Origin of the sequence: Herbaspirillum sp. LeCh32-8 (assembly GCF_017814915.1) — a bacterium.
Classification (GTDB): Bacteria; Pseudomonadota; Gammaproteobacteria; order Burkholderiales; family Burkholderiaceae_D; genus Herbaspirillum.
Genome location: NZ_JAGIPZ010000014.1, coordinates 57,127 through 100,820 on the forward strand (window position 1 = coordinate 57,127; position 43,694 = coordinate 100,820).

Consider the following 43,694-nt stretch of genomic DNA (forward strand, 5'->3'; position numbering starts at 1 on the left):
CGAACAGCACCAGGTTCTTGCTGGGGTCGACCACGTCGCGCTGGTTCAGCAGTTCCAAACGCTTGAGCTCGCCGCCGACGGTGTCGAAGTCAGCCTTGACCACGTCGGTGGTGATGGTGATGGTTTCACCCTTGGCGGCAGCGGCGTCGGTGGCCGGCAGTGCGGCGGCGCCGGCCGGGGCCGGAGTGCCTGCCTGCGGCACCGGCGAACCGGTCGGGCTGGCGGTCGGGGCTGCCGGGTTGGCGGCGGCCTGCTCCTGAGTCTGGTTAGCCGACGGGAAGAACATCGACTGATGTCCGTTATGGCGCATCCAGCCATCCCACAGCAGCAGCAGGGAGAAGGAGAATACAACCCACAGGACGGTACGTTTGATATCCATATGCGTATTGATTAGTTCAGGAGTGGCTGCAACCGTCAGCGGCCACAGTGGGAGAAACTCGCGCAGAGGTACGCTGCGACGAAGAATTCGGGGAAACGGGAGAAGCGTTGGACGGCGCCGATGCCTCCGGCGAACCCGGCACCGGATCGAGGCCGCCGGGATGCCATGGATGGCATTTGCACAGGCGCTTGCCGGCCAGGAGACTACCCTTGAACGCGCCGTGCAGGCGCACGGCCTCGGCGGCGTAGTCGGAACAGCTGGGATAGAAACGGCAATTCTGCCCGAGGAACGGGCTCACTCCCAGCTTGTAGGCGCGTAACAGCAGGAGCAAAGGCGTTTTCATCACTTCCTATTTCCTGGCAAACGCTGGCGCGTTCGTCAAAAAGGCGAACAGCTGCGCCAGTTCGGCGTTCAAGGCCGCCTTCAGGGCGGCATTGGTGGCCGGATCGCTTTTGGCGTTGACCGGGCGCGACAGGCGCACGATACAGTCGACCTCAGGCAGCAACGCCTGGCGGAACAGTTCGCGCGTGGCGCGCTTGATCGTGTTGCGGGTCACCGCGCGCGGCGCGAAACGCTTGGCTGCGACAACGCCCAGGCGGGCCTGAGGCAGACTGTTGCGACGCGCATACAACACGAAATGCTCCGTGCGATGGACGGGGCGCAAACGAAAAACGGATGAAAATTCATCCGTTTTAACGATTCGCCGATCGCGTGGGAAGTTGCCAGGTTGAAGCTGTGAACGAACGTCCGTCACACGAAACGGCTGCGCAAAGCCCGGCTTAAACTGCAGCCAGACGCTTGCGGCCCTTGGCGCGGCGAGCGTTGATCACGGCACGGCCGCCACGGGTTGCCATACGGGCGCGGAAACCATGGGTACGCTTGCGACGCACGACGGAGGGTTGGTAAGTACGTTTCATGTTGGACTCGCTTAGTTGGGCTGCCTATTCAGCAAACAGCAAAAATAAATCGGAATTCTGGAACTGCCTTCAGTGTGCCCGTTCCGTATCATCGATGCCCCTGCCGCCCGTATCCCCGGCAGCCCCTGCATCGCTGACACCATTTGTCGGTCCGGTCTGGACCCGCTTCGTCTCTTGTCTTTTTACGCCCACTAAGTTCGTAGTCCGACTTGCCTGAAGCTGAAACAGCACTGCGACGGCACCGTGCGCAATTCTTCAGATGGTGAACCCTGAATTAGACTGCATTTTCCACTTACCTGTCAATGACTTATGGGCTTCGGGACAGCCTTTGCATGCGTTCTTCGTCGGTTTGAGCAACGGAACGTGGCGGATTTGCCATGCAACGGGACAAGCCTGCCGGAAAGTTTTCATTCAGGCATCACCCCGCCGCCTCGCCGCGCACGAAAGACGCCAGCGCGAAAAAGATGCCTGCCGGCAAGATGTGCGGATACCGGCAAAACCGGCTGCAAAAAAATGCGGCGATCCATACCGGCCATCTCCCCCAACGCCCTCGATATGATTTAAAGAATTTCCGCCGACCGGCCACTTCCAACCGCTCCTCGCAGACCGCAATGTTGCGCATGCCGCGCATATGCTCATGCGAAAAACCTGCGTCGCGCATTCGATGTGACAGGCGATGAGGCCGAACAACAACACTCGGCGACATCGCAAGCCCGGCAGTTACAAAAAATATTCAGTGCATTTTCCAGCTTACGAACGGCAAGCCGCACATCAGGTATGCACGCCCGCTCGCCTTCTCCACGCTGCGGGCGTCCGGGCCGTGCGGCATGCCGGGCCGCGTGCCAAAACTTATCGCCGGATCCGCAGCGCAAGTTTTTCCCTATCTGGCACGATTCCAGCTATAACTGAAGCGAGGGAGAGGGGGACGTCGCGGCGCCAAGACATTCACCGTGCTGCGGCATGCGGCGCATACGGCCGCCGGCAACGGCAGAAGCGGCGGCCACCCGCGCCGGGCTGAAGAAAGCACCAGACGGCGCGAGAAAAATACAGAAGGAAAACACCATTGTCGCGCCGATTTCCCCCGATGGCCATCAGGGTTTTCACCATGGCGCGCTGCTCAAAAATAGCGCACTGTGAAGTCAACCGTGGCGCCTCGCTGCACATTGAAAGAGCATGGGGAGGAGAGATCATCTTCACGTAATCCGATATGCCGTCGCGCAGCGTTGTGCCAGCGCTTTGCCCATTCCTGCAAGAAGGCCGGCAAAACGAACGGTGTTTGCAGTTACGCGAAAATAAATCCGACCTATGCTGAAACAAAACAGGTGCGATTCGCTCAGTAGCTGAAAGAGAAAAAGGAATAGAATAAAAACGAGATTTTTTGCATCGCGCTGTGATGCTACGGCTTTCAAAGAGCACTTCGGCAATGACGCTTTCCAGAGTCACCGACGCGTTCTTTGATAACCGCAGATGGCAAGTCCAAACAACTAGATTCTGTTTCGTATTTTCGTTGCGACGGAGGTGGTATGGATATCTACAGCAGCTTTGCAAGCCGGTTCGACAAGACCAGAGAAGAAGAATTTTCGCTTGAAGAGTATCTGAATCTTTGCAAGAACGACCCGGCGATCTATGCATCTGCTGCCGAACGGATGCTGATGGCCATCGGTGAGCCCGAGAAGGTCGATACCCGGGAAGATCCCCGCCTGTCCCGCATTTTCGCCAACAAGGTCATCAAGGTCTACCCAGCCTTCAGGGAGTTCTACGGCGCCGAGGAAGTCATCGAGCAGGTGGTCGCCTACTTCCGCCACGCCGCGCAAGGCCTGGAGGAAAAGAAGCAGATCCTCTACCTGCTGGGCCCGGTCGGCGGCGGCAAGTCCTCCATCGCCGAGCGCCTGAAGCAGCTCATGGAACAGGTGCCCTTCTATTCCATCAAGGGTTCGCCGGTCAATGAATCGCCGCTCGGGCTGTTCGACTATGACGAGGACGGCGGCATCCTGGAAGAGCAGTACGGCATCCCGCGCCGCTATCTCAAACCCATCCTGAGCCCGTGGGCCGTCAAGCGCCTGCACGAGTACAACGGCGACATACGCCAGTTCCGCGTGGTCAAGCGCTATCCGTCGATCCTGCGCCAGATCGCCATCTCCAAGACCGAGCCGGGCGACGAGAACAACCAGGACATCTCCACGCTGGTAGGCAAGGTCGACATCCGCAAGCTCGAACAATTCTCGCAAGACGATGCCGACGCCTACAGCTACTCGGGCGGCTTGTGCCTGTCCAACCAGGGCCTGCTGGAATTCGTCGAAATGTTCAAGGCGCCGATCAAGGTGCTGCACCCGCTGCTGACGGCCACCCAGGAAGGCAACTTCAAGGGTACCGAAGGCTTTGGCGCGATTCCCTTCGACGGCGTGATCCTGGCCCACTCCAACGAGTCGGAATGGAAAGCCTTCCGCAACAACAAGAACAACGAGGCGCTGCTGGACCGCATCTTCATCGTCAAGGTGCCGTATTGCCTGCGCGTGTCCGAAGAAATCAAGATTTACGAAAAGCTGATCCGCACCTCATCGCTCTCCAAGGCCACGTGCGCGCCGGGCACGCTGAAGATGATGGCGCAGTTCTCCATCCTGACGCGCCTCAAGGAACCGGAAAACTCCAGCCTGTTCTCCAAGATGCAGGTGTATGACGGCGAGAACCTGAAGGACACCGATCCCAAGGCCAAGTCCTACCAGGAGTACCGCGACTACGCGGGCGTGGATGAAGGCATGAACGGCATCTCGACGCGCTTCGCGTTCAAGATCCTGTCGCGCGTGTTCAACTTCGACACCACCGAAGTGGCGGCCAACCCGGTGCACCTGATGTATGTGCTGGAGCAGCAGATCGAACGCGAACAGTTCCCGCAGGAGACCGAGCAGAAGTACCTGTCCTTCGTGAAGGACACGCTGGCCTCGCGCTACGCCGAATTCATCGGTAAGGAAATCCAGACGGCCTACCTGGAGTCGTACTCGGAATACGGTCAGAACGTGTTCGACCGCTACGTGACCTACGCCGACTTCTGGATCCAGGATCAGGAATACCGCGACCACGACACCGGCGAAAGCTTCGACCGGGCGGCGCTGAACGCGGAACTGGAGAAGATCGAGAAACCGGCCGGCATCAGCAATCCCAAGGACTTCCGCAACGAGATCGTCAACTTCGTGCTGCGCGCGCGCGTCAACAACGGCGGCAAGAACCCGCTGTGGACCAGCTACGAGAAGCTGCGCGTGGTGATCGAGAAGAAGATGTTCTCCAACACCGAAGACCTGCTGCCGGTGATCTCCTTCAATGCCAAGGGGTCCACGGAAGAGATGCAAAAGCACGAAGACTTCGTCAACCGCATGGTCAGCAAGGGCTACACGCCCAAGCAGGTGCGCCTGCTGTGCGAATGGTACCTGCGCGTGCGCAAGTCCTCGTAAGCGCCGCGGAGGCGCGCCGGTTACGGTCCACGACCGTGCGGCGCGCGCCCGGCGAGCCTTCGGCGCGCCGCCCGGTCGCATGACCGCCCGGCCGCCGACCACTAGCAGGAGAACCGAGTGCTGCATCAGATCATCGACCGCAGGCTGGCTGGCAAGAACAAAAGCATCGCCAATCGGGAGCGCTTCCTGCGGCGCTTCAAGGGACATATTCAACGCTCGGTGGCGGACGCCGTGCGCGACCGCAGCATCACCGACCTCGACAAATCCAAGAGCATCAGCATCCCGCGCAAGGATGTCTCCGAACCGTTCTTCCATCATGGCAAGGGCGGCCGGCGCGAGGCGGTGCATCCCGGCAACTCGGACTATCTGCAGGGCGACCGCATCCCGCGCCAGGGCGGCGGCGGGGGCGAAGGCGGCAGCAGCGCCAGCAACGAGGGCGAGGGCCAAGACGACTTCACCTTCGAGCTCACCCGCGAAGAGTTCATGAACTACTTCTTCGAGGATCTGGAATTGCCGCGGCTGGTGGAAACCAACCTGCTGCAAGTGCCCAGCTGGAAGAACATGCGCGCCGGCTATTCGGTCGACGGCTCGCCCACCAACATCGACATCGTGCGTTCCTTGCGCAGCTCGCTGGGCCGTCGCATCGCACTAGGCGCGCCGCTGCAGCGCCAGCTCGACGAGGCCGAGGAGCAATTGCTGCTGCTCAAGCGCAAGCCGGAAGAGCACCGCGCCGACATCAAGCTGCTGGAAGAGGAAATCCGCCAGTTGAAGGCGCGTATCCTGCGCATCCCCTTCATCGACCCGTTCGACCTGCGCTACGTCAACCGCGTGCGCCAGCCGCAGCCGTCCAGTCGCGCCGTGATGTTCTGCGTGATGGACGTGTCGGGCTCGATGGACGAGCAGCGCAAGGATTTGTCCAAGCGCTTCTTCATCCTTCTTTACTTGTTCCTGACGCGCAATTACGAACACATCGAAGTCGTCTTCATCCGCCACCACACGCGCGCCGACGAGGTCGACGAAAACACCTTCTTCCATTCGCAGGAAAGCGGCGGCACGGTGGTCTCCAGCGCGCTGGAGCTGATGCACGACATCATCACCAAGCGCTACTCACCCAGCGAATGGAACATCTACGGCGCCCAGGCCTCCGACGGCGACAACTGGAACGACGATTCGCCCAAGTGCCGCGAGATTCTGGAAAGCGCGATCCTGCCGCTGACGCGTTACTTTGCCTACATCCAGGTGGCCGAGCCGGAGCAGAACCTGTGGACCGAGTACATGCAGCTGATCGAGTCGCACCCGCACTTCGCCATGAAGAAGGTGCAGTCGGCGGCGGAGATCTATCCGGTGTTCCGCGAACTCTTTGAAAAGCAGGTGCACGCATGAATACCCGCTTCAAGTACGATCCGCTGCCCTGCCCCTCGGACTGGAGCTTCGACCTGATCGAGCGCTACAACGAAGAGATCGCGCGCGTGGCCAAGGGCTACCAGCTGGACATCTATCCGATCCAGCTGGAAATCATCTCGGCCGAACAGATGATGGATGCCTACGCCTCGCACGGCATGCCGGTGAACTATCGCCACTGGTCCTACGGCAAGCACTTTATGCTCACCGAGCGCGACTACAAACGCGGCCAGATGGGCCTGGCCTACGAGATCGTGATCAACTCCGATCCCTGCATCGCCTATCTGATGGAAGAGAACACGATGACCATGCAGGCGCTGGTCATCGCGCACGCGGGCTACGGCCACAACTCCTTCTTCAAGGGCAACTACCTGTTCCAATTGTGGACCGACGCCAGCGCCATCATCGACTACCTGGTGTACGCGCGCAATTACATCGCCGAGTGCGAGGAGCGCCACGGTTTCGAGCGCGTGGAGGAACTGCTGGACTCCTGCCATGCGCTGATGAACTACGGCGTGGATCGCTACAAGCGCCCGCAGCGCCTGTCGCTGTCGCAGGAACGGGCGCGCCAGCGCGAGCGTGAGGCCTATGCGCAGTCACAGGTCAACGAACTGTGGCGCACGCTGCCGGCCAGGAAGGAAACCACCGCCACGCAAGCCGAGGAACGTTACCCAGCCGAGCCGCAGGAAAACCTGCTGTACTTCGCCGAGAAGAACGCGCCGCTGCTGGAGCCGTGGGAGCGCGAGGTGATCCGCATCGTACGCAAGGTCGGCCAGTATTTCTATCCGCAGCGCCAGACCCAGGTGATGAACGAGGGCTGGGCCACCTTCTGGCACTACACGCTGTTGAATACGCTGTACGACCAGGGTCGCCTGACCGACGGCTTCATGATGGAATTCCTGCATTCGCACAGCAATGTGGTGTTCCAGCCGCCCATCACCAAGCCGTATTACAACGGCATCAACCCATATGCGCTGGGCTTTTCGATGATGAGCGACATCCGCCGCATCTGCGAAAATCCGTCGCCCGAGGATCGCGAATGGTTCCCCGAAATCGCCGGCCGCGACTGGCTGGAAACGCTGCACCATGTGATGCGCAACTTCAAGGACGAGAGCTTCATCGCGCAATATCTCTCGCCCAAGCTGATGCGCGACATGCGCATGTTCGCGGTGCTGGACGACGAGGCGCGCAGCGAGATGGAGGTCTCGGCGATCCACAACGAGCGCGGCTTCCAGTACGTGCGCCAGGCGCTGTCGCGGCAATATGACATCAACCACCGCGAGCCCAACATCCAGGTATGGTCGGTCAACACCCGCGGCAACCGCAGCCTGACCTTGCGCCACTTCCGCAGCGACGGCCGCTCGCTGGGCGAGAGCACCAACGAGGTGCTGCGCCACATGGCGCGCCTGTGGCAGTTCGACGTCTACCTGGAGAGCGTGGACGACAACGGCTACATCGTGCAGCGCTATGAGTGCGTGGCTGAAAACCGGTATATGCTGCGGCCATGATCGCCGTCTTCCACCTCATCGCGCAGCGGCGGAGCTGACCATGCCCGCCGCCCCCGCCACACCCCGTCCGCCGATCTCGGCGCAGACCATCCCGCTGTTTCCCCTGGCCAGCACGCTGTTCCCGGAGGGAAGGCTGCCGCTGCAGATCTTCGAGGTGCGCTACCTGGACATGATCAGCAAGTGCATCGCCGACGGCAGCGGCTTCGGCGTGGTGGCGCTGACGGAAGGATCGGAAGTGCGTCGTCCGGGACAGACCGAACGCTTTGTCGGTGTGGGCACTGTGGCGCGCATCAATGAATGGTCGACGCCGTCCGTGGGGCTGATGCGCATCGCCTGCAGCGGCGCCGAGCGCTTTCGCATCCTGCAGGCCGAGCAGCAAAAGCACGGGCTATGGACGGCGGAGGTGGAGATCATGGAGGCCGACCACGCGGTGGCCGTTCCCGACGAATTGAAGAACACCGCGCAGGCGCTGGAGCACCTGCTGCAATCGGTGATGCGCCAAGGCCTGCCGGAGAGCGAAGTGCCGATCGCGCAGCCGTTCCGCCTGGGCGACTGCGGCTGGGTCGCCAACCGCTGGGCCGAGATGATGCCAGTGCCGGTGGAGATGAAGCAAAGCCTGCTGGCGCTGGACAATCCGCTGCTGCGGCTGGAGCTGGTGCAGGATGCGCTGGACGAACTGGGCTGGCTCAAATAAGCCGCCGATGCCGCGCGTCGCGGCATCAACCCTGCATCACAACATTACGGCGCCACGCCGCTGATCCCCGCCTCCGCCAGCAAGGCCGACAAACCCGACCAGAAGATCTGGATGCCGATGCACAGCAGGATGAAGGCCGACAGGCGCAGCACCACCATCGTCCCCAGCCGCCCCATCAGGTTGACCAGCTTGTGCGCGTAGTTGTAGCACAGGAAAATCACCACCGACGTCAGCGCCGCACCCAGCGCCGCGCTACCCACCGAGATCACCCAGTCCAGCAGCCGCGTGGGCGTGTTCGCGCCCAGCGTGATCGACGCGGCGATGGTGCCCGGCCCCACCGTCAGCGGGAAGCTCATCGGGAAGAAACTGCGTGCCTTGATCTCCTCGTCCGGCAGGTCTTCGTCGTAGCTCTTGGCGACCTGGGTCGGGATGGAGCTGTCCTGGCTGTTGTCGTTGAGCAGCTTCCAACCCGATACCGCCACCAGCAAACCGCCGCCCACACGCACGATGGGCAGCGAGATGCCGAAGAAGGTCAGCACGTGCGAACCGATGAAGATCGCCGCCACCAGCATGAACCAGCAGTTGATCGCCACCTGGCGCGCGATGCGCTTTTCGGTGCTGCGGCTGACGTTGCCCAGCAGGTTGGCGAACACCGGCGCGATGCCCAGCGGATTGAGGATAGGCAACAGCGTGATGGGGATCAGGACAACGGCTTTGAGGAAGAGGATCAGCATGGCTGTGAGGGCAAATCTTGATTCGAGTTATTTGCGCACAGCGTAGCCGAAAGCGCCCCGGCTGCCAACCGCGGCCGAAGCGCTTTTGCCGGCAATCAGGCGGCCTTCATACGCATCCCGCGCACGCGCGTGAGCAGCAGGAAGGCGATGGCGAAGTTGAGCAGGTTCCAGCCGATGCCGTTGGCGAAGGCGGCGTGGTAGGAACCGGTCAAGTCGAAGATCTTGCCCGACATCCAGCCGCCGATGGCCATGCCGAACATGGTGGTCATGATCACCGCGCCGACCCGCTGGCCGGCCTCGGCGGCGGGGAAATATTCGCGCACGATGATGGCGTAGGACGGCACGATGCCGCCCTGGAACAAGCCGAACAGCGCCGAGATCACATACAGCGAGGCCAGGCTGTCGAACGGCAGGAACAGCAGCAGCGACGTGCCCTGCAGGAAGGAGCCCAGCAGCAGCGTGCGCAGGCCGCCGATGCGGTCGCAGATGGCGCCCGAGACCAGCCGGCTGACCACGCCGCAGGCCAGCATCAGCGACAGCATCTGGGCGCCGCGCGCCGGGCCGTAACCGAGGTCGCCGCAGTAGGCGACGATGTGCACCTGGGGCATGGCCATCGCCACGCAACAGGCAATGCCGGCCACGCACAGCAACAGCTGGGCCGCATTGACGGACAAGCCGAACGGACGATCGCCCGCAGCGACCCGGGCCGTGCCTGCAGTGGCCATCTGTGCCGGCGGGCGCGCGCGCATCAGCAACGCCAGCGAACACATCACCGCCGCACAGATCAGCCCCAGGCCGATATAGGTCTGGCGCCAACCCACGGCGTCGACAAAGTGCTGCACGATGGGCGGCCAGATCGCGCCGCCCAGGTAGTTGCCGCTGGCGCAGACCGCCACGGCGATGCCGCGCCGCTTCAGGAACCACATCGAGGTATCGGCCACCAGCGGCGAAAAGGTGGCCGAGGTGCCCAAGAGCCCGATCAAGATACAGTGCGCCGCCATGAAGACCCAGATATTAGGCGCCAGCGCCGCCGCGATGAAACCGCCGCCCAGGCAGGCGCCGCCCAGCATCAACGGCGTCATGATGCCGCGCTTGTCGGCCATGCGGCCCATCAGCATGCCGCCAGCACCGACGCCCAGCATGGTCAGCGTATAGGGCAGCGACGCCAGGCCGCGGTCGACGCCGAATTCGGCCTGCACCGCCGGCAACACCACCGCCATGACGTACATGCCGCTGGCGCCGACAATCATCAGGATCAGCGTGATGAAGAGCCGCATGGCGGCGTAGGACGAGTCAACCTGATGCCGGCCGGCGGCGTGGCTGGATGTAGTGGAATCCACTCATTGTCTCCGTGTTTTTATCGTGAGGCGGCGCGCCTGGTTGTTATTGTCTGGTTGTCATTGTCGCGGCGGCATCATGTCGCGCAGACGGCGTCGCGGGCTGAACAGACTAACACGGGGTCATTTCCATTGCTGGCGGGCCTGCATCGCGCACGCTGATGCCGCGCCAAAACAAAAGCCGCCCGGTGGGCGGCCTTTTCAGGGAGATAACGCCAACGCGCGGATGCGTCAGCTCAGCGCCAGTCCGAGCGCACGTGATAGGGCACCTGGTTAAAGCCGCTGCGCTCCTTCTGCCGGGCGATCTTCTCCAGCATCACCAAGCCCGCCTCGTGTCCGTCCACCACGATGCGCTTGCCGCCGCCGCGCTGCTGGCTGGCGTTCCAGGTCTGGGTCAGCACCCAGTCACCCAGCAGATCCTGGCCGAGGTCGACCGTGAAGGTGCTGCGCGCGCTGTCGGAAAAGTGCAGGCGGGTGGCCTCGGTGACGGGCAGCGGGTGGGTGGCGTTGTCGGCGGAATCGATCATGTCGCAGGTGATGGCAGGCGGCGGGCGGAGGATGATAGCAGGACGGCTGACGAATTCAAGTGTATCCGGCGCTGCGGCGACTGGCAACGCCAGTACGCCGCAAACCGGCTTGCCAACCGGGTTACAGGTTGGGCGCCAGCCAGCGCTCGATCTCCTCCTTGGGCACGCCGCGGCGCTTGGCCATGTCTTCCACTTGGTCGTCGCCGATCTTGCCGACCACGAAGTACTTGGACTGCGGATGGGCGAAATAGAAGCCCGATACCGCCGCGCCCGGGAACATGGCGTAGGACTCGGTCAGCTGCATGCCGATCTCCTCGCACTGCATGACGCGGAAGGCGTCCACCTTGACGGTGTGCTCAGGGCAAGCCGGATAGCCCGGCGCGGGGCGGATGCCGACGTACTTTTCCTTGATCAGCTCGACGTTGCTGAGCTTTTCGTCCGGCACGTAGCCCCACAGGTCGGTACGCACGCGCTCGTGAAGGTATTCGGCGAAGGCTTCGGCCAGGCGGTCGGCCAGGGCCTTGAGCATGATGGACGAATAGTCGTCGTGCGCATCCTCGAAGCGCTTTTCGTGCTTCTCGATGCCCAGGCCCGAGGTGACGGCGAACAGGCCGATGTAATCCTTGATGCCCGATTCCTTGGGCGCGATGAAGTCCGACAGGCACTGGTTGGGGCGCGCCACGCCGTCCACCACCGGCTTCTCGGTCTGCTGGCGGGTGCCGTAGTAGGTGAAGGCGACCTCCTTGCGGCTGTCATCGGTGTAGATCTCGATGTCGTCGTCGTTCACCGTGTTGGCCGGCAACAGCGAGACGACACCGTTGGCGGTCAGCCAGCGGCCGTCAACGATCTTCTTCAGCATCGCCTGCGCTTCCTCAAACACCTTGCTGGCGGCTTCGCCCACCACCTCGTCGGTCAGGATGGCGGGATACGGGCCGGCCAGGTCCCAGGTCTGGAAGAACGGGCCCCAGTCGATGTAGTTGGCCAACAGACCGAGGTCGACGTTCTTGAATACGCGACGGCCGATGAACTTGGGCTTGACCGGCGCGTAGTCCAGTTTGGTCTTGTTGGCGCGAGCGGCGGCCAGCGCCAGCATCGGCGCCGCCTTCTTGTTGGCGTGCTGCTCGCGGATGCGTTCGTAGTCGGCGTTGAGCTCGGCCACGTAGGCGCCCTTCTGCTCGTCGGTCAGCAGCGACTGCGCCACCGACACGGCGCGCGAGGCGTCCGGCACGTAGACCACCGGGCCGTCGTAGTTCGGCGCAATCTTCACCGCGGTGTGCGCGCGCGAGGTGGTGGCGCCGCCGATCAGCAGCGGCATCTTCAGCCCGGCGAAATACGGGTCGCGCTGCATTTCCTTGGCGACGTAGGCCATCTCTTCCAGCGACGGCGTGATCAGGCCGGACAGGCCGATGATGTCCGCATTCTCTTCCTTGGCCTTGGCCAGAATCTGCGAGCACGGCACCATCACGCCCATGTTCACGACCTCGAAGTTGTTGCACTGGAGGACCACGGTGACGATGTTCTTGCCGATGTCGTGCACGTCGCCCTTGACGGTGGCGATCACGATCTTGCCCTTGGGCTTGGCCACCACGCCGGTCTCGATCTCCAGCTGGCGCTTTTCTTCTTCGATGAAGGGGATCAGGTGGGCCACCGCCTGCTTCATCACGCGCGCCGACTTCACCACCTGCGGCAGAAACATCTTGCCCTGGCCGAACAGGTCGCCGACCACGTTCATGCCGTCCATCAGCGGGCCTTCGATCACGTGGATCGGGCGACCGCCGCGCGCGGCAATCTGCGCGCGCGCTTCTTCGGTGTCTTCCACGATCCATTGCGTGATGCCGTGCACCAGCGCGTGCGACAGGCGCTTCTCGACCGGTTCGTTGCGCCACTCCAGCGTGGCTTCTTCCTTCTTGTCGCCGGCCTTCAGGGTGGCGGCGTATTCGATCATGCGCTCGGTGGCGTCCTCGCGGCGGTTCAGCACCACGTCCTCAACGCGCTCGCGCAGCTCGGCCGGCAGATCGTCATACACGCCGATCATGCCGGCGTTGACGATGCCCATGGTCATGCCGGCCTTGATGGCGTGGTACAGAAACACGGTATGGATCGCCTCGCGCGCCGGGTCGTTGCCTCGGAAGCTGAAGGAGACGTTGGAGACGCCGCCGCTGATCTTGGCGTAGGGCAGGTTCTGGTGGATCCAGCGGGTGGCTTCGATGAAGTCGACCGCGTAGTTGTTGTGCTCTTCGATACCGGTGGCGACGGCGAAGATGTTGGGGTCGAAGATGATGTCTTCCGGCGGGAAGCCCAGCTTGTCCACCAACAGGCGATAGGCGCGCTCGCAGATCTCGATCTTGCGGGCGAAGGTGTCGGCCTGGCCGACTTCGTCGAAGGCCATCACGATCACGGCGGCGCCGTAGCGACGGCACAGCTTGGCCTCGCGCAGGAATTTCTCCTCGCCTTCCTTCATCGAGATGGAGTTGACGATGGACTTGCCCTGCACGCACTTCAGGCCGGCCTCGATGACTTCCCACTTGGAGGAGTCGATCATGATGGGCACGCGCGCGATGTCGGGTTCGGAGGCGATCAGGTTCAAAAAGCGGGTCATGGCGGCGACCGAGTCGAGCATCGCTTCGTCCATGTTGATGTCGATGATCTGGGCGCCGTTCTCGACCTGCTGGCGCGCCACCGCCAGCGCCTCGTCGTATTGCTCGTTGAGGATCAGGCGGGCGAAGGCCTTGGAGCCGGTGACGTTGGTGCGCTCGCCGACGTTGACGTACAGCGAGTCGTCATTGATGGTGAACGGCTCCAGGCCCGACAGGCGCATCTCGTGCGTGGCCTCGGGCAGCTTGCGCGGGGCGATGCTGGCCACGGTCTCGGCGATCGCCTTGATGTGCGGCGGCGTGGTGCCGCAGCAGCCGCCGGCGACGTTGACGAAGCCACTCTCGGCAAATTCTTTCAGCAGCGCCGAGGTGACGTCAGGCGTCTCGTCGAAGCCGGTGTCGCTCATCGGGTTGGGCAGGCCGGCGTTGGGGTAGATGCAGACGTAGGTGTCGGCGATCTTGGAGAGCTCTTCCGCGTAGGGGCGCATCAGCGCCGCGCCCAGCGCACAGTTCAAACCCACGGTCAGCGGACGGGCGTGGCGGATCGAGTTCCAGAACGCGGTCACGGTCTGGCCCGACAGGATGCGGCCCGAGGCGTCGGTGACGGTGCCGGAGATCATGATCGGCAGGCGCTTGCCCGATTCTTCGAAGAAGGTGTCGATGGCGAACAGCGCAGCCTTGCAGTTCAGGGTATCGAAGATGGTCTCGACCAGCAGCACGTCGGCGCCGCCTTCCACCAGCGCGCGGGTCTGCTCCAGATAAGCCGCGACCAGCTGGTCGAAGGTGACGTTGCGCGCGGCGGGGTCGTTGACGTCCGGCGAGATCGAGGCGGTCTTGGGCGTGGGGCCGAGCGCGCCGGCCACGAAGCGCGGCTTGTCCGGCGTCGAGTACTTGTCGCAGGCGGCGCGCGCCAGGCGGGCCGACTCCACGTTCATCTCGTAGACCAGCTCGGCCATGTGGTAGTCGTCCTGGGCCACGCTGGTGGCGCCGAAGGTATTGGTCTCGATCAGGTCGGCGCCGGCGGCCAGGTATTTCTCATGGATTTCCTGGATGATGTGCGGCTGCGTCAGCGAGAGCAACTCGTTGTTGCCCTTGACGAACATTTCCTTGCCGGGCACGGTGAAGTCGGCGAAGCGCTTGCCGCGGTAGTCTTCCTCGGTCAGCTTGTATTGCTGGATCATGGTGCCCATGGCGCCGTCGAGGATCAGGATGCGCTTGGACATCAGGTCACGCAACAGCAATTCGGTCTGGCAAAGTTCGTTCGGCTTCATCTGGCGTTCTTCTCTTGTTTCGGCAACAATGCGGCCCGGGGATAAAAAAACCGGCTGTCTGCGACCGGTTTTCATGGGCAAAAATAGACCCTCGATTATACGGCAAAGCCGCGCCCTTCCCCGCCCTCAGGTCGGCCGGCCGCCACGCAAAACATTTCAAACCGACAACTTCCCATGACAGCAACGCGCGTCCTGATCCTCACCGCTCTGCCACATGAACTGAACGCCGCCGATGCCCCGCCGGGCATCGAGGTGCTCTACTGCGGCGTGGGCAAGGTCAATGCCGCCCTCATCGCCACGCAGGCCATCCTGGAACGCCAACCGGAACTGGTGATCAATTTCGGCACCGCCGGCAAGGTCGACCTCGGTCATGACGGCCTGCTGGAAGTCGCCACGGTGCTTCAGCGCGACATGCTGGCCATGCCGCTGGCGCCGCGCGGGGTGACGCCGCTGATGCCGGTCGACGAGCAACCGCCGCGCCTGGAATCGGGTCATCCTGGCGTGGTATGCGGCACCGGCGACAGCTTCGTCACCGCCAGCGACGCCTGGCTGCTGGAGCAGAAGGTCGACCTGGTGGACATGGAACTGTTCGCCATCGCCCGCGTGTGCCGCCACTTCGGCGTGCCGTGGCGCGCCTTCAAGTTCATCACCGACGGCGCCGACGATGACGCGGCCGGCGATTGGGAGGCCAAGGTGCATCTCGGCGCCGAATTGTTCTGGCGCCACCTGCCGCAGGTGCTCAGGCAACACGCCTGAGGCTGCGGCGCATCCATCGCATCCATCGCATCCATCGCGCCGCTCAATGCAACATGGCCCGCAATCGCGGGCCATGTGCTTTGCAAAGGATGAAGATTCGCTCGTCAGGCGCTGCGCCGGTCGTCGCCGCGCGACGGCGCATTGGCAGCATGACGGCGCGGCTCGTTCAACTTCAGCGTGAGACACTTGGCGGCGCCGCCGGCTTTCATGAACTCGGACAACGGCGTCTCGTGCACCGCAAAACCCGTGTCCTCCAGCCGCGTGCGCAGCGCGGCCGATGCGCGGTTAAGGAACACGTGACGGCCGGCGTTGACGGTATTGCAGGCGAACGCCAGGGCGTCTTCCTCGCCCACTGCGATCAAACGATGCGGCGGCACGCGGGCGGCAATCGCCTTGCGCGAGGCGGCGTCAAAGGCCGGCAGGTAGACCATCAGATAGCCGCCCTGCAGCGGGCAAAAGCAGGTATCGAGATGATAGAAGCGCGGATCCACCAGCTGCAGCGACTGCACCTCGATTTCCAGCCAGCCGGCGATGAGCGGCGCGGCGCGTACGTCGGTCCGATGGCCATAGCCCATCCACAGCAGATCGGCCTGGCGGTCCAGCAGCGCGTCGCCGGCGCCTTCGAAGGCGATGCCGTCCGGCATGGTCAATACGCGCAGCCCCTGCTCCTCGAACCAGGCCTTGAAGCGCGGCTCCTCGGCCTGGCGCTCGGCATGGCGAAAGCGCGAGAGCACCACCTTGTCCTCCAGCACCAAGCCGGCGTTGGCGGTAAAGACCATGTCCGGCACGCCGGCGGCCGCGGGCATCTCGTGCACCGTGGCGACCTGCGCCAGGCCGTCGCGCAGCGTGCGCCATTGGCGGGCGGCCAGGCTCAGATCGGCATGGGCGACGTTGCCCTCCATCCAGGGATTGATCACATAGGAGACCTCGAAGTGCTCAGGCGGGCACATCAGGAATGCATCGTGGCGTTGTGGCTTCATGAACGTTCTCCTTGGTTGGCGTTGCGGGTCTTTCTGATCTGTCGTCTCAATGGGCGGCAGGCGCAGCGTGATGCTGCGGCACGCCCTGGAACACGTCGCGGATGGCTTGCAGCGCGACGTCCACTTCCTCGCCGGCGATCACCAGCGGCGGCGCCAGGCGCACCACGGTCTCGTGCGTTTCCTTGGTGAGCACGCCGCAGGCCATCAGCCGCTCGCAAAAGGCGCGCGCCTTGATGTAGCGCGGGTCCAGCTCCATTCCCAGCATGAGCCCGCGCCCGCGCACCTCGCGCAAGGCCGGATGCGCAATGCGGTGCAGGCCGTCGGCCAGGCGGCGCCCCTGTTCGCGGGCATTGGCGACCAGCTCGCCGTCCTGCAGCAAACCCAGCGCTTCGAACCCCACCGCAGCGGACAAGGCGTTGCCGCCGAAGGTGCTGCCGTGGTCGCCCGGGGTGAAGACATCCATCACCTCGCCACCGGCCAGGAAGGCCGACACCGGCAGCAGGCCGCCACCGAGCGCCTTGCCCAGGATCAGGCCGTCCGGGCGGATGTCGTCGTGGTCGCAGGCCAGCAGGCGACCGGTGCGCCCCAGGCCGGTCTGCACCTCGTCGCAGATCAGCAGCACGCCATGCCGCGAGCAGATCTCGCGGCAGCGGCGCAGATAGCCGTCAGGCGGCGTCACGATGCCGCCTTCGCCCTGGATGGGTTCCACCAGGAAGGCCACCGTGTCTGGCGTGATGGCCGCTTCCAGCGCGGCGGCGTCGCCGAAGGGCACCTGGTCGAAGCCGCCGTCGAAGGGGCCGAAGCCGGCGCGGTATTGCGCCTCCGACGAGAAGCCGACGATGGTCGTGGTGCGCCCGGCGAAGTTGCCGCGACACACGATGATGCGGGCCCGGCCGTCCGCCACGCCGCGATGGCGATAGCCCCATTTGCGCGCCGCCTTGATGGCGGTTTCCACCGCCTCGGCGCCGCTGTTCATCGGCAAGGCACGTGGCATGCCGGTCATCTCGCACAGCCGCTGCAAAAACAGGCCGAGGCGATCGCTGTGAAACGCGCGCGAGGTCACTGCCAGCCGCCGCGCCTGCGTCGCCAGCGCGGCCACCAGGCGCGGATGCGCATGGCCGAAGCTGACCGCCGAATAGGCCGACATCATGTCCAGGTAACGACGACCGTGGTCATCCCACAGCCACACGCCCTCGCCGCGGCTGAGCACTACCGGCAGCGGCGCGTAGTTGTGCGCGCAATAGCGCTCTTCCAGGTCGATATGCGGGTTGCTGATCCTTGCATTCATGGCGCCTCCCTGCCCGTGCACGTGATGCTGATGCATGCCCCTCGTCTTCCATAGAACCCGGGAGCGCGCGGTGGTTCATCCCCTGGATACATGATAGTTTCCAACCTATGAAATTTTGTTTCTTTTTAATTCCTCATTTCATTAAAATACGCACGATTCTTTCTCCATCTCCACCATCATGGAAAAATTCGATCGTTTTGACCGCATCATCCTGGAAACCCTGCAAGCCAATGGCCGCGCCAGCAACGTCGAATTGTCCGAGCGCGCGCACTTGTCCCCGCCGCAGTGTTACCGGCGCGTGCAGCGGCTGGAGCAGGAGGGAGTGATTCGCGGCTATACGGCGCAGCTGGAGCCGGCCGCGCTGGGGCTGGGCGTGACGGCCTTCGTCAGCCTCTCGCTGGCGCGCGAGCAGTTCAAGCAGGTGCGCAGCGTGGAAAAGGCGATACGGCAGTTTCCGGAGATTTTGGAGTGCTACACCATCTCCGGCGACTTCGACTATCTGTTAAAAGTGGTGGCGAGCGACCTCAAGAGCCTGTCGGCGTTTCTGACCGACCGCCTGATGCAGGTGCCGGGCGTGGCAGGGGTGCGCTCGATGGTGTGCATGGAAGAGATCAAGCCGGCCAGCGCGCTGCCTGTGCCCTGACAACGCGCGGCGGCCGGCCTGGAGAAAATCAGCTGATCAGCTGAAGCGCGCGCCCTCCAGCGCGAAGCCCTTCAGGAATTCGGAGGCGGCCAGGCGCTTGCCGCCCGGCTTTTGCAGCTCGGTCAGCAACAGGGCGCCTTCGCCGCAAGCCACCACGATGCCGCCCTGGGCGTCGGCCGACAGCACCTGCCCCGGCTCGCCGCGTTGCGCCACCGTCACCGGACGCGCCTGCCACAGCTTGATCACGGTCTCGCCGACACGACCGGTGGCGCCCGGGAAGGGATTGAAGGCGCGGATGCGGCGCGCCAGCTGCTGCGCGCTTTGCGAGAAGTCCAACGCGGCTTCTTCCTTGGCGATCTTGGCGGCGTAGTTGGCGCCCTCTTCCGGCTGCGGCGTGGCCGGCAGCTTCCCTTGCTCCAGTTTGGCCAGGGCCTCGACGATCATCTTGCCGCCCAGCGCAGCCAGCTTGTCGTGCAGGCTGCCGGTGGTGTCTTCGTCGCCGATGGGCAGGCTTTCGATCAGCAGCATGGGGCCGGTGTCCAGGCCCTCTTCCATTTGCATGATGGTGATGCCTGTCTCGGCGTCGCCGCTCTCGATGGCGCGATGGATGGGCGCGGCGCCGCGCCAGCGCGGCAGCAGCGAACCGTGGATGTTGATGCAGCCGTGACGCGGGATGTCCAGCACGCTGCGCGGCAGGATCAGGCCATAGGCCGCGACCACCATCACATCGTGCGGCGTGGCATGCAGCAGCGCGTGCGCCTCTTGCGCCACCTCGGGATACTTGCCGTTCAGGCGCAGCGACACCGGCTGCGCCACCGCCGTGCCGTGCTTGATCGCGCACTGCTTGACCGGCGAAGCCTGCAGCTGCATGCCGCGCCCGGCCGGGCGATCGGGCTGCGTCAGCACCAGGGTGATGTCGTGACCGGCGGCGTACAACGCTTCGAGCGCGACGGCGGCGAATTCCGGCGTGCCGGCAAAAATGATCTTCATGTGAACTCCAGATGCAGATGCGGGGCGCAGGCGGCAAAAGGCGGGCCGCCGCGGGGATTACAGGTTGCGTTTCTTGTGCGGAGCACGTGCGAAAGCCATATCGTACAGCCAGTTCGGCAGCGCCCTGAGCAGCTTGGCGACCACGCCCATCTGCCACGGGATGACGCGGTAGCTGACGCCGTCTTCGATGGTCCGGCGCGCGCGCTCGGCGAATTGATCGGCCGGCATCAGGAAAGGCATGCGGTAGTGGTTCACCTGCGTCATCGGCGTATCGATGTAGCCGGGCGCGACCGTCACCACCTTGATGCCGCAGGCGCGCAGCTCCACGCGTAGCGATTCGCAATAGCTGATCATCGCCGCCTTGGAGGCGCTATAGGCCTCGGCGCCCGGCAAGCCGCGGATGCCCGCCACGCTGCCGATGCCGACCAGGCGACAGCGGCGTCGCTGCGCTTCGGGCAAGGCCTTCATGCGCGCAACAAAGGGCGTAAAGGTAGCGAAGGCGGCGGTGACGTTGACCGCCATGATGCGCTCGAAGGCAGCAAGGTCTTCCTGGTACTCGGTCAGCGTGCCTTGCGAGATGCCGGCGTTGGCGATCACCACGTCGGCGCCGCCGAACTCGGCCATGAAGGCCTCGGCCGCCGACTGCAGCGCGGCGTGGTCGGTGACATCAAGCGCGTAGACGCGATGCGCCTGCCCATCGGGGGCAGGCAGGCTGGCGCGCAAGGCTTCCAGCTCGGCGGCGCGCCGCGCCACCAAACCCAGCACCGCCCCTTGCTGCGCATAGGCGCGCGCCAGCGCCATGCCGATGCCACTGGAGGCGCCGGTCAGAAAGACGCGTTGCCGCGCCGTCGCGCCGTGGAGTTCTGCCATGCTGTCCCCGCTGGTGAAATGAGTGACTGGAAATGAAAACGGTCCGCGGCCTTGCGGACGCGGACCGTTTCCGGATCTTGCGCGATTACTTCTTCTTGCCGCCGGCGGCCTTCTCGGCAGCGGCCTTGGCGACCAGGTGATCCATCACCTGCAGCGCCGCGGCCTGCTGCATCGATTCCGGCTGGTTGGCCAGCGCCACGCCGACCACGGCCGGCGAGGTCACGTAGCGGCCGTCGATGGCGATCATCGGCACGCCGTCGACCTTGTAGGCTTCCTGCAGCTGCGCTGCGCGGCGGGCCTTGGTCTGCACGCCGAAGGAGTTGTACAGGTCCAGGAATTTCTGCTTGTCGATGCCGGCCTTCTCGATGTAGGCCAGGATGGTCTTGTCGGTGTTGATGCGCTGGCCTTCGACGTGGATCGCGTGGAAGATCTTCGGGGTCAGCTCATCGGCCTTGCCCATGGCTTCCAGCGTGTAGTACAGCTTTTGCTGCGGTACGAAGCTGTCGCGGAAGGCAACCGGCACCTTCTTGAAGTTGATCTTGTCGCCCTGCTTCTTGACCCATGCGGTCAGCGACGGATCCCAGGCCGCACAGTGCGGGCAATCGAACCAGAAGAACTCGGTGACTTCGACCTTGTTGCCCGAGTCGGTGGGCTGGGCCTGCTCCAGCACACGGTAGTCGGTGCCGACTTGCGGATTGGCCGGCGAGGCCGACGCATTCACACCGGCCGACAGGGCCAGCACGCCAAAGCTGACGGCGGCCAGCAGCTGTTGATAGAAACGCATGAAATTACCCTCTCTGATGGATATTCGACAAAGGCCCGCCATCCGGCCGGCCCCGGAACCCGTTTGCCCCGGCCATCCCCTGATGCCGGGCCGAACGCGCTCCTGATTCTTGACGCTTACTTGGGAATGCGAACGATCGCCGCATCAACCCCGTTATCGGACAGTTTGCTGCGCGTCCGGTTCATTGCTTCAGCGTGGTCGAAGGGACCGATGCGCACGCGGTACAGCACGCCGCTGTCGGCGGTGCGCTCGGTCACACGGGCTTCGAAACCGAGCAGGGCCAGCTTGGCGCGCGCGCTTTCGGCATCGTTCTGGTCGCGGAAGGCGCCGGCTTGGAGGAAGTAGGTCCACTTGTCGTCGGCGTCGTTCTTGGACGGCGCGGCCGCAGACGGCTTGGCGTCGGCCACCTTGGCGTCAGGCTGCTTGGCCGGCGCGGGAGTCGGCGCCGGCGTCGGCGCCACCGGGGCGACCGGCTGGGCCGCGGCGGTATTGGGCGGCACCGGGGTCTGCGACTGCTGCTGCTCGCGGGCGGCCTCGCGCGCGATGTCGCGGTTGCCGTACAGCGGACGATTGGGATCGGCCGCCTGCGCCGGCGTCGGATCGGCGCGCTCGGGGCGCACCACCTTGTTGACGAAGGGAATCGGCGACTTGGTGATCATCAGCGCTACGCCCACGGCGATGCCCAGACCGACGATCAAACCCAGGATCAGGCCCAGCAGCGTGCCGCCGGCCTGCTTTTGATGTTTCGCGTTCAACTGTTTCACGTTTCTCTTTTAGCGGCTTGGACTTGTTTTACATGCGGGCCGGCGCCGACACGCCCAACAGCGCGAGGCCGTTACGCAGCACTTGGCGGGTGGCGGCCAACAGGGCCAGGCGTGCGGACTTGGTTGGGACATCGTCGACCAGCACGCGTTCCGCATTGTAGTAGCTATGCAGTTCGCCTGCCAGATCGCGCAGGTAGAAGGCGACCTGGTGCGGGCCCAGCTCGGCCAGCGCATGCGCCAGCATTTCCGGATACTCGGCCAGCTTGGCCAGCAGCGTGGCTTCACGCGGCGCGGTCAGCGGCGACAGGTCGGCGACGTTCTTCAGCTCGTCCTCGTTGCCGCCCCACTTGCCCAGCACGGTGCAGATGCGCGCGTGGGCGTACTGCACGTAGTAGACCGGGTTTTCGTCGGACTGCGCCAGCGCCAGGTCGACGTCGAACACGAACTCGGTGTCGGCCTTGCGCGAAATCAGGAAGAAGCGCACCGCATCGCGGCCGCGGGTCAGGTCACGGGCTTCACCCTCGACGGCCTCGCCGGTCGACCATTCGATCAGGTCGCGCAGTGTGACGTAGGAGCCGGCGCGCTTGGAGATCTTGACCTCCTCGCCGTTGCGCATGACGGTGACCATCTTGTGCAGCACGTAGTCGGGGTAGCCCTGCGGGATGCCCACGCCGGCCGCCTGCAGGCCTGCTCGCACGCGCGCGATGGTGCCGTGGTGGTCGCTGCCCTGGATGTTGATGACCTTGCCGTAACCACGTTGCCATTTGTTGATGTGATAGGCGACGTCGGGCACGAAGTAGGTGTAGGTGCCGTCGGTTTTCTTCATGACGCGATCCTTGTCGTCGCCATAGTCGGTGGTGCGCAGCCACAGCGCGCCTTCCTGCTCGTAGGTCTTGCCGGCCGCGACCAGCGCCTCGACCGCGGCGGCCACCTTGCCGTCGGCGTAGAGCGAGGACTCCAGGTAGTAGTTGTCGAACTTCACGCCGAAGGCCTGCAGGTCCAGGTCCTGCTCATGGCGCAGGTAGGCCACGGCGAAGCGGCGGATCGACTCGATGTCCTCGACGTCGCCGCTGGCGGTAGCCGGCTCGCCGTCGCTGGCGGACACGGTTTTCTTGTCGAGGAAGTCGCGCGCGATGTCGCCGATGTAGTCGCCGTTGTAGGCCGACTCCGGCCACTGCGCGTCGCCCGGCTTGAAGCCGCGCGCGCGCGCCTGCACCGAGGTGGCCAGCGTGGCGATCTGCACGCCGGCGTCGTTGTAGTAGAACTCGCGCAGCACGTCGTAGCCCTGCACTTCCAGCAGCGACGACAGCGCATCGCCCAACGCGCCCTGGCGGCCGTGGCCGACGTGCAGCGGACCGGTCGGATTGGCCGAGACAAACTCGACCAGCACCTTCTTGCCCTCGCCGGCGCGGCTCTTGCCGAAATCGGCGCCCTGCTCATGGATCACCTTCACCACCGCCTGCTTGGCGGCGGCCGCCACGCGCAGGTTGATGAAACCGGGGCCGGCGATCTCGGCCGACTCGACCAGGCCTTCACGGGCCGGATCGGCCATCACCGCGGCCACGATGGCCTGCGCCAGCTCGCGCGGATTCTTCTTCAGCGGCTTGGCCAGCTGCATGGCGATGTTGCAGGCGACGTCGCCGTGCGAGGCGTCGCGCGGACGCTCCAGAGCGATGTTCGGCTGCAGGTCGGTGCCGTCCAGGATGGGCTTCAGGGCGGAGGAAAACAGGTCGGAGATGCTTTGTTTCTGTTGTGCGAGCATGGGAATGGCTTAAGGCGGAAGCAGCTGCGGGCGGAATCAGGTGTCAGATCAGGTGTCACCCATGCCACGCGAAAGAGCGCTGACTTATTTAATTGAGCAGCCGAGATTATACCGGCTTGCCGATCCGCTTTGCGCCCCCGAGGCGGCCGCGCGGGCCGCCTTTTTGCCATCCGCCCCGCCGGCCGCTCAGCCGATCGCGGCCGGCGCCTGGGCGCCGTCGGCGGCGGCGCGTCGATAAAGATGCAGGATTCGCAACAAACGGCCGGCAAAGACGCCCGCGAACGCGCCGTAAAGCAAGGCCTGCGGCAGGGCGAACCAGGCCTGCGCGGCCAGTTGCGGGTGCAGCGCCAGGGTGACTGCGGCGGCGTATTTGACGGCAAAGATGCTCAGCGTCAGCAACAGCGGTTGCCAGCTGCCGCGCTGGACGATGCGGCGGCTGGCGGCGTCCACCCGGATCGCCCGGGCGGCGCGGCTGCCGAAGCTCAGCAGCGCCGACACCAACAGTGCGCCCGCGCCCAGCAGGGCGTTGAGCGGATGTGTCTCGAAGGTGCCGAACAAGCCCGACAGCGACAACGCCAGCATCACCAGCGGCAAGGCCAGCGTCTTGACGAGGCCGGTCTCGCGGTCGCGGCTGGCCTGCCAGCCACGGTAGATCAGGAAGGCCAGCAGCGGCCAGACCCACAGCGGCGTGTGGGAGAGGATGGCGACGATCATGGAATGCTCCTGTGCAATGGATGAGAACAGGAGCAAGGCTAGGGCCGGATGAGGCGGCAGCCCAGCGCTTTGCGACGAAATGCCGGATCCGGGCGGCAAGCCGGCTCTGCATGGCGCAAAGCGACGGCCTCAGATATCGACCGGATCGACCTCCAACGACCAGCGCGCACGCGTCTTCACCTGCCGCAGCAGCGCCAGCCATTCCTTGAGGAAAGCCTGCAAGGCCGGACGCGAAGCGCACTCCACCAGCAGTTGCGCGCGCTCGGTATTGGCCACCCGCATCATGGTCATCGGGATGGGCTCGTTGATGGTGATAGCCGGCGCCTCCAGCATGGCGGCGGCCTCCTGCAGGAAAGCCATGGCCTGCTCCAGCTCGCGCGCTTCGGCGCGCAGCAGGGCCTGGTACATGAACGGCGGGAAATAGGCTTGGCGGCGCTCTTCCAGCAGCTCGCCGGCAAAGCCGTCGTAGTCGTGGCGCATCACGGCCTGGTACAGCGGATGGTGCGGGTAGCGGGTCTGGATGAGCACTTCGCCGGAGCTGCCGTCGGCCGACAGGCCGGCGCGCCCGGCGCGCCCGGCCACCTGCATCAGCTGCGCGAACAAACGCTCGCTGGCGCGGTAGTCGTGCGAGAACAGCGCGGTGTCGGGATTCATCACGCCCACCAGCGTGAGCTTTTTGAAGTCATGGCCCTTGGCCACCATCTGGGTGCCGATCAGGATATCCACCTCGCCGCGGTGCACGCTGTCGAAGGCGCTCTGGGCCGAACCCTTGAGCCGCGTGGAGTCGGCGTCGATGCGCAAGACGCGCGCCTCCGGGAAGATCGCGTGCAGGCCTTCTTCCACCCGTTGCGTGCCGCGCCCCAGCGGCTGCAGGTCGACGTTACCGCAGGTCGGGCAGGACTTGGGGATATGCAATTCCAGACTGCAGTGGTGGCAACGCAGCCGGCGTTCCGGACGGTGCACCACCATGAAGGCGTCGCAGCGCATGCAGTTGCTGATCCAGCCGCAGGCGTCGCACGCCAGCACCGGCGCATAACCGCGCCGATTCAGGAACAGCAGCGACTGCTCGCCGTTTTCCAGGCGCTTGCGCACGGCCGTGATCAGGGTCGAGGTCAGGCCGTCGACCGGCTTGTCGCGCTCCATGTCGACCACTTTCACCTTGGGCAACACCGCCTGCTGCGCCGCGCGCTGGCGCAGCTCCAGCCGGCGGTAGCGGCCGGCCTGGGCATGCTGCCAGGTTTCCAGCGACGGCGTGGCCGAACCCAGCACGATCGGGATACCCAGCTGGTGCGCGCGCCACACGGCGAGGTCGCGCGCCGAGTAGCGCAGGCCTTCCTGCTGCTTGTAGGAGGGATCGTGCTCTTCGTCGATGACGATCAGCTTCAGCCTGGGCAGCGAGGACAGGATGGCCAGGCGCGTGCCGAGCACAATGTGCGCCTGCCCCAGGTGGGCCGCCAGCCAGTTGCGGGCGCGCTCGCCCTCGGCCAGGCCGCTGTGCAGCGCCACCACGTTGAGGTGCGGGAAACGCGCGCGGATGTTGCCTTCCAGCTGCGGCGTGAGGTTGATCTCGGGCACCAGCACCAGGATCTGCGCGCAGGCTTGCGCGTGCGCGTCTGCGGACTCGGCCGGGGCAGCCGCCGCCTCGGACTGCAGGATGGCAGCGGCCGCCTGCAGGTAGACCTCGGTCTTGCCGCTGCCGGTGACGCCGTACAGCAGCAGCGGCGCGAAGCCGCGCGCCTGGGCAATGGCGTCGACGGCCTCCTGCTGGGCCGTATTCAACGGCGGCGCCGGGCCGAACTGCATGGGGTCGGGCAAGGCTTCCGGCGGGGGCGCCGGTTCTGCCGGCGCGGCGTCGGCAGCCTTGGACCTCGCTTTGCGCTTCTTGGGCGCAGGCGTCTTGTCGAGCGCCTTCAGGGCTTTGTCCAGCGCCACCGTGGTCAGCGCGCGCAGATTCTTGGGCAGGCCGGGCAGCATCACTTCGCCCAGCGGGCGCTGGTAATAGTCCGCAGCGAAGCCGGCCAGCGCCAACCAGTGCGCCGACAAGGGCGCCAGCTGGCGCCGCACGGCGATCACCTGCTTGATCTTGTCGGCCCCCAGCTCGCTGGCGTCGGCATGGCCGACCACCACGCCCACGGCCTCGCGGCGACCGAAGGGCACCACCACCAGATGACCGACGGCGGGAACCGGCTCGCCCACTTCCTGCGGCCGCCAACAGTAATCGAAGACGGTATGCAAGGGGGTATCGAGGGCGACCTGAAGGATGCGTTGTTCCACGAACTTAATGTGATTCCTGAAAAACTGAGCTAACTATTGGTTTCATTGGCTTTTTTTGATCTATCCACAAATTCTGTGGATAACTTTGGGGACAAGTGGCTATTGACAGCCCTTCAGCGAGTCTGCATGCGGTATCCGCTAAAATGCCCAAATCAAACGCAAAAAATAAATCCAATAAAATCAAATACTTATAATTTAACTCCCTAGCCGCAAAAAAATTTTCATAAATATTTTTGGGCTCCCTGCCGGCCGCTGTTGATGTGCATAAGTGCCGACTACGGGATGAGTGAACGTACTTTTGTCAAGCGTTCTCCGACATCTGTCGACCGGAAATTTCCGGCATGCACCGCCCGGAGTCGTCCTACAAATTTAAAGTAAAACGTCAAAAGCGCACGTAAACGACGGTTTACAAAGTGCTTTTGAGCTTATGCACAATTCTTGTGGATAACTTTGTTGACAAGTGCCTCTTGACAGCCCCGCAGCCCGCCAAGGCAGGCGCTTTCGAGCGATTGCCCAAAATCGCATCAAAAAATAAAATCAATAAAATCATGCACTTAGCAAAAACACTCGCTCACTCGAATTCAGATATCGATATGAGTGATTCTCAATATGGGGCGAGCCAGAAATGTGCATAAGTGTGAAATCCTCTTGCCAAGCCGTCTATTTTCTGCGCCATCGCGGTTCACACGGCCGATGACGCAAGAAAAACGCGTCAGGCGCGCATCGAACGGCTGATTTCGTGCACCGCCTGGGCCAGCGTCGCAACCGCCTCGGGCGGGCTGAATTGTGAAATGCCATGGCCCAGGTTGAAGACATGGCCGCTGCCGGCGCCGGGCTTGCCGAAGGATTCCAGCAGCTTGCGCACTTCGGCGCGGATGGCGTCGTCGCCGGCAAACAGCACGTTGGGGTCGAGATTGCCCTGCAGCGCGACCTTGTCGCCCACGCGGCGGCGCGCCTCGCCCAGGTTGACGGTCCAGTCCAGGCCCACGGCGTCGGCGCCGATGGCGGCAATCTGCTCCAGCCACAAGCCGCCGCCTTTGGTGAAGACGATGGCGGGAATGCGCTCGCCGTCCTTTTCCAGCTTCAGCTGCTTGACCACCTCGGCCATGTAGGCCAGGGAGAACTGCTGGTAGATGCCGTCGGCCAGGGCACCGCCCCAGGTGTCGAAGATCATCACCGCCTGGGCGCCGGCGTCGATCTGGGCGTTCAGGTAGGCGGCCACGGCCTGGGCGTTGGTCTTCAGGATGTGGTGCATCAGGTCGGGGCGGCTGTAGAGCATGCTCTTGACCAGGCGGAAGTCGTCCGAGCCGCCGCCTTCGACCATGTAGCAGGCCAGCGTCCACGGGCTGCCGGAGAAGCCGATCAGCGGCACGCGGCCGTCCAGCTCGCGACGGATCTGGGTGACGGCCTTGAATACGTAGTCCAGCTTGCCGAGGTCGGGCGCCTGCAGCGCCTTGACTGCGACTTCATCGCGCAGCGGACGCTCGAACTTGGGGCCCTCGCCTTCGGCGAAATACAGGCCCAGGCCCATGGCGTCGGGCACGGTCAGGATGTCGGAGAACAGGATCGCGGCGTCCAGCGGGAATCGCTCCAGCGGCTGCAGCGTCACTTCGGTAGCGTAGTCAGGATTGGTGGCCAGGCCCATGAAGGAACCGGCGCGAGCGCGCGTGGCGCGGTATTCCGGCAGGTAGCGGCCGGCCTGGCGCATCAGCCACAGCGGGGTGTAGTCGGTGGGCTGGCGCAGCAGTGCGCGCAGGAAGGTATCGTTTTTCAGCGGGGCGAATTGGGATTGGGACATAGGGCGGCCTAAAGCTATCTTGCGTCAATCCGCCATTATCTCATCCCGCGCGCGGCGTTTCCGGGCTAATTGTCCGTATAGCCGCGCGCTGATATTGACGCAGGTCGTGGCGGCGGCAAATCGCCGCGCGCGACCTGCGCGCGCCGGATCAGATGCCACCCATGCAGAGGTACTTGATGACCAGGTAGTCGTCCAGTCCGTAGTGCGAGCCCTCGCGTCCCAGGCCGGATTGCTTGACGCCGCCAAACGGCGCCACCTCGTTCGAAATCAAGCCGGTGTTGATGCCCACCATGCCCGACTCCAGTCCCTCGGCCACACGCCAGATGCGACCGATGTCGCGCGAGTAGAAATAGCTGGCCAGGCCGAACTCGGTATCGTTGGCCAGCGCTACGGCTTCTTCATCGGTCTTGAAGCGGAACAGCGGCGCCATCGGGCCGAAGGTTTCCTCGCGCGCCACGCGCATGGCCGGCGTGACGTCGAGCAGCACGGTGGGCTCGAAGAAGGTGCCGCCGAGCGCGTGGCGCTTGCCGCCCAGCAGCACCCGGGCGCCCTTGCCAGTGGCATCGGCCAGATGCTCCTCGACCTTCTTCACCGCATCCTCGTTGATCAGCGGACCTTGCGTGACGCCCTCGCCGGTGCCGTCGCCGACCTTGAGTTTCTTGACGGCTTCCACCAGCTTGGCGGCGTAAGCGTCGTAGACGCCATCCTGCACGTAGATGCGATTGGCGCACACGCAGGTCTGGCCGGCGTTGCGGTATTTGGAGGCGATGGTGCCGGCGACGGCCGCGTCCAGGTCGGCATCGTCGAACACGATGAAGGGCGCGTTACCGCCGAGCTCCAGCGACAGCTTCTTGATGGTGGGCGCGGATTGCGCCATCAGCTTGCGGCCGATGTCGGTAGAACCGGTGAAGGAGAGCTTGCGCACCAGCGGGTTGGCAGTCATCTCACCGCCGATCTCGGAGGACGAGCCGGTCACCACGCTGAATACGCCCTTGGGCACGCCGGCGCGCTCGGCCAGCACCGCCAGCGCCAGCGCGGAGAACGGCGTGGCGCCGGCCGGCTTCAATACCATCGGGCAACCGGCGGCCAAGGCCGGCCCGGCCTTGCGGGTAATCATCGCGGCCGGGAAATTCCACGGCGTGATCGCCGCGCAAACGCCGATCGGCTCCTTGGTGACGACGATGCGGTTGGCCCCCAGCGGCGACGGGATCACGTCACCGTAAGCGCGCTTGGCTTCTTCGCCAAACCACTCGATGAAGGACGCGGCGTAGCCGATCTCGCCCTTGGACTCGGCCAGCGGCTTGCCCTGCTCGGTGGTCATGATCAGCGCCAGGTCGTCGGCGTTGGCCAGCATCAGCTCGCTCCACTTGCGCAGGATCTTGCCGCGCTCGGCCGCAGTCTTGCCTCGCCAGCCTTTCCATGAGGCATCGGCGGCGTCGATGGCGCGCCGGGTTTCGGCCGCGCCCATCTTGGGAATGGTGCCGATAGCTTGGCCATTGGCAGGATTTTTCACGGTCGTTGTCTGGCCGTCGTCGGCGTCTACCCACTTGCCGTCCACATAGGCCTGCTGGCGCAGCAGCGCCGGATCGTTCAGCTTGAGCATGTGCATCTCCCAGATTTGCGTTCGGTGACGTCCTTTTAGTAAGCCGCCTGCCGGGGGAGTTCAGAAACGGCGCGTTGTCCTACGAAAGGATGGCCGCTTTTGCTATGATCGTCGGGCTGCAACACAGCAACAGGCGGCGCATCAAGACCAACGACCAGCGCGCCGCCTTGCCAAAACATCAAACAGGAGACCTGCATGAAGAAGTTCATCCGCGCCGCGCTGTTGGCCGGCCTCGCCCTCGCCTCACTTTCACTGGCCATGCGTCCCGCGCTGGCCGACGACGGCGCGTCGTCACGCCTCGACCAAGTACTCAAATCCGGCAAGCTGCGCGTCTGCATGACCGGCGACTACAAGCCCTTCACCTACTACCGTCCCGACCAGAGCTTCGAAGGCATGGATGTGGAGCTGGCGCAATCGCTGGCCAAGTCGCTGGGCGTGGAAGCGCAGTTCGTGAAGACTACCTGGAGCAACCTGATGAATGACTTCATCGCCCAGTGCGACATCGCCATGGGGGGCGTGTCGATCACGCTGGAGCGTGCGAAGAAGGCCGGTTTTTCGACGCCCACCATGGTGGACGGCAAGGCGCCCGTGGTGCGCTGCGCCGACAAGGAAAAATTCCGCAACTTCGAGATGATCGACCAGCCCGGCACGCGCGCCATCGTCAATCCGGGCGGCACCAACGAGCGCTTCGCGCGTACCCGCTACAAGCACGCCACGCTGACGCTGCACCCGGACAACGTCACCATCTTCCAGCAGATCGTGGACGGCAAGGCCGACGTGATGGTGACCGACGCCAGCGAGACCATGTGGCAGGCCAAGCTGCATCACGAGCTGTGCCCGGTCAACCCGGAGCAGCCGTTGCAGTTCGCCGAGAAGGCTTACATGCTGCCGCGCGGCGATGTGGCCTTCAAGGCCTACGTGGATACCTGGCTGCACCTGGCCAAGGCCACCGGCGAGTATCAGCAGGTGTTCGACAAGTGGTTGAAATAAGCTGAGCCGGCAAGGCGAACGAGCAGTTCGCCCGGCATGAAGAAGGCCGGCGCCAAGCAAATGGCGCCGGCCTTTGTCTTTCCGTCATCCGGGCGAAGGCCGGGCCGCCAGCGACGCTCGTCGCGCTCCGACATTCGTTGGACAACGCCAGACCCCGGGCTACGTCGGGACGGCAGGCCCATACGAACCTACCCTGCATGGCGTTTCGGTCGGTTCGGAACACTGCGCCGAACGAATCTGCTCAATCGAACTTCAGCTTCTTCAGTTCCGGCTTCGGATCCGGATACTTCAACTTCAGTTTTTGCAGCGTCTCCAGCACCACATTGGCCACCACCAGGTTGCGATGCGGCTTGGAGTCGGCCGGCGCCACGTACCACGGCGCATGCGTCGTACTGGTGGCGCGCAGCGCGTTCTGATAGACCTGCTGGTAGCTGTCCCAATATTTGCGCTCGGCCAGGTCCTGGGCGTCGAATTTCCAGTGCTTGTTGGGATCATCGATGCGCGACTGCAGGCGCGCCTTCTGCTCGTCCCTGGAAATATGCAGGAAGAACTTGAGCACTACGGTGCCGGTCTCGGCCAGCATGCGCTCGAAGTCGTTGATCTGGCGATAGCGGCGCTTGCATTCCTTGTCGTCGATCCAGTCGTGCACGCGCGTGATCAGCACGTCCTCGTAATGGCTGCGATTGAACACGGCGATCTCGCCCGCCACCGGTACCTGCTCATGAATGCGCCACAAATAGTCGTGCGCCAGCTCGAGCGCGCTGGGCGCCTTGAAATTGGCGATGCGGATGCCTTGCGGGTTGACGCCGGCGAACACGTCATTGACGGTGCCGTCCTTGCCGCTGGTATCCATGCCTTGCAGGACCACCAGCAGCTTGTGCTTGCGCGCGGCGTAGAACATTTGCTGTTGCTCGCCGATGAGACCGGCCAGGCGCGCGATCTCGGTGCGATCCTTTTCCTTGTCCCCCAGTGACAGCGGCTTTTGCGAGGCGCTGTCGTCCTTGATCAGGGTCTTCGGTCCGACGATGAATTGCGGGGCGATCTTCTTGGCCATGTTGTCTCGCTTTTGTCGTTGTCAATGTTGTGGTGTTGCCGGCATGCCCGGCGTCAAAGCACGCCGTGGAAGTCGCCGATACGGTGCTCGATCTTGATGCACTTGTCCATGATCACCTTCAAGCCTGCTGCACGCGCCTTGGCGGCGGCCGCCTCGTGCATGATCTCCAGCTGCATCCACACGCATTGCGCGCCGATGGCAATCGCTTCGTCCACCACCGGCGGGATGTCGGCCGACTTGCGGAAGCAGTCGACGATGGAGATGCGCAGACCCTCTTCCGCCAGCGCGGCATTGGCCTCCGCCAGCGTGGCATGGCAATGCTCGCCGAGGATGGTCTGGCCGGCATACATGGGATTGACCGCGACGATGCGATAGCCGGCTGCCTGCATGTAGGCGGCGACGTCATGGCTGGCGCGCTCGGGGCGATTGGACAAACCGACCACGGCGATCACCGGCTTGCCGCCGGCGCGGTAGGAAAGCTGTCGGGCATGTTCGCTGGCGAGTGGCACCATGTGTGTCTCCTGTGATGGGTCGCGCTACCCGCGCAAGGGCACAAGTAACGCGACCACAATGATTGAATGATGCCGGCGACGCGGATTGGTTCGATCGGATGTGGCGATCCGCGCTGCTGCGCCGGACTGAACCCGGCGCGTGACATTCAACTTTAACCCATCGCGGCGATGCACACAGGCGCGCCGCGCGCAGCGTGGGCATGATGACCGACGGAGCAGATGGAAAGAAGGAGAGGCCGGGGAGAGAAAACGAGGAATGAGAGAGGAGAGATGAAGATGCGTTGCGACGGCAAGGGACGTTGCGCATACACGCCCCTTTACCGGGCGCGCATGAAAAAAGGCAGCCGAGGCTGCCTTTCTTGTCTTGCTCCCGTTGCCGCAAGCGGCGGGCGATGCCGGTGAATCAGCGCTTCTGACGCAGCTTCTGGATCGCGGCCAACTGCGCCACCGCTGCGGCCAGTTCAGCCTGAGCAGCAGCGTAGTCGATCTTGGAATCACGGTTGGCCAGTGCTTCTTCGGCCAGCTTCTTCGCTTCCGCAGCCTTGGCTTCGTCCAGGTCGGCGCCACGAATCGCGGTGTCGGCCAGCACGGTCACGGCGTCCGGCTGAACTTCCAGCAAGCCGCCTGCGACGAACACGAATTCGTCGACAGCCTGGCCCGGCACCTTGATACGGACGGCACCCGGCTTGATGCGCGTGATCAGCGGAGTGTGGCGGGGATAAATACCCAGCTCGCCCGCTTCACCCGGCAACGCGACGAATTCAGCCTCGCCGGAGAAGATCGCCTCTTCCGCCGAGACCACGTCCACGTGAATAGTATGTGCCATGTCGTTTCCTAGTCGATTGACCGCCCCCAGCGATCAGCAATCGCGGGGGCGGCGCCGAAAATCAATAATTGCTTAGTTGATCTTCTTGGCTTTTTCGATTGCTTCTTCGATCGTGCCGACCATGTAGAACGCTTGTTCCGGCAGGTGATCGAGTTCGCCGCTGGCGATCATCTTGAAGCCCTTGATCGTGTCCTTCAGCGAAACGTACTTGCCGGGCGAACCGGTGAACACTTCGGCAACGTGGAACGGCTGCGACAGGAAACGCTGCATCTTACGAGCACGCGCCACCAGCAGCTTGTCTTCCGGAGCCAGTTCGTCCATGCCCAGAATCGCGATGATGTCGCGCAGTTCCTTGTAGCGCTGCAGGGTGCCCTGAACAGCGCGTGCGGTTTCGTAGTGTTCCTGGCCGACCACTTGCGGGTCCAGCTGGCGCGAGGTCGAGTCCAGCGGATCCACTGCGGGGTAGATACCCAGCGAAGCGATGTCACGCGACAGAACGACGGTCGAGTCCAAGTGGGCGAAGGTGGTTGCCGGCGACGGGTCGGTCAAGTCATCCGCAGGGACATACACGGCCTGGATCGAGGTGATCGAGCCGGTCTTGGTCGAGGTGATACGCTCTTGCAGGCGGCCCATTTCTTCGGCCAGCGTCGGCTGGTAACCCACCGCGGAAGGCATACGACCCAGCAGCGCGGACACTTCGGTACCGGCCAGGGTGTAACGGTAGATGTTGTCGACGAAGAACAGCACGTCCTTGCCTTCATCGCGGAAGCCTTCAGCGATAGTCAGGCCGGTCAGCGCCACGCGCAGACGGTTGCCCGGCGGTTCGTTCATCTGGCCGTAAACCATGGCAACCTTGGAGTTGGCCGGGTTTTCCAGATCCACCACCTTGGCTTCTGCCATTTCGTGGTAGAAGTCGTTACCTTCACGGGTACGCTCACCAACACCGGCGAACACGGACAGACCGCTGTGCGCCTTGGCGATGTTGTTGATCAGTTCCATCATGTTCACGGTCTTGCCCACGCCGGCGCCGCCGAACAGGCCAACCTTACCGCCCTTGGCGAACGGGCACACCAGGTCGATCACCTTGATGCCGGTTTCCAGCAGTTCTTGCGACGGCGACAGTTCGTCGTACGCAGGAGCCTTGCGGTGGATCGAAGCGGTTTGCTCGTGCGAGACCGGACCGCATTCGTCGATCGGGTTGCCCAGCACGTCCATGATGCGGCCCAGGGTCGCTGTGCCGACCGGCACGGTGATTGCCTTGCCGGTGTTCGTGATGGTCAGGCCGCGGCGCAGACCGTCCGACGAACCGAGCGCAATGGTACGAACCACGCCGTCGCCCAGCTGTTGCTGGACTTCCAGGGTCAGATCCGAACCTTCCAATTTCAAGGCATCGTAAACCTTGGGCATCGCATCGCGCGGGAACTCCACGTCCACCACAGCGCCGATACACTGAACGATTTTGCCATCAGCCATTTTCGTTCCTTCAATAGATAAAATTTAAATTCTGTTTCGCATCGCTACGTCAGCGATCAACCGACCGCAGCAGCACCGGCGACGATTTCCGACAGCTCTTTGGTAATCGCTGCCTGGCGGGTCTTGTTGTAGACCAGCTTCAATTCGCCGATCACGCTACCCGCGTTGTCGCTTGCCGCCTTCATCGCCACCATGCGCGCCGATTGCTCGGACGCCATGTTTTCGGCGACTGCCTGATAAATCAGCGCTTCGACGTAACGCACCAGCAGTTCGTCCACCACGGATTGCACATCGGGCTCATAGATGTAGTCCCAGGAGTGCGCACCCTCGTCAGCCTTGAGCTTGTCGCTGGTCAGCGGCAGCAGCTGCTGCAGGGTGGCTTCCTGCTTCATCGTGTTGATGAACTTGGTGTACACCAAGTACACCGCGTCCAGCTTGCCTTCCTGGTAAGCGTCGAGCAGCACCTTGACGGGGCCGATCAGCTTTTCCAGGTGAGGCGTATCACCCAATTGCGTCACGTTGGCGGCGACGCGTGCGCCGATACGATTCAGAAAACCCAGACCCTTGTTGCCAATGGCGACGGATTCAAATGCCAGACCCTTGCCCTCCAGCTCGCGCATCTTCGCGGTCAGCAGACGCAGCGAGTTGGTATTCATGCCGCCGCACAGACCCTTGTCGGTCGTGACGACGATGAAACCAACACGCTTGGCCGTATCCTGCTTGACCATGAAGGGGTGCACGTATTCCGGATTGGCTTGCGACAGGTTGGCCGCAATGTTGCGGATCTTGTCGCTGTACGGGCGGGCTGCGTGCATCCGGTCCTGCGCCTTGCGCATTTTGGATGCCGCGACCATTTCCATCGCCTTGGTGATCTTCTTCGTATTTTCTACGCTCTTGATCTTGCCACGTATCTCTTTACCTGTAGCCATGAGTAAGACTCCTTATAGCTTCAGTAAAAATTAGTACGCGCCGGATTTCTTGAAGTCAGCGATGGCGGCTGCCAGTGCTGCTTCAGCATCCTTATCCAGTTGCTTGGTGTCTTCGATCTTCTTCAGCAGGTCAGCGTGGCTGGTCTTCACGAAGTTGTGCAGACCGGCTTCGAAGGCCAGGATCTTCTTCACTTCGACGTCGTCCATGTAGCCCTTGTTCACGGCGAACAGGGTCACGGCCATGATCGAGATCGATTGCGGAGCGTACTGCGACTGCTTCAGCAGTTCGGTCACACGTGCGCCACGATCCAGCTGCTTGCGGGTTGCTGCATCCAGATCCGAAGCGAACTGCGCGAAGGCTGCCAGTTCACGGTACTGCGCCAGGTCGGTACGGATACCGCCGGACAGGCCCTTGATGACCTTGGTCTGAGCAGCGCCACCGACGCGCGACACCGAGATACCGGCGTTGATCGCAGGACGGATACCGGCGTTGAACAGCGAGGTTTCCAGGAAGATCTGGCCGTCGGTGATCGAGATCACGTTGGTCGGAACGAAGGCGGACACGTCGCCGGCTTGCGTTTCGATGATCGGCAGTGCAGTCAGCGAACCAGTCTTGCCGGTGACTTCGCCGTTGGTGAACTTCTCGACGTAGTCGGCGTTCACGCGGGCTGCGCGCTCCAGCAGGCGGCTGTGCAGGTAGAACACGTCGCCAGGGTAAGCTTCGCGGCCCGGCGGACGGCGCAGCAGCAGCGAGACCTGACGGTAAGCCACGGCTTGCTTGGACAGATCGTCATACACGATCAGGGCGTCTTGACCGCGGTCGCGGAAGTATTCGCCCATGGTGCAACCCGAGTAGGCCGACACGTATTGCATTGCTGCCGATTCGGAAGCGGTTGCTGCGACGACGATGGTGTACTCCATCGCGCCATGCTCTTCCAGAGCGCGCACCACGTTCTTGACCGACGAAGCCTTCTGGCCGATCGCGACGTAGATGCAGGTCATGTTCTGACCCTTTTGATTGATGATGGCGTCGATCGCAACAGCGGTCTTGCCGGTCTGGCGGTCGCCGATGATCAGCTCACGCTGGCCGCGGCCAACGGGAACCATCGAGTCGATCGACTTCAGGCCGGTTTGCATCGGCTGCGAAACCGATTCACGGGCGATAACGCCCGGCGCGATCTTTTCGATCGGAGCGGTCAGCTTGGCGTTGATCGGGCCCTTGCCGTCGATCGGCTGACCCAGTGCGTTGACCACACGGCCACGCAGTTCGGGGCCGATAGGCACTTCCAGGATACGGCCGGTGCACTTGACGACGTCACCTTCCGAAATGTGTTCGTACTCGCCCAAGATAACGGCGCCGACCGAGTCGCGCTCCAGGTTCAGCGCCAGGCCGAAGGTGTTACCCGGGAATTCCAGCATCTCACCTTGCATCACGTCGGACAGACCATGGATACGGCAGATACCGTCGGACACGGAAATGACCGTGCCCTGATTGCGAATCTCAGCGGTATCGCCAAGGCCTTGGATCCGGCTCTTGATCAGCTCGCTGATTTCAGATGCGTTGAGTTGCATACTAACTCCTAAAAATTGTTCTTTCGCTTAGCCAGGCTCGGGCAATTACGCGGCCAGAGCAGCATGCAGCTGCTGCAGTTTCGCGCGCACGGAGGTATCGAACACTTCGTCGCCGACCACGACACGCACGCCGCCGATCAGGCTTTCGTCCACCGTCACCGAAGGGTTCAGCTTGCGGCCGAACTTCTTCTCCAGCGAGGTGACCACATCCTTGACCTGTGCATCGCTCAGCGCGAAGGCGCTGGTGATATGCGCGTCGGCCGAACCTTCCTGAGCATTCTTGAGCTCATGGAATTGTTCGGCGATTTGCGGCAACAGGACCAGGCGGCCGTTTTCGATCAGCGTGTTGACGAAGTTCTGCGCCTCGACGGAGAGCGGAGTCTTCACGGCTGCGGCGAACACTTCGGCCAGCTTGACGTGCGAAACGGAAGGATTGTGCGCGAGGGCCTTGAGCTCGGGATGCGCTGCCACCTGGGCCATCTCGGTGATGAGATCGGACCAGGCTGCCAGGCTGCCCGCCTTGGCCACACGAAACAGGGCTTCAGCGTAAGGGCGAGCGATCGTTACCAGTTCGGCCATATTACAGCTCTGTCTTCAGTTGGTTCAGCAGGTCGGCGTGCGCAGCGGCGTTCACTTCGCGCTTCAGGATCTGTTCCGCGCCCTTGACTGCCAGCGTTGCGACTTCGCCGCGCAGTTCTTCGCGCGCCTTGTTCACTTGCTGTTCAGCGTCGGCACGGGCAGCGGCGACGATGCGGGCAGCTTCTTCAGCGGCCGTCTTCTTCGCTTCTTCGATGATCAGCTGTGCGCGCTTTTCGGCGTCGCCGACGCGCTTCTGGCCTTCATCGCGAGCCGTTGCCAGCTCACCCTGGATGCGCTTTTCGGCGGCGGCCAGATCGGCCTTGCCGCGGTCGGCGGCTGCCAGACCGTCCGCAATCTTCTTGGCGCGTTCGTCGAGCGCCTTGATCAACGGCGGCCACACGAATTTCATCGTGAAGCCGGCGAGGATGAAGAAGACCACGAACTGCGCAATCAATGTTGCATTTAAGTTCACGGTAATTCCCTTCTCAGAATAACGAGTGCCGGAACCAATCGTCCGGCAGGTGAGAGTCGGCTATGAAGCGCGAATTACTTGGCGATGAACGGATTTGCGAATGCGAACAGCATGGCGATACCAACACCGATCAGGAACGCAGCGTCGATCAGGCCGGCCAGCAGGAACATCTTGGTTTGCAGGGTGTTCATCAGTTCAGGCTGACGTGCGGATGCTTCGAGGTACTTACCGCCCATGATCGCGATACCGATACAAGCGCCGATAGCACCCAGGCCAATGATCAAACCGCAAGCCAGAGCAACGAAAGAGACATCAGTCATGACAATTCCTTAGAAAAGTTAAGTTAATACAAAAAATCAAAAAACAAACTGAAAAACAGGTACTGCAAGCCTTGTTAGTGCGCTTCGTGCGCCTGGCCCAGGTAAACCAGTGTCAACATCATGAAGATGAATGCTTGGAGCAACACGATCAGGATGTGGAAAATTGCCCAGATAGAACCGGCGATCACGTGGCCGATAAAGCCGAATGCGGTCGCGGTCGATCCCAGCAATGCGATCAGCAGGAACAACAGTTCGCCTGCATACATGTTGCCGAACAGTCGCATGCCCAGGGACACGGTCTTGGCGGCGAATTCGATGATGTTCAACAACAGGTTGAACGGCGCCAGCCAGATGCCGAACGGCGCTGCGAACAGTTCGTGGATGAAGCCGCCGGCACCCTTGATCTTCACGCTGTAGTACAGCATCAGGGCCAGCACGCCCAGGGCGATGCCCAGGGTGCCGTTCAGGTCGGCGGTCGGGACGATGCGGTGGTGCATTTCACCCATGCCGAAGATGCGCAGGATGCCCGATGCCAGGTCGACCGGCAGGAAGTCCAGCGAGTTCATCAGGGCGACCCAGATGAACACGGTCAGCGCCACCGGAGCGATGAAGCTGCGGTCGCCGTGCACGATGGCCTTGGATTGGTCTTCGACCATCTCGACCACCATCTCCACAAAGGCCTGGAAGCGGCCCGGCACGCCCGAGGTCGCCTTGCGGGCGGCCAGGAACATGAAGAAGCAGGCGATCACGCCACAGAACACGGACCAGAACACGGTGTCCATGTTGATGATGGAGAAATCGACGATCTTGGTTTGATGCTGGGTGGAGAGGTGTCCAAGGTGGTGGACGATATATTCGGAGGCTGTTGGCGCGTGCTCAGCGGCTTCTACGGTCATGGTCGGTGTCTAAACAGTAAAATGAAATAACTCTTAAGCACCACGATGAAGCTCAGCACAAATGCGAGCCAGTTGACACCGTGGTACAACCAAACGATCGCCCCCATGAGCGCGAAAGTCGTAGCAATCTTGATAAATTCCCCGAAGAAAAACGTCATCGGGTTGGTACCACCTGGTTTTCGTGCGCTGACGTAGAGTCGCAAGGCAAACAGGGCGTTGGGAACCACGCAGCAGGCTCCGCCCAGTAGTGCGGACCACAGCGCCGGAAGTCCGCCCAGCATGCCTGCCACCAGTGCAGCGACGACCGTGGTTACGAGCTGCAAAAGGATGATGCGCAGCATATATATCCAATATCGTGCATGCGCCGCACCTATTACGAGCGTACGGCAGCTTAAAAGCCCGGCGATTATAAAGGTTCGTTTTCGGGTAAGTCAAACCTTTTACAGCCAGATCGCGGCGTTATCTCAGCCATTTGTAGGCGAAATGCGGCAAGTAGTCTGCGACTTCAATTTTGTGCGATGCAGCACAACCGCATTCATGCCATTCCCGCCGCAACGGTGATGCGCACCACCTCGCTGGCGCAAAGCCGTCAACTTTCACGGTCGACTCCCCGACATCACGCCGACGCGCTTGCGCATCCGCACGGCGACAGGGACAAATACGGTCGCAACCGGGAAAGTAACACGCAAAGCATGCAAAAAAGCGAGGAAATTCAATGATTTATACGCATATGCAGCACGCTCGCAATCTTTTGTGAGAAAGAGGCGGCCCCTGCTGGCCGCCATAAGTCGTCAGACGACGAAGCTCGCTTTTGTGCAGTCGATGCTGCAGCACAGCGTAAAAGCGCTGCGGCCGCGCCGGCACATGCGCATATCGTAAAACCACGGTAAGACCGCCTGCCGCCCACCCGCCGCCACGCACGCCTGGAGGCAGCAATCTCCGGCGCCTCATCTCCCACCTGGCGGGAAACCAATAATTCTCACCACTCATCACATCAGCACATCACTCGCAAAACAAAACAGCCTGGAAACGGCCTAAATACGGGGCGTATCGCGTAAAAAATATGAGATTTTCGCTAAAGAAATTCGCAATTGTTACGTAACCCAAACTGTAAATTTATGAAAAGAAAGCGAGAACGTCAGCTTTTTGTCATGTGCGCACGGAGCTACTTTATTTCTAATAAAAACCAGAAATATTGTGCAATGACAACAAGAGCCAGCTTTCTTTCTTAGGCTAAGCAATAACAAACAGTCCCCCTAAGGAGCAATTCATGGCCAGTTCCACCGGCACGATCACCACATCTGCAGGCCCCCTAGACGTAGCGACCCTGGTCGACAAGCTGATTGCCGCCGAGGGCAAGCAACGCCTGACCTCATTGGCCAACAAGGCAAGCAGCTTCAACGCGCTGATTTCCGCCTACGGCAATCTGAAGGGTGCAATGACCACCTACCAGAGCGCGCTCAAGGGCCTGAACGTGGCCAGCTTCAGCGCGCAGAAGCCTACCGTCAGCAACGCCGGCAGCGGAACCAACCTCACCACCGATCCCTTTACCGCCGACGTCAACACCGACGAGACCACCAAGGCGCTGGCGCAGAAGCTGAAATCGATCGGCTTCACGCCCGGCAACACTTTCCAGGCCGGCGACACGATCGCCATCAAGGTCGGCACCGAACAGCCCAAATTCATCACGCTCAAGGCCAACGCCACGCTGGCCGGCGTGCGCGACGCCATCAATGCCGGCAAGGCCGATGTGACTGCTTCCATCGTGACCGACGCCAGCGGCGACCATCTGGTGCTGGAGTCGAACAAGGGCGGCACGGCCAACACCTTGAAGATCACCGGCAACGGCTCGCTGGCCGACATCCGATATGACGCCTCCTCCAATGCGCCCGGCGGCATGACCCAGGTCCAAGCGCCACGCGATGCCACCAAGGCCGCCTCCGGCAAGTACTCGATCGCCGTCTCGCAGCTGGCGCAGTCGCACAAGGTGACCTCGGCCCCGATCTCGCCGGGCATGACCTTCGAAAGCGGCGTGCTTGCCATCAAGACCGGTAACGGCTCGACCGCGCTGATCCATCCCAAGAGCAACACGCTGGCCGGCGTGCGCGACGCCATTAACGCCAGCGACGCCGGCGTGACCGCCGCCATCGTCAGCGACGGCGCCAACAACCACTTGGTGCTCACCACCAAGGACAGCGGCGCTGCCAACAGCCTGCGCGTGTCCGGCACCGGCAATTTCGCGGTGTTCAATTTCGATCCGAGCGGCACCGTCATGTCGCCCAACGTGCCGACCGGCCAGACCTTCTCGGCCGGCAGCCTGTCGCTGCAGGTCGGCGCCAAGACCTTCGCCATCAATCCCGCCGGCACCGCGCTTTCCGACGTGGTGCAGGCCATCAACGGCGCTGCTGCGGGCGTGACTGCCAGCATTACCAGTGCCAACGGCCAGGACCGCCTGGTGCTGACGCCGGCCGGCTCCGACACCGTGGCGCTGACCGGCTCAAGCGACTACGCCGCGCTTTCCGCCAGCGGCATGGGCCAGCTCTCCAAGGCGCAGGACGCCAAGCTGACCATCGACGGCGTGACCGTGACCAGTGCCACCAACAAGGTCAGCGACGCCATCTCGGGCGTGACGCTGAACCTGACCAAGGTCACTACCGCCGCCGACAATTTCTCGCTGACGATCGCCAACGACACCAGCGGCGTGGCGACCGCGGCGAACACCTTCGTGTCGGCCTACAACACGCTGGCCAAGGCGATCGCCTCGCTGACCAAGCAAACGCCCTCGACCACCAAGGGCCAGGCCAACACAAATTCGCCGCTGGCCTCCGAGTCTTCCGTCAAGAACATCATGACCCAGCTGCGCGGCGTGCTGATGTCGTCGATGAGCGATGCCGGCGGCGCCACTTCGCTATCGCAGATCGGGATCTCGTTCCAGAAGGACGGTACGCTGGCGCTGGACGCCACCAAGCTCAATAACGCCACCACCAAGAACTTCGAGGGTGTGGCCAAGCTGTTTGGCGGCACCGACGGCGTGGTGCCCAAGCTGCAAAAACTGATGGACACCATGCTGGGCGACAAGGGCGTCCTGGCAGACAAGACCAAGGGCCTGCAGGACAGCCTGAAGAACAACACTGACCTGCAGACTGCCGCCAACGCCCGCCTGGTGAACCTGAAGGACGCCTACACCAACCAGTTCAACCGCCTCAACATCACGCTGGCGACGATGCAGTCGCGCCAGAGCTACCTGACGCAGCAGCTGGCAAAACTGAGCGGCAAGTAACACATCGGCCGGCCGATGCAAAAGGGAGTGCGTTTTGGCGAAAGCCGGACGCGCTCCTTCTTATTTCAGCGCAAGGCGTAAGTGACCAGTCACAGGTATTTGCGCAAGGACACCTCCGAATTGATATTGCGCAAAGTAATCGGCCATCAGAGATTGCATCATCTTTCCCTGCTGGAACGGATTGCAATTCATGCAAGAATTGTGTCGTTTCCACTTTGTATCGCGCTGACGTTGTGAGGAGAAGCGCCGTACGCTTGGAAGATGACGGGCCGGAAGATACAGACAGCGAACCCGCTGCGTACCTGAGAACCCTGGTCAGACGATGGGAAGTTGGTGGTGCAAGTGAGGTGGGAACGATAAAGCTGCCGCGCCATGGAACGATATGTTTGCCACCATCCATGCGTCACCTCCTCCGCAGCACTGAATGCCCTCACACTACATCGCACTTTGCACCCATCAAAGCGAAAGTCAAGGAACCGTAACTTTGCCACGTTCAGAAAGTGGACGCATAACCTTGCCACAGCCCGCTGACTCAATCAGGCCGGCCCTCTCAACTAAGAGAAGTCTGCCGGCTTAAGGCCGATATTGACGCGAGGAGCTTCAAATTCGTCGCCGGAAAGGTCTGGCATCGCCAAGCTGCTGGCAATACCGCTTGTTTGCGCAAGTAGGCTCAAATAGTCTGCTGTTGAATTGCACTGAAAACTGACCCACTTTTCCAGGAAATTTGCACCCTAAGTTGACCCATGTTTAGACCACA

At 62.8% G+C, this 43,694-nt stretch carries 41 protein-coding genes (1 of these 41 running past the window's edge); 9 read left to right on the top strand and 32 right to left on the bottom strand.

All coding sequences use genetic code 11. The features are described 5' to 3' along the window. The 5 genes from yidC to J8I26_RS19965 all read right to left on the bottom strand — a co-directional run. Positions 1-379, bottom strand: partial view of a membrane protein insertase YidC gene (yidC, locus tag J8I26_RS19945; protein ID WP_209608859.1) — the beginning only. It extends 1,322 nt beyond the left edge of the window; only the first 379 of its 1,701 coding nucleotides appear in the window; it begins with the start codon at positions 377-379; the stop codon falls past the left edge of the window. Between the two features lie 16 nt (positions 380-395). After that, positions 396-722, bottom strand: a complete 327-nt coding sequence (gene yidD / locus J8I26_RS19950; protein ID WP_209608860.1) for a membrane protein insertion efficiency factor YidD — start codon at positions 720-722, stop codon at positions 396-398. Positions 723-728: 6 nt separating this feature from the next. Beyond that, positions 729-1,133, bottom strand: coding sequence for a ribonuclease P protein component (gene rnpA, locus J8I26_RS19955; RefSeq protein WP_209608861.1), 405 nt, complete (start codon positions 1,131-1,133; stop codon positions 729-731). Positions 1,134-1,158: 25 nt separating this feature from the next. Then, on the bottom strand, positions 1,159-1,296 hold the full coding sequence (gene rpmH / locus J8I26_RS19960) for a 50S ribosomal protein L34 (RefSeq protein ID WP_006461360.1): 138 nt from the start codon (positions 1,294-1,296) through the stop codon (positions 1,159-1,161). Positions 1,297-2,241: 945 nt separating this feature from the next. Then, a complete protein-coding gene (locus J8I26_RS19965) occupies positions 2,242-2,739 on the bottom strand; it encodes a hypothetical protein (protein WP_209608862.1) in 498 nt (165 codons plus the stop codon). 80 nt (positions 2,740-2,819) lie between these two features. Between J8I26_RS19965 and J8I26_RS19970 the strand changes: the two genes are divergently transcribed. The 4 genes from J8I26_RS19970 to J8I26_RS19985 all read left to right on the top strand — a co-directional run bounded on the left by J8I26_RS19970 (position 2,820) and on the right by J8I26_RS19985 (position 8,345). Further along, the gene (locus J8I26_RS19970) at positions 2,820-4,742 is read left to right on the top strand and encodes a PrkA family serine protein kinase (RefSeq protein WP_209608863.1); all 1,923 of its coding nucleotides are present in this window, start codon (positions 2,820-2,822) and stop codon (positions 4,740-4,742) included. 117 nt (positions 4,743-4,859) lie between these two features. After that, complete coding sequence (locus tag J8I26_RS19975; protein ID WP_209608864.1) at positions 4,860-6,125, top strand: YeaH/YhbH family protein; 1,266 nt, start codon at positions 4,860-4,862, stop codon at positions 6,123-6,125. Continuing rightward, positions 6,122-7,651: a SpoVR family protein gene (locus tag J8I26_RS19980; protein ID WP_209608865.1), complete on the top strand. Its 1,530-nt coding sequence runs from the start codon at positions 6,122-6,124 to the stop codon at positions 7,649-7,651. The genes J8I26_RS19975 and J8I26_RS19980 overlap by 4 nt, the downstream gene beginning before the upstream one ends. 40 nt (positions 7,652-7,691) lie before the next feature. Beyond that, entirely contained in the window at positions 7,692-8,345 is a 654-nt protein-coding gene (locus tag J8I26_RS19985) for an LON peptidase substrate-binding domain-containing protein (protein ID WP_209608866.1), read from the top strand. A gap of 44 nt (positions 8,346-8,389) precedes the next feature. Here the strand turns inward: J8I26_RS19985 and J8I26_RS19990 are convergent, their stop codons facing one another. From J8I26_RS19990 to metH, 4 genes are all read right to left on the bottom strand, one after another. Further along, a complete protein-coding gene (locus J8I26_RS19990) occupies positions 8,390-9,079 on the bottom strand; it encodes a MarC family protein (RefSeq protein WP_209608867.1) in 690 nt (229 codons plus the stop codon). Between the two features lie 95 nt (positions 9,080-9,174). Next, the gene (locus J8I26_RS19995; RefSeq protein ID WP_209608897.1) at positions 9,175-10,356 is read right to left on the bottom strand and encodes an MFS transporter; all 1,182 of its coding nucleotides are present in this window, start codon (positions 10,354-10,356) and stop codon (positions 9,175-9,177) included. 296 nt (positions 10,357-10,652) lie between these two features. Beyond that, entirely contained in the window at positions 10,653-10,943 is a 291-nt protein-coding gene (locus J8I26_RS20000) for a hypothetical protein (protein WP_209608868.1), read from the bottom strand. A 121-nt stretch (positions 10,944-11,064) separates the two neighbouring features. Beyond that, on the bottom strand, positions 11,065-14,808 hold the full coding sequence (metH, locus tag J8I26_RS20005) for a methionine synthase (RefSeq protein WP_209608869.1): 3,744 nt from the start codon (positions 14,806-14,808) through the stop codon (positions 11,065-11,067). Between the two features lie 174 nt (positions 14,809-14,982). On the opposite strand from metH, the gene J8I26_RS20010 reads away from it, so the two are divergent. After that, the gene (locus J8I26_RS20010; RefSeq protein WP_209608870.1) at positions 14,983-15,564 is read left to right on the top strand and encodes a 5'-methylthioadenosine nucleosidase; all 582 of its coding nucleotides are present in this window, start codon (positions 14,983-14,985) and stop codon (positions 15,562-15,564) included. Between the two features lie 104 nt (positions 15,565-15,668). On the opposite strand, the gene J8I26_RS20015 is transcribed toward J8I26_RS20010, so the two are convergent. Further along, positions 15,669-16,544, bottom strand: coding sequence for an arginine deiminase-related protein (locus tag J8I26_RS20015; protein ID WP_209608871.1), 876 nt, complete (start codon positions 16,542-16,544; stop codon positions 15,669-15,671). Positions 16,545-16,590: 46 nt separating this feature from the next. Further along, on the bottom strand, positions 16,591-17,832 hold the full coding sequence (gene rocD, locus J8I26_RS20020) for an ornithine--oxo-acid transaminase (RefSeq protein WP_209608872.1): 1,242 nt from the start codon (positions 17,830-17,832) through the stop codon (positions 16,591-16,593). A 178-nt stretch (positions 17,833-18,010) separates the two neighbouring features. Between rocD and J8I26_RS20025 the strand changes: the two genes are divergently transcribed. Then, the gene (locus tag J8I26_RS20025) at positions 18,011-18,475 is read left to right on the top strand and encodes an Lrp/AsnC family transcriptional regulator (RefSeq protein WP_209608873.1); all 465 of its coding nucleotides are present in this window, start codon (positions 18,011-18,013) and stop codon (positions 18,473-18,475) included. Positions 18,476-18,511: 36 nt separating this feature from the next. Here J8I26_RS20025 and fmt read toward each other — a convergent pair whose 3' ends face one another. From fmt to J8I26_RS20075, 10 genes are all read right to left on the bottom strand, one after another. Next, positions 18,512-19,465, bottom strand: coding sequence for a methionyl-tRNA formyltransferase (gene fmt, locus J8I26_RS20030; RefSeq protein ID WP_209608874.1), 954 nt, complete (start codon positions 19,463-19,465; stop codon positions 18,512-18,514). 57 nt (positions 19,466-19,522) lie between these two features. Continuing rightward, positions 19,523-20,335 carry an SDR family oxidoreductase gene (locus J8I26_RS20035; protein WP_209608875.1) on the bottom strand — a complete coding sequence of 271 codons (813 nt, stop codon included), beginning with the start codon at positions 20,333-20,335 and terminating at the stop codon, positions 19,523-19,525. Between the two features lie 85 nt (positions 20,336-20,420). Continuing rightward, positions 20,421-21,119, bottom strand: coding sequence for a thiol:disulfide interchange protein DsbA/DsbL (locus J8I26_RS20040; RefSeq protein WP_209608876.1), 699 nt, complete (start codon positions 21,117-21,119; stop codon positions 20,421-20,423). Positions 21,120-21,235: 116 nt separating this feature from the next. Continuing rightward, the gene (locus J8I26_RS20045; RefSeq protein WP_209608877.1) at positions 21,236-21,883 is read right to left on the bottom strand and encodes an SPOR domain-containing protein; all 648 of its coding nucleotides are present in this window, start codon (positions 21,881-21,883) and stop codon (positions 21,236-21,238) included. A 28-nt stretch (positions 21,884-21,911) separates the two neighbouring features. After that, entirely contained in the window at positions 21,912-23,645 is a 1,734-nt protein-coding gene (argS, locus tag J8I26_RS20050) for an arginine--tRNA ligase (RefSeq protein WP_209608878.1), read from the bottom strand. Positions 23,646-23,831: 186 nt separating this feature from the next. Continuing rightward, on the bottom strand, positions 23,832-24,458 hold the full coding sequence (locus tag J8I26_RS20055) for a DUF6622 family protein (protein WP_348635348.1): 627 nt from the start codon (positions 24,456-24,458) through the stop codon (positions 23,832-23,834). A gap of 30 nt (positions 24,459-24,488) precedes the next feature. Beyond that, on the bottom strand, positions 24,489-26,633 hold the full coding sequence (locus J8I26_RS20060; RefSeq protein ID WP_209608880.1) for a primosomal protein N': 2,145 nt from the start codon (positions 26,631-26,633) through the stop codon (positions 24,489-24,491). Positions 26,634-27,345: 712 nt separating this feature from the next. Next, positions 27,346-28,431, bottom strand: coding sequence for a uroporphyrinogen decarboxylase (gene hemE / locus J8I26_RS20065; protein ID WP_209608881.1), 1,086 nt, complete (start codon positions 28,429-28,431; stop codon positions 27,346-27,348). Positions 28,432-28,579: 148 nt separating this feature from the next. After that, complete coding sequence (gene gabD / locus J8I26_RS20070; protein ID WP_209608882.1) at positions 28,580-30,034, bottom strand: NADP-dependent succinate-semialdehyde dehydrogenase; 1,455 nt, start codon at positions 30,032-30,034, stop codon at positions 28,580-28,582. 35 nt (positions 30,035-30,069) lie between these two features. After that, positions 30,070-30,243, bottom strand: a complete 174-nt coding sequence (locus tag J8I26_RS20075; RefSeq protein ID WP_209608883.1) for a hypothetical protein — start codon at positions 30,241-30,243, stop codon at positions 30,070-30,072. Here J8I26_RS20075 and J8I26_RS20080 point away from each other — a divergent pair. Further along, positions 30,230-31,024, top strand: coding sequence for a transporter substrate-binding domain-containing protein (locus J8I26_RS20080; protein WP_209608884.1), 795 nt, complete (start codon positions 30,230-30,232; stop codon positions 31,022-31,024). The two genes, J8I26_RS20075 and J8I26_RS20080, sit on opposite strands and share 14 nt — an antisense overlap. Before the next feature lie 241 nt (positions 31,025-31,265). Here the strand turns inward: J8I26_RS20080 and J8I26_RS20085 are convergent, their stop codons facing one another. The 11 genes from J8I26_RS20085 to J8I26_RS20135 all read right to left on the bottom strand — a co-directional run bounded on the left by J8I26_RS20085 (position 31,266) and on the right by J8I26_RS20135 (position 39,998). Further along, positions 31,266-32,078, bottom strand: coding sequence for a polyphosphate kinase 2 family protein (locus J8I26_RS20085; protein ID WP_209608885.1), 813 nt, complete (start codon positions 32,076-32,078; stop codon positions 31,266-31,268). A gap of 53 nt (positions 32,079-32,131) precedes the next feature. After that, on the bottom strand, positions 32,132-32,590 hold the full coding sequence (locus J8I26_RS20090) for a CoA-binding protein (RefSeq protein ID WP_209608886.1): 459 nt from the start codon (positions 32,588-32,590) through the stop codon (positions 32,132-32,134). 403 nt (positions 32,591-32,993) lie between these two features. Next, on the bottom strand, positions 32,994-33,416 hold the full coding sequence (locus tag J8I26_RS20095; protein ID WP_209608887.1) for a F0F1 ATP synthase subunit epsilon: 423 nt from the start codon (positions 33,414-33,416) through the stop codon (positions 32,994-32,996). 72 nt (positions 33,417-33,488) lie between these two features. Then, positions 33,489-34,889 (bottom strand): F0F1 ATP synthase subunit beta, encoded by a 1,401-nt coding sequence (gene atpD, locus J8I26_RS20100; RefSeq protein WP_209608888.1) that lies wholly within the window; start codon positions 34,887-34,889, stop codon positions 33,489-33,491. A gap of 56 nt (positions 34,890-34,945) precedes the next feature. After that, a complete protein-coding gene (gene atpG, locus J8I26_RS20105; protein WP_209608889.1) occupies positions 34,946-35,818 on the bottom strand; it encodes a F0F1 ATP synthase subunit gamma in 873 nt (290 codons plus the stop codon). 30 nt (positions 35,819-35,848) lie between these two features. Next, positions 35,849-37,390 carry a F0F1 ATP synthase subunit alpha gene (atpA, locus tag J8I26_RS20110; protein WP_209608890.1) on the bottom strand — a complete coding sequence of 514 codons (1,542 nt, stop codon included), beginning with the start codon at positions 37,388-37,390 and terminating at the stop codon, positions 35,849-35,851. Between the two features lie 45 nt (positions 37,391-37,435). Beyond that, on the bottom strand, positions 37,436-37,969 hold the full coding sequence (locus tag J8I26_RS20115) for a F0F1 ATP synthase subunit delta (RefSeq protein WP_209608891.1): 534 nt from the start codon (positions 37,967-37,969) through the stop codon (positions 37,436-37,438). A gap of 1 nt (position 37,970) precedes the next feature. Continuing rightward, on the bottom strand, positions 37,971-38,441 hold the full coding sequence (locus J8I26_RS20120) for a F0F1 ATP synthase subunit B (RefSeq protein ID WP_209608892.1): 471 nt from the start codon (positions 38,439-38,441) through the stop codon (positions 37,971-37,973). A 74-nt stretch (positions 38,442-38,515) separates the two neighbouring features. Continuing rightward, positions 38,516-38,761: a F0F1 ATP synthase subunit C gene (atpE, locus tag J8I26_RS20125; RefSeq protein WP_006461334.1), complete on the bottom strand. Its 246-nt coding sequence runs from the start codon at positions 38,759-38,761 to the stop codon at positions 38,516-38,518. A 74-nt stretch (positions 38,762-38,835) separates the two neighbouring features. After that, on the bottom strand, positions 38,836-39,657 hold the full coding sequence (gene atpB, locus J8I26_RS20130; protein ID WP_209608893.1) for a F0F1 ATP synthase subunit A: 822 nt from the start codon (positions 39,655-39,657) through the stop codon (positions 38,836-38,838). Continuing rightward, positions 39,654-39,998 (bottom strand): ATP synthase subunit I, encoded by a 345-nt coding sequence (locus J8I26_RS20135; protein WP_209608894.1) that lies wholly within the window; start codon positions 39,996-39,998, stop codon positions 39,654-39,656. Before J8I26_RS20135 ends, atpB begins: the two co-directional genes overlap by 4 nt. Before the next feature lie 177 nt (positions 39,999-40,175). On the opposite strand from J8I26_RS20135, the gene J8I26_RS20140 reads away from it, so the two are divergent. Next, complete coding sequence (locus tag J8I26_RS20140) at positions 40,176-40,376, top strand: hypothetical protein (RefSeq protein WP_209608895.1); 201 nt, start codon at positions 40,176-40,178, stop codon at positions 40,374-40,376. 551 nt (positions 40,377-40,927) lie between these two features. Continuing rightward, positions 40,928-42,937: a flagellar filament capping protein FliD gene (fliD, locus tag J8I26_RS20145; protein WP_209608896.1), complete on the top strand. Its 2,010-nt coding sequence runs from the start codon at positions 40,928-40,930 to the stop codon at positions 42,935-42,937. Positions 42,938-43,694: the final 757 nt, after the last annotated feature.

What these genes read in the sequence shown, in the direction of transcription:
- yidD (WP_209608860.1), bottom strand. Translation starts at nt 722, where the DNA reads ATGAAAACGCCTTTGCTCCTGCTGTTACGCGCCTACAAGCTGGGAGTG.
- rpmH (WP_006461360.1), bottom strand. Translation starts at nt 1,296, where the DNA reads ATGAAACGTACTTACCAACCCTCCGTCGTGCGTCGCAAGCGTACCCAT.
- J8I26_RS19970 (WP_209608863.1), top strand. Translation starts at nt 2,820, where the DNA reads ATGGATATCTACAGCAGCTTTGCAAGCCGGTTCGACAAGACCAGAGAA.
- J8I26_RS19980 (WP_209608865.1), top strand. Translation starts at nt 6,122, where the DNA reads ATGAATACCCGCTTCAAGTACGATCCGCTGCCCTGCCCCTCGGACTGG.
- J8I26_RS19985 (WP_209608866.1), top strand. Translation starts at nt 7,692, where the DNA reads ATGCCCGCCGCCCCCGCCACACCCCGTCCGCCGATCTCGGCGCAGACC.
- J8I26_RS19990 (WP_209608867.1), bottom strand. Translation starts at nt 9,079, where the DNA reads ATGCTGATCCTCTTCCTCAAAGCCGTTGTCCTGATCCCCATCACGCTG.
- J8I26_RS19995 (WP_209608897.1), bottom strand. Translation starts at nt 10,356, where the DNA reads ATGCGGCTCTTCATCACGCTGATCCTGATGATTGTCGGCGCCAGCGGC.
- J8I26_RS20000 (WP_209608868.1), bottom strand. Translation starts at nt 10,943, where the DNA reads ATGATCGATTCCGCCGACAACGCCACCCACCCGCTGCCCGTCACCGAG.
- metH (WP_209608869.1), bottom strand. Translation starts at nt 14,808, where the DNA reads ATGAAGCCGAACGAACTTTGCCAGACCGAATTGCTGTTGCGTGACCTG.
- J8I26_RS20010 (WP_209608870.1), top strand. Translation starts at nt 14,983, where the DNA reads ATGACAGCAACGCGCGTCCTGATCCTCACCGCTCTGCCACATGAACTG.
- J8I26_RS20015 (WP_209608871.1), bottom strand. Translation starts at nt 16,544, where the DNA reads ATGAAGCCACAACGCCACGATGCATTCCTGATGTGCCCGCCTGAGCAC.
- rocD (WP_209608872.1), bottom strand. Translation starts at nt 17,832, where the DNA reads ATGAATGCAAGGATCAGCAACCCGCATATCGACCTGGAAGAGCGCTAT.
- J8I26_RS20025 (WP_209608873.1), top strand. Translation starts at nt 18,011, where the DNA reads ATGGAAAAATTCGATCGTTTTGACCGCATCATCCTGGAAACCCTGCAA.
- fmt (WP_209608874.1), bottom strand. Translation starts at nt 19,465, where the DNA reads ATGAAGATCATTTTTGCCGGCACGCCGGAATTCGCCGCCGTCGCGCTC.
- J8I26_RS20035 (WP_209608875.1), bottom strand. Translation starts at nt 20,335, where the DNA reads ATGGCAGAACTCCACGGCGCGACGGCGCGGCAACGCGTCTTTCTGACC.
- J8I26_RS20040 (WP_209608876.1), bottom strand. Translation starts at nt 21,119, where the DNA reads ATGCGTTTCTATCAACAGCTGCTGGCCGCCGTCAGCTTTGGCGTGCTG.
- argS (WP_209608878.1), bottom strand. Translation starts at nt 23,645, where the DNA reads ATGCTCGCACAACAGAAACAAAGCATCTCCGACCTGTTTTCCTCCGCC.
- hemE (WP_209608881.1), bottom strand. Translation starts at nt 28,431, where the DNA reads ATGTCCCAATCCCAATTCGCCCCGCTGAAAAACGATACCTTCCTGCGC.
- gabD (WP_209608882.1), bottom strand. Translation starts at nt 30,034, where the DNA reads ATGCTCAAGCTGAACGATCCGGCGCTGCTGCGCCAGCAGGCCTATGTG.
- J8I26_RS20080 (WP_209608884.1), top strand. Translation starts at nt 30,230, where the DNA reads ATGAAGAAGTTCATCCGCGCCGCGCTGTTGGCCGGCCTCGCCCTCGCC.
- J8I26_RS20075 (WP_209608883.1), bottom strand. Translation starts at nt 30,243, where the DNA reads ATGAACTTCTTCATGCAGGTCTCCTGTTTGATGTTTTGGCAAGGCGGC.
- J8I26_RS20085 (WP_209608885.1), bottom strand. Translation starts at nt 32,078, where the DNA reads ATGGCCAAGAAGATCGCCCCGCAATTCATCGTCGGACCGAAGACCCTG.
- J8I26_RS20090 (WP_209608886.1), bottom strand. Translation starts at nt 32,590, where the DNA reads ATGGTGCCACTCGCCAGCGAACATGCCCGACAGCTTTCCTACCGCGCC.
- J8I26_RS20095 (WP_209608887.1), bottom strand. Translation starts at nt 33,416, where the DNA reads ATGGCACATACTATTCACGTGGACGTGGTCTCGGCGGAAGAGGCGATC.
- atpD (WP_209608888.1), bottom strand. Translation starts at nt 34,889, where the DNA reads ATGGCTGATGGCAAAATCGTTCAGTGTATCGGCGCTGTGGTGGACGTG.
- atpG (WP_209608889.1), bottom strand. Translation starts at nt 35,818, where the DNA reads ATGGCTACAGGTAAAGAGATACGTGGCAAGATCAAGAGCGTAGAAAAT.
- atpA (WP_209608890.1), bottom strand. Translation starts at nt 37,390, where the DNA reads ATGCAACTCAACGCATCTGAAATCAGCGAGCTGATCAAGAGCCGGATC.
- J8I26_RS20115 (WP_209608891.1), bottom strand. Translation starts at nt 37,969, where the DNA reads ATGGCCGAACTGGTAACGATCGCTCGCCCTTACGCTGAAGCCCTGTTT.
- atpE (WP_006461334.1), bottom strand. Translation starts at nt 38,761, where the DNA reads ATGACTGATGTCTCTTTCGTTGCTCTGGCTTGCGGTTTGATCATTGGC.
- atpB (WP_209608893.1), bottom strand. Translation starts at nt 39,657, where the DNA reads ATGACCGTAGAAGCCGCTGAGCACGCGCCAACAGCCTCCGAATATATC.
- J8I26_RS20135 (WP_209608894.1), bottom strand. Translation starts at nt 39,998, where the DNA reads ATGCTGCGCATCATCCTTTTGCAGCTCGTAACCACGGTCGTCGCTGCA.
- J8I26_RS20140 (WP_209608895.1), top strand. Translation starts at nt 40,176, where the DNA reads ATGCAGCACAACCGCATTCATGCCATTCCCGCCGCAACGGTGATGCGC.
- fliD (WP_209608896.1), top strand. Translation starts at nt 40,928, where the DNA reads ATGGCCAGTTCCACCGGCACGATCACCACATCTGCAGGCCCCCTAGAC.